Here is a 57,671-nt window from a genome sequence, read left to right on the forward strand (position 1 = left end):
CTTAGATGTATTTAGAAGACCATCAGGGCCTAGTGATAGATATGTTTGCCGCCATTGGTTGATGGATGCAAAGGTAACATCTAGCATAGAAGCTAAACGTCTAAGGGAACCTTCTCCACGGAGATATTTTTCTACAGCAGCTATTTTTTCTGTTCCTGATATTTTTGATTTGTGAGACACAAAAATACTCCTCCTTGTAAATAAACAGTTTTATTATTTAAACTGTCTACCACAAGGGGAGCATATCACTCCGTTAGTCTCTTTTTCTTGTCCAAAATAAGCATTTTGTCGGACACGTTCCATGCTGCTTCATGGTATAATTAACAGTATTTAGAAGTGGGAGTGTAAATCATGGGATTATTAAAAATACATAAAGTTGGATTGATTTTACTTTTGGCTTTGCTATTCAATGGATTCACTGGAGCAGAGGTTCAGGCTTCAGCTACAGTATCTGAATTAACGGTCGAACAGCGACTAGACATTCACTTTAAAGACATGCAGCAAGCACCTTGGGCGGAGTCCGAGATACGAAAGCTTACGATTCGTGGAGTACTAGGCGGTTTCCCGGACGGTACGTATCGTCCAAACGCACCAATTAAGAAAGTGGAAGCCATCGTTATGGCCGTACGCGCCCTAGGTCTGGAAGAGGATGCAAAAGATTTTGCATCGAGATCAGACTCCTTATTCTATCCGTTAGAGGGACAAGGCCTAGAGTGGGCCCGTGGGTATTTGCGCGCTGCTTGGAGTAACGGTTTAATTACGGGATACATGCAAGAGTTGAGTTGGTACGACCCTGCCGATCGGGCGTGGATGGCGAAGTTGATGGTGCGAACTATCCGCAAAGAACAGCAAGCAATAGAGAATCGTTTTCCACTGTACTTCCAAGATCGACAGAAAATACTTCCGAACCAAACAGGCTACATCAATGTTGTGCAAATGGAGGGATTGATGGCGGGGTATCCAGATAACACATTTCGTCCCGATGCCACGATGACCCGTGCAGAACTGGCGGTCTTATTTGACAATTATTTCGAAAAATATATGAATGACTATACGTTGAAAAAAATCCAGTACGCGACAATTGAAGACTTCCAACATAGTTCGGGAGATATCATCATCCGCACAATGGATAAGGGACTACGAAAAGTAAAGGTTAATCTGAAAGCGCCGATTTTTTATGAATCACAAAATATACAGAATTCTCGCCCGCAAAAAAGAAGTTATTCACAGCTACAAAAGGGACAGCAAATATCAGGGCTTTTATATGGCGAGCAACTGGTATTCGTTACAATTCAGCAGGAAGGTTTATTAGATTCTTTTACGGCACCTACGCCAGATTATTCGTTTACTTTTGAGCGCGAGCAACATATTGTAGGTTTTCTTACGGATATTGATAGCAATGGACTAAAATTGACATTTGAAATGTTGAGCGGACAGAAAATGACGATTCCTTATGCAAGTAATCTGGCAGTAACGAATCTGAATGGTAGTAGCGGCCGAAATTCAATGCTTGTCGGAGCTCTATATGAACTAAAAGTAGATTCTAACAAAATCACGAAACTTACCGAGCAAGAAAGTCGTCGTAATAGCTATACAGGGGATTTAGTCTCAATTAATCCGTTTACGTCGGAAACGATGATTCGCCATAGTTTTCAAGAATCGAAAAACTTTATAATTCCTGAAGGCTTAAAGCCAACCTTTGAGATGAATGATTACATTCGGGTGACGGCGTATGGGAAATACATATTTGAATATGAAATTCTGCGGCCTGGATCTGATGAAGGTTATTTCGTGAAGTATGATAGCGACCGCAAAGAGATTTATCTTACTAACCGCCAAGGAAAAGAAGTGATTTACTCAGTAATCGATAACCCGCGCATTCAGGTTTCGCGAATTTCTCGTCCATTAATGAGTGATATTTATCAAGATGATTATGTGCGGTTGAGCTTTGACCGTTATGATCAGAACAATAATCGATTATTCGACGAAATTATTAACATTCAGGTGGTTGATCAATTAGCGGGCACGATTATATCAGCTGGATCTTCTGAAATTAGGTTCCGCGATCAATACGGGTTGACCCGTGAGATGAGGGTTGCGACTGCGGTGACATTGAATATAGTGAACGTTCGAAATGCCACTGTCTATGATTTGCGGCCCAATGATCAGGCTTCGTTTCGTATTCAGCAGGGGAGAATTCAACAGGTTAATGTGTACTCACGTACGGTTGATGAAGGAATCGTATTCGACATTCAAGATTTACCGAATGGAACGAAACAACTGGTTCTAGGAGAAAGTGCTTTATCCCAAAAGAAGTATGGGATAACCGCTCAAACGCGGGTAAGCTGGCATGATTTCCGAGACTTATCCTTACGAGAAGTAGGTACGGGGCAATATGTGCGTGTCTGGTACGATGGACCGAACGCCCTTGAAATTGAGATAATAGATTCGGGAATGGTGATTGGCCAGCTAGTAGCTCATAGCTATAATTCTATATGGTTGAAAGCGAGTGGCATCTCGAGAACTAGATTTATTATAGAACAGCAATTGACAAGCGGCCTAAATGCTCTTAAATATCAAACCGTTCAAATCGTATTCCGCAATGGAGTTGTGTACCGAATCGACCCTGTTCCGGTTGACAACCAAGAATATGTGGTCGTGGATTACAGCAGTAAGAAAGGCACAATATGGGTACGGGATTCAGAAGGTAAGCACAGGATCTATTGGTTGTCCGATGACAAAGTCTTGTTTGAAGGGGATGAGCGCTCTATAGAGTATGTTGGTCAGCAAGTAACACGCAAATCTAAAGTCAAGCTGCAAATTGTTAATGAAATCGTTGTTGCTATAAGGCCAGTGTAAGGTGGAGATATGCTCTCGAAGATAGTTGTAGGTAGTGATTAATAAGTTGGTATGTACCTAAGTTAGGAGGGTTTAATTGGAAACTCTAAGAAACGTAAGTTTAGCGGGGAGAAGTTATTCGAAACTTGGAATGGCCCTTGTTGTACTTGTAACTATATTAATTTCAAGTGTGTGGCTGGGCACGTACCACCATGTGAATGCACAGGCAATTGAAGTATACCTAGATGGTGATAGGATACAGTTAGACGTATCTCCAGTCACGATTCAAGGCAGGGCATTGGTGCCTATGCGTGCAATCTTCGAGGCGTTGGGCGCTGAGGTCGAATGGGACCATTCTACGCAAACAGCAAAAGCTAGTAAGAATACGACACAGATTATTCTTGTGCGCGACCAAAACCAAGCGTGGGCAAATAGTAAACAAGTGATACTAGATGTTCCGGCACGTACCATCAATGGCAGGTTAATGGTTCCGCTTCGTTTCATATCGGAATCCCTTGGAATGGGCGTGGCATGGAATGATAAGCTACAGAGAATTGACTTAACAAGTGAGGTCGCTATGCAAAGCTGGGTTTCCTTTGGTGATACCCATTCTGCAGGAATTATCTTTGATACTCGTAAGCAATTTACGGATAATACGCCAATCATCCATTACAATGTAACGATTTCGCTTTCTGATCAAGAGGTTGAACGACTGAAAACAGTTTCTAAGGAAAGCCGTTGGATTCCGTTGCGTACAGTGGTTACCACACCTAATGGGAAAATATTATTGGATCGTATCGATCATACCTTTGACTTATCGAATCACGATTTGGATTTATACAGTGTAAAAGAAACAAGACCTTTAGAAGTTCGTACCCATGCGCAAATTCCTGCACCTACTGCAATCACCAGTCAAAACATTTCAAAATGGGAATTGGGAATCTACCGAATTGAATTTTGGGGAGGGCAAAATAAAGTAGGAACGGATACGTTCGAAATCATACCTACGATTAACCAAATTGGATTATCGTCTGCCAATATGTACAATGGCGGATTAGTTGCGAGACAAGGAGATATTCTCTATTATGTTGGCGAAGATGGGGCTTTATACAAGGGTGAAATCCAAGATTCTAGTAAGAATGAAAAGCTGACGGAAGAACGAGCAAGTTTTCTCAATGTGCAAGGGCAATGGGTTTATTTTATTAATGTATCGAGGGAGCAAGTAATTAGCCGGATTCGATTCGATGGAAAGCGAGAGTCGCCAGACAATCCATGGATGACTAGGCAAGGGGAGCCGGAAACCCTTTCCCATGATCAAGCAGGGCAGCTACTGTTAATCGGCGATTGGATGTACTTCACGAATCTCACGGATCAATCGTTTTTGTACCGCATGAAGACTGATGGCTCGAAAAAAGAGTTACTTCTAGCGGAGTCCATGGATCAATTCTATATCCGAGGGAATGAATTATTCTATACGAGAAAAGCGAAAAAGCCGAAAGACGAGTTTAAAGACCGTAATCCAAATATGTTGCGAGATTACCAATTTCAACCAGATTGGGGTTATGTCTATCGTGCTACTTTATCGGAAGTGGCTGGTACTGTAAGGCTTACGAATATTATAGCTCTTACTGATTTTGAAACGATGGGCTTCATTATTGACGGGGATTCTCTGTATGTGTTGAAGAATGCAGGCAATTATTGGGATAGCCGCATATCTGGCCGAATTCCAGGGAAATTATATCGGATAGCGTTGTCTAGCAGTAATAGCGCTACTAGTGTCAGTGATAACACTGGCAGTAATCGTAGTAGCGGTAGCATGGTAGCCCAGATGGTCGCAGACGATGTTGTGAATTTCCATGTGGATAATGGTGTCTTGTACGTGCAGAAAAACTTAAATCGTGGCCGGGTTATCTATCTCTTGAATCCAGAGGGTACATTGATTCGAGAGTTTAATACGCAGGTGATTCGACGTGTCAACGATGTGCCAGATAACGTTCAATTATATAATCGCGGAACATTTCCGGTGACGTATATGAATGTACTGCATAACTGGTTATTCTATTATGCTGGAAAAGAAACCGAGAAAATTACTGATAACATGCCATTGCGTACCGATGAGCGTTTAACGGTCAGATACTAATTGTATATAATAACAAAAAATCATACTAATAAGAAAAGGGTGCCTCTCCGGCACCTTTTCCCTGTTTTATAAGATAAGATAGTGTAAATTTGTACGATGCCTATACACAAACAAACCGCCTGCAGCTATAATCAGCACGCCAGCGCCAATATACAGATATGGCGTTTTACTTGATTGTTGTTCAACTACGTGCACTGTAAATTCTTTCTCGACTCTATGGAATTGGTCGATTGCATCATAGAATTCGAATATGATTTTCCCTTGTATCAGACCAGCCTGTGTAGGAGTTATAGTGGCAACGTAAGAATTGCTCATTCCAGCAACTAAATTATCAGTATAGTAACTGCGGTCCTGGGTGTTAAAATCTCCTTCCAGACGGATCATCAGGTTACGTATATTCGCTCTTCCAACATTATAGTATTCCGTAGAAATAGAAAATGGATGGCCAAGTACAGCCTCCGATGGTACTGCGATTTGACCTACCATAAGACGGATCTCTTGCATCACTGGAATTCCGATTATTTCTTTGGTAGAATACTGATTCCCTTTACTATCCTCATATTGAATATCTAAGTGTAGGTTATGAGTCTTAGAAGGTGTATCGACTGAAGGGCGTAAGTGCAATTTATGCTCTGCACGCTTCTGAGGGTTAATCGACTTTATATAATAGGTACCAATAGAGTTCACAGGGGAGAAAACGTCTCCATCGGAACTTACTTGAATCGTAAGATTGCGAATTTGCTCTTTCTCATGTGTATTGAATAATGAAAAGGACAGTGTGAAGTCTTTCCCTGCTTGCACATAATCAGCATCAAGGGAGTAATTATCTAAAAACAGCTTTGAAGTTGAACCATTACTTGAATTATTGGCGTTGCTATTACTATTGACAATTACTATACCAGCCGTTGGAGAAGAGCTTTTGGGAGTGTGGTTACTACTACCAGAGCTTCCATCTTGCTTTCCTGGGGTTACTGGCTGTGTATTGCTTTGACTAGCGTCTTTTTTATTGATTACAGGTATATAGATTTTGTGTGGGTTACTGTAAACGCCGTTGAATTGGTCCTTATAGGTGATGAGTACATCCAATGTGTAGACACCTGTTGCAAGCTTTGAACCAACAGTTACATCAAACACTGCACTATCGGTAAAGTGCCCAACCGGAAGCTGGGCTACCGTACTGGTATCTCGATTCACTCCTGTTAGATAAAAGGTGGTAGGGCTAAAACCACTGAGTCGTACTTCAATATCCTTCGCAAGGGCTTTCGAGTTATTGTGTAAATCGATAATGACCTTTCCTGTTTCTCCGGCAAATAAAGCATCATTCGGAATTACAGTTTTATGAAGATTCACCCTTGGTTGTTCGAAGTCATTCTCAATTTTAATGTAAATTGTCTCGGAAGACTGGTATGCTACTCCAGTCGGTGATTGGTACTCAAAGCGCACAGTTAATGGATAAGTCTTCGCTTTAGCAGACGCTGGAACTTTGTAATTCAATACGATATCATCGCTGGAGCCAGCGTGTATCATGGAAACACGAATACGTGGGACAAGATTTTCTATTTCAAAAGGATATACATCAGGATTGGTATTCACATCAATCCCCACATGGATATTCATGGCATCTTGACCGCCGACGTTTCGTATGGGTATTACTAAACGAGCTTCTGCGCCAGCTTTGAAGACAGGCATTTTATAATTACTACTGATTTGAAGATTGGGAGGTACCCCACCGTTGGCTAAGGCGGTGTATGGAAGCAATATAGCAATACAAAGGCTTATAATTAATGTAAGGGATACCTTGCGTTTCACGTTAGACCTCCTAGAAATATGTTTTAGCATAGAAGTAATGGAGCACTAGGATGCTACATATTATATCATAATTTATAGCAAATTAGATATACGCTAGGTATTTACATTAATTTGGCAAGCTTTATTTCTAGGTGAATACAAGAAGGCAGATTCATTATGAATCTGCCTTCTTGCTCGTACTTGCTCGTTTCTTGTTCGCTACTTATCGGTACGAATCGCATCTAAAGCACTGATATTCATGGCGCGACGGGCAGGTGAATATCCAGCAATTAAACCAATAAATGTTGCAAAGACAATCGCAACTAGAGATAGCTCAATCGGGATGACTGATAATCCTGTGGTGGAGCCGCCTGGCCCCATAGGCCCCATCATACTACTTCCGACTGTATTTAAGATCATCGATACGCCGTAGCTAAAGGCTACCCCTAAGAGTCCACCGAAGAAACCAATAAAGCCTGCTTCAATCAGGAACATCTTCTTAATATCGTCTAAGTCAGCACCAATTACTTTCATGACTCCGATTTCTCTAGTGCGTTCGTAGATACTCATAATCATCGTATTGGTGATCCCAATGGCTGCTACGAATAAGCTGACGCCACCAATACCGCCAAGAATCGCCTGCATCTTGCGCGAAGTCTCCTTCATCGATTTCAAGATATCTGTAAGACTGTGGGATTGAAAGCCCATCGATTTAATAATTTCTTGCACACCTTCCACTAATGTAAAATCCTCTACTTTTACAGAGATGCGCTCATACTTATTATCGTTTTGCGGATTCATATTTCGATCCTGTTGTTTTTGGTTGCGACGATCTTCCGCTTGTATCTTCTCTAAGGTATCAATATGCATGTATACATTGTGGTCCTTTTCACTAAAGCTTTCTGCTAGCATCCCGACGGCTTTCACATCGTAGGTTTTGCCAGGCTGAATGTTTTCATTTCCGTCATTGTTAAAATTGGAGCGAGGTTCCCCATAGTTCATGTCCGATGTAATCAATAGTTTGCTGGTCATGAGATCTATAGAGAGTGGTTGCCCACCGCCCATCCAACCGTAGTGCTGATTTCGCAAACGTGGATTATAGAAGTTGTAAGGGATGTTTTTGCCAAAGACAATCGCATCCTTATCTGTCGCCATTAAGAGTCGTCCATCACTCACTTTGAAGTCGAAGGCTTCCATTACATCCGGGTCAATCCCGATAATTGACACATGACCTATCATACGCCCAGCCCCCATTTTCATGTAAGCTGTTTTAATCGGCATGACTCCTTTTACTCCATCGATTTTTCTTAGGCTGGCGACAGCTTGATCATCAAGCTTAGGGGATTGGCTTTGCTTTTGCCCTGGTTCGACATATCCGTAGTTATGAATTTCTATTACTGTTAAATCGCCCATGTACGATAATTGCTCCTTAAAGCTCTGGTCCATGGCGAATCCTAGCGAAAGCATGATGACAATCGATGCGGTGCCGATGACAACCCCGAGAATCGTTAGGAGAGAGCGGGCTTTTCGACGAATGAGATTGCCCACAGCCATTCTCAATAAATCTCGACTATGCATGTAAGTCCACTTCCACTTCCGCTAATTCCAAACGGTTCTTTCTGCGTTTATACCAGATAAAGCCAACGGTAGCAAGGATAATGATTGCTGTTGCGATATATACATATGTCATTTTATTTGTTTGTTGTGGCATCCCTTGATTCGGATCAAAAGGAATCTCCCCGCCCATATAAGGGTCTTGGAACTCGGTTATGTTGACTGTGAACTCATTTTCAATCACGTGGAACTGGTCAATCGCATCGTAGAACTCAAAAATTACTTTCCCTGTTAATGGTCCGGGTTTCGTAGGTGTGAGTGTGGCGTCATAGTAATTATTCTTGCCAGCATCCATATTTCCGACATAGTAGCTGCGGTCCCGCGTATCGAAGTCGCCTTCTAATCGAATAATCAAGTTGCGAATATTGGCACGCCCTGCATTATAATACTCCGTGGAAATAGGAATCGGATTGCCAATCATCGCTTCTGGTGGAAGTTCAATTTGTCCCGCCATTAAACGCACTTCTTGCATGACAGGGATCCCGATAACTTCTTTTGTCGAGTGTTGTTTCCCTTCTGCGTCTTCATATTGAATATCTAAATGCAGATTATGTGTTTTGAAGGCAGCATCAATTGCTGGTTTGAGGGTTAGTGTGCGCTCCGCTCTCGATTGTGCGTCGATGGCTTGGATATAAAATGTATTACTTGAGTTGACAGGTGAGAATACATCGCCATCAGCACTTACGTTTACGGTAATGTTACGGATACTTCCGCTGTTATGTGTGTTCAATAAAGAAATAGATAATGCAAAATCTTTTCCTGCTTGCGTATATTCTGTATCAAGAGCATAGTTCTCAAGGATTAGCTTGGGTGTCATTTTATTTTTTGGCTTGTCATCTTCATTATTTTCGATAAGGACTCCAGCAAATTGCGAGAAAGACTGGGTCGTTTTTGAGCTTCCAGTACCTGTTTCATATTCAACAGTGAATTGAATTGGATAATTCTTGGTTTCGACGCCGTCCTTCGCAAACATCGCGAAATTGATATTGCGCGTTTCGTTTGTTTTTAAAGTAGTAAAGGACTGAACAGGCATCGATTTCGGCAGGATCTCGCTGCCACCATTGACAGTAACTTTGACATTGCGAGCTTCCTCGGCACTTGTATTACGCAAACGAAAAGAAACATTGAAGTCCTGATTGACAGGTAAAGCGTTTTTCGGGAATGTAATACCCTCTAGAACAACTTGAGCGTTGGTTTGATTGGAATCTTTCTTGTTGATTACAGGAATAAAGATTATGTGCTGATTACTATAGCTTACGTCAAATGGGTCCTTATAGGATATCGTCACGTCTAGGGTGTATACACCTGTTTCAAGCTTAGAATCAACGGTCACATCGAATTCAGCGCTGTCGTTATATAGTCCGATGGGCAGTTGGCTTATTTTCTTCGTATCGCGATTTACACCTGTTAGATAAAAGGTGCTAGGCGAAAAGCCGCTTAGACGAACTTCAATATCCTTCGCTAGGGATTTCGAGTTGTTATGTAAGTCGATGATAACCTTTCCGGTGTCACCTGCAGTTAACGCATCGTTAGAGATTATGGTTTTGTGTAGATTTACTTTTGGTTCCTCATTGTCATTTTCAATTTTCACGAAAATTGTTTCGGATGTTTGATACAGTGTTCCAGTCAGAGACTGATATTCTAAACGCAATGCTAGAGGATAGACTTTAGCCTTTGATGAAGAAGGAACCTTATAATATAGAACAATTTCGTCACTAAGGCTTGCGTGTATCATTGAAACACGGACCCGTGGCGCAAGATACTCGATTTCAAAAGGGTATACATCTGGATTCGTATTGACATCAACCCAGGCATGGATGTTAATAGCATCTTGACCACCTGCGTTACGGAGGGGGATTGCCAGACGCGCTTCTGTTCCTGCTTTAAACACAGGCATTTTATAGTTGTTGCTTACCTGGAGGTTAGGTGGCTCCCAATTTGCAAACGTAGTAAATGGCAAAAGTATAGAAATGGAAAGAGTAAAGATCAGTGCTATAGATAATGTGCGTTTCATGTAGATCCTCCTTATATAATAGCTTTGTTCTAATGTCGTTCGTTATAGTGTATTACATGAAAACTCAATGAAATGTGTCAGCTAAACAATCTCTCGCTGCTGATATTCTTCACTCACGATATTGCCGTCAGCAATGCGAATAATTCGATTTGCATAGGTCGCAATATGCTGGTCATGGGTGACAATCATTAGGGTTTGCCCATTTTCGTTAGCGATTCGCAGCATCAATTGTATGACGTCCTCAGTAGTCTTGGAATCAAGATTTCCCGTCGGTTCGTCAGCAAAGATAATTGGAGGTTTGCTTACAAAGGCCCGTGCAATACCGACGCGCTGCTGCTGGCCACCACTCATTTGTGAGGGTTTATGGAGAATATACTTTTCCAGTCCTACTGCCTTGAGCATTTCTGCAGCCTTCTCCTCGCGGATCTTCTTCGGCACGTCACGGAATGTCAGGGGCAGGCTAACGTTTTCTAGCGCAGTAAGGGTAGGAAGTAAGTTATACGACTGAAAAATAAAGCCTACATAATTTTGCCGGAATCTCGCAAGCTGCCGTTCGTTTAAGGAATCAATACGAATTCCGTTCACTTCTATTAGACCCTTTGTCGGCTTTTCAAGTCCTGCCATTAAGTTCAGTAGTGTCGATTTACCGGATCCGGATGTACCTAATAAACAACAGATTTCTCCAGTCTTTACACTTACGGAAATATCGTCAATGGCAACAACCCGTTCTTTACCTATGCGATATACTTTGCGGACATTTTGCAGGTGCACGGAGTGTGTGATTTGTTTCATTGGATTCACCTCTAATCTAGTTAAATATTCCATCTGAAAACAGATACATATATGACGAGAATACTTGGATAAAGTTTCAAGAAAAATGGAAATTTCGTATGAGTAAGCAAATTTTTGGTAAAGTTGATATACTATAAAGAAACATTGAGATAAGTAACGTTCAATAATTAAACATAATTCAGAAAAATAACAATAAATATTGAGAATGGAAAAAAACATTGAAAATGAAAAAACATTAAAATGAAAAATTTCGTTAAAGGAGTAACACGTGATGGATGACGCTAATTCTTTTGAAAAAGTTATTATTGTAGAAGGTAAGAACGACAAGGAAAAAATCCTCCAAGTATTAAAGGAGCCTGTGCAAATTATTTGCACCTATGGCACGCTTGGCGAAGAGAAGATGGACGAACTGGTTCTGCGCTTTGAACACGATGATGTATATGTCCTAGTGGACGCCGATGAATCTGGGAACAAAATCCGTCAATATATAAAAAGAACACTACCAAATGCTAAGCACATATATACAAGGAAAATGTATGGACAGGTTTCAAGCACACCCCTTGAATATCTTACTAAGATTCTTGATAATGCGCATTTTGAAGTCAATGAGTTTCAAGAGTTTCAAGAGTTTCAAGAATGATAGCATAAACATATAGCATTTATTATATATAGCATTTTTAATAACGTAATGGGTGCTTGTAGATAGATTTCAATATTTGTAAAGTAGTGTGATGTGATTGAAAAATTGTAGGAGGAATTAAACTGCGGGAGTCGAAATAGGAATTAAGATAACGCCATTGAGTTAAGTGAGCTATGTTCAGATGGGAACGTTTCGCGAACGATTAATATGTAGAGAAGCAGAAAAAACCAGGAGGAGAAAAAAGATGCAAGAATACAATCACTGGCTACAGCAAGAGGACTTAGATGTAGAGTTAAAACAGGAACTATTAAGCATTGAAGGCAATGAATCGGAAATTATGGAACGTTTTCATGGCAATATTCAATTTGGCACGGGTGGTCTTCGGGGTGTTCTTGGCGCAGGTATTAGTCGGATGAATATATATACAGTTCGCAGAGCAACGCAAGGTCTAGCCCAGGCTATTAATAATGAATTACAGAACAACCCTTCAGTGGTAATCGCGTACGACTGCCGACATAAGTCGAGATTGTTTGCAGAAGAAGCTGCAAAAGTTCTTGCTGCCAATGGAATTAAGGCCTATGTCTTTGATGAATTACAACCAACACCAATTTTATCGTTTGCTGTTCGACATTTACAAGCTACCGCAGGGATTGTTGTGACTGCAAGCCATAATCCTCCAGAATATAATGGTTTCAAGGCGTATTGGTCGGACGGGGCGCAGGTAGCGTCTGAACGAGCAGACATGATTATGGCAGAGATCAATCAAGTAGAGGATATATTCGATATACCTTTGATGACAATAGAAGCAGCGGAAGAAGCTGGACGGTTACGTTGGCTTACAATTGATGGCGAGGTTATGGAGGCATATTATAGTAAGGTAAAAGGTATTGTTCTGCAACCAGACCTCATCACTGAGCATGGCGAAGATTTGCGAATCATCTTCACACCTCTACACGGAACGACGAACAAGCCAATTCGCAAGGTTCTTCGTGATATCGGCTTTCCGAATGTGACGGTTGTAAAGGAACAAGAGCTGCCAGACCCTAACTTCTCAACGGTTGCTTTTCCAAATCCAGAAGAGGCAGCAGCCTTTGCATTGGCGCTAGAGTACGCCAAGCAAGATGACGCTGACATCATCATTGGAACGGACCCTGATGGCGACCGAGTAGGAATTCTGGCGAAGAATCTTGAAGGTGAATTTGTCGTTCTAACAGGCAACCAAACGGGTGCTATTCTGTTGGACTATATCCTTAGTCAGCGAAAGGCACAGGGGAACTTGCCAACAAACGGTGTTTTAATTAAAACTATTGTAACTTCTGAATTAGGGCGCGTGATTGCGAGTCATTACGGAATTGAAACGGATGATACACTTACTGGCTTTAAATTCATTGGCGAGCGGATTGAAGAGTATACCAAGACTGGCGAGAAAGAGTTCTTATTCGGCTATGAAGAAAGTTATGGGTACTTAATTCAAGATTTCGCCCGGGATAAGGATGGGATGCAAGCAGCGGTAATGGCTGCGGAGGTTGCTGCGTATTATAAATCAATTGGCAAGACTTTGTATCAGGCAATGGAAGAGATTTATCAGAAGTATGGATATTTCAAAGAAGGACTTGAAACGATATCGCTCAAAGGTTTAGAAGGGCAGCAGCAAATCGTAAATATGATGACTAAGCTAAGGGAGCAACCTCTAAGAATCGTGGCAGACCTTGCTGTCGCAGAAGTAGATGATTATGAGCTTTCTGAGAAGCAGGTATTTATGGGTCTTCCGGAAAAGAAATTCACGGACGAAGACCTTCTAGATCAAAATAAGGCACTCGGAGTCACGAAGTATCGTCTACATTTGCCTAAGTCCAATGTGATCCGCTACACATTAGAAGACGGTTCTTGGTTCTGCGTTCGCCCGTCAGGGACAGAACCAAAAATTAAATTCTATTTTGCAGTAAATGCAGAAACTAGCGAACAAGCAGACGGAAAGTTACTAGAATTAAAAGAAGATGTCATGGGATTTTTCCGATAGAATATCTATGATTTCATGTGATTCGTGTAATTCATCTGTAGTTCAATAGAAAATATCATATCAGAAAAGACAAATCAAATTTAAAGCGGATCTGTAAAATCACACAGTTCCGCTTTTTTGTTTACATTATCAGAATTCTTTTGTTTATAATTATTTAATATTTTGTTAAGCAAATTGTCTTTGACTTCCGACTGGCCGGTCAGTAAAATTAAGAAGTATTCCAGAAGATAACAATACATACAATCAAAAGGAAATGTTTAATGGAGGGGAAGATAATCTATGAATAAAGTAATACGTACGGTTGTGTTAGGATTTGCTATATTAGCGCTAGTAGCTACAGTTGGCTGTAATCCTAAGACGGAAGAGGTTACTGCCGAGCCTGAGGAGCGTATCGTTCCTATAACGGTAGCGGAAGTGAAAACAGGCATATTAAACGATTCCTTAGGTTATTTAGGAGAATTAGAGACTTATAGAGAAGTGAAAATCATGCCGAAAACACCTGGGAAAGTTACGCAGGTGTTCGTAAAGGTTGGCGACGAGGTCAAGCAAGGGCAACGGTTACTGACCCTTGACACGACGGATACATTAAACCAGATGAAGCAACAAGAATCACAGATTACTTCTATAGAAGCGCAAATTCGACAGGCACAAGCGAACATGAAAACACAGCAAAGTAACGCCAATGTTCGTGTTACTAGCGCGAAAGTTGCCTATGAAGACGCGAAGAAAAACCTCGAAAGAACAGAAGCTCTTTACGAGGGCGGAGCAGTACCATTACAGCAATTAGACACTGCAAAGCTACAATATACCAATGCGAAGAATAATGTAGAGTCTGCAGAAAAAGATGCTAAACTAGCAGAAGGTCAAGAAGCTATTGATGTTGTAAAAGCATCTCTTGAGCAAGCAAAGGTAAACTACGAAATTACAAAATCACAATTAGATAACATGACGGTCACAGCCTCAATTGCTGGTACGGTATCTGATGTTGCAGTTGATCTCGGGGAAATCGCTTCTCAGCAAATGGCTGCTGTTACGATTATTAATGTAAATCCAATTCTAGTAAAAATTCCCGTCCCAGAAAGTTCGATTAGCCAGGTAAAGGTGGGCGATAAGTTGCCTGTTTTCATTTCGGCAGTTGGCGAAACCCTTGAAGGGACTGTTTCGCAAATCGCATTAGCAGCGGATCGTCAGTCTAAGGCGTTTCCTGTAGAATTACGATTAGACAATAAGGACCGTAAGTTACGTGCAGGGATGATGGCCCGCGTCGAATTTAGCACACGCAAAACAACACCAGTTCCAGTTGTGCCGAATGATTCTGTGATGAACGACGGGAAACAAGCAAAGGTATTCGTAGTCAATGGGGAGCGTGTCATTCTTCGTGAAGTTACTCTTGGAAGGTCTTCAGCGAAAATGACAGAAATTCTTGAAGGATTAGAAGAAAAGGAACAAGTAGTAGTAGGTGGAAAGAGTCTATTAAACGACAATGCAAAAGTGAAAGTAACGGAAGTGGTGGAAATCAATGAAAATTAGTCATTTTTCTGTCAACCGTCCCGTTGCTATTACGATGCTGGTCATTACCATATTAATCCTCGGGATGGTTTCGTTTACTAAATTAAACGTGGATTTATATCCAGAACTGGTATTTCCAATTGCGATTGTAGCGACGAGTTATGACGGGGCTGCCCCGCAGGAAGTGGAAACGCTAATTTCTAGGCCACTAGAGGGTGTTCTAGGAACAGTTGAAAACGTCAAACAGATTCAATCCGTCTCGCGAGCCGGGGCGTCCCAGGTAATCATCGAGTTTAACTGGGGCACCAATATGGATTTTGCCACGCTGACAATGCGTGAGAAAATCGATATGATTAAAAATGCTTTGCCAGACGGTGCAGGCGATCCATTAGTTATTAAAATCGACCCGGCAGCGATGTCGATTCTAACCCTCGGAATCAGTGGTGGAGCAGATATCGTAGAATTGAAGAATCTTACAGACGACACCATTATTCCAAGGCTTGAGCGTGTGGCAGGGGTAGCTTCTGTCGGTGCGACTGGTGGGAAGAAGCAAGAAATCCACGTCGTTGTAGACTCGAATCTATTAAATGGATATGGATTAACTTTATCCCAAGTAACACAAACGCTGATGGCAGAAAACAGTGCGATGCCTGGCGGAGATTTAGAAAAAGGTCTAAAGGAAATGTATATCCGCTTAGACAATGAATATAAGTCGATTGATGAAATAGCAGAGGTGAATTTTCAGCTTCCATCCGGTGGGACAGTGAAACTGAAAGACTTCGCAACGATTCAAGACAGCTTCCGTGAGACGAAACAAATCACGCGATTGAACGGCGTTCCAAGTATTGAGATTAATGTCTATAAGCAGACCGATGGTAACACGGTGAAGGTTGCCAATCAGGTTTCCAAAGCACTAGAAGAGCTGAAGAAAAGCGGGGCATTGCCAGATAATGTAGCGATTACCCCAATCTTTGACCAGTCTGTGTTTATCAAGCAATCGATTGAATCTGTTGTAAAAAATATGATTTTCGGTGGTGTCTTTGCATTAATTATTCTGTATCTATTTATGCGTAGTTTACGAAGTACGCTAGTCATAGGACTTGCGATGCCATTTGCGGTGATTGCAACGTTTACAATGTTATATTTTTCAGGCCAAACCTTAAATATGATGACTTTAGGTGGTCTCGCCCTTGGGATTGGTATGATGGTAGATAGTTCCATCGTTGTACTCGAAAATATCTTCCGTCATCGTCAAATGGGTAAAAACCTTATTCAAGCGGCGAAAGATGGTGCCAGTGAAGTTGGCTTGGCGGTATTAGCAGGTTCATTTACCACAATTGGAGTATTCCTGCCAATCGTTTTCGTAGATGGGATGGCTGCACAGTTCTTCCGTCCATTAGGATTAACGGTTTCGATTTCAATTTTTGCAGCTTTAATTGTGTCATTGACGTTGGTGCCGATGCTTGCATCCCGCTTATTACGCGTGGATTTACATGATGAAAAGCCGAAGTCGCGCAATCCTTTTAAGAACCAACCAATCACCCGAGGCTTCGGACGAATGATTGATGGGCTGACGGTCAAATATAGCGGCTTGTTACGTTGGTCTGTTGGCCATCGCAAGACAGTACTTTTTATCACGACTTTATTATTTATCGGCGCGGCTATGCTGGTGCCGTTCGTCGGTGCCGAATTTATGCCTGCGATGGACACCGGGGAGTTATCTGCTAGCGTTACGTTACCAAAAGGCACGCTGGTTGAAGAGACGGAACGTGTGACAAGTAGGGTAGAGGAGTTAATCTACCAAATCCCTGAAGTCGACATTGTACTTACTAGTATCGGTTCCGGAGGCGGTATGGATTTCAGTGGTGCTACGGTTACAGAGCGTGGAAGAGTCACCGTCAAGCTAGTACCATTAGCCCAAAGGGAGCGTAGTACAGCGGAAGTTGTTGAAGATTTACGCCAGAAGGTGAACACGATTGAACACCCTGATGCTGTTATCGAAGTGTCAGAAATGGATAACTCGGGTGGTCCACCAACGGCTCCTTTGGAAATCCGTATTCAAGGAAATAACTTTGAGGTATTGAATGATTTAGCGGGCATCATTGCAGAAGAAGTAAAGCTAGTAGAAGGTACGCGTGATGTCAAGAACTCTTTGGAGGAAGGTCGTCCAGAGCTACTGGTAAAACTTGATCGCGAGCGTTTAGCTCGTTATGGAATTTCCACGACTCAAATCATGAGTACGGTACGTACTGCGTTCCAAGGGCAAGTATCGACTCAGCTGAAAACTGGGGAGGACGAAATTGATGTGCGCGTCATCCTGCCAGAGGAGCAACGTCGCAATGTCAAAGACTTAGAGCAGCTTGTCGTTCGTTCGCAATCTGGAGCGCAAGTAGCGCTTCATGATTTAGTAAGCTTCAATGAACAAACAGGTCCGTCCCAGATTTCCCGTCGCGCCCAAGTGCGTGAGGTGACGATTACGAGTAATATTTATGGTCGTGATTTAGGTAGTATTGTGGAAGATATTCGCGTGCGTGTGGATAACCTTGCAATTCCAGAGGGATACTTCGTGGAATATGGCGGCCAAAGTCAAGATATGGCAGAGGCATTTGGAAGCTTATTGATTGCTTTAGTCCTTGCCATTGTGCTTGTATATATCATTATGGCGGCGCAGTTTGAGGCATTTACGTATCCGTTTATCATTATGTTCTCGGTGCCAGTGACCTTTATCGGGGTCGTTGTCGGACTGTTCGTAACAGGTCGGACACTGAGCGTCACATCCTTTATCGGGTTGATTATGCTCGCGGGTATTGTTGTTAACAATGCCATTGTATTGGTGGACTACATTAACCGCTTACGTGCTGAAGGAATGGAACGTGACGAAGCAATTATTGCAGCAGGTCCAGTCCGTCTACGCCCAATCCTAATGACAACACTCACAACGGTGTTAGCATTAGTTCCATTAGCAATAGGCATAGGAGAAGGGTCAGAGGGGCAAGCTCCGATGGCAACAGTTGTTGTATTCGGTCTAACATTCTCGACTTTAATTACCTTGGTGTTAATCCCAGTCGTGTATACATTATTTGATGATTTAGAGCGTAAGCTCGTGCGCTGGTTCGGCCCGAAGACGGATGTAGATGATGGGATCAAGCAACATGCATAAAGAAGTTCCGTCGATTCGACATCATGTCATTGGATGGGATTGTAGGCCGAAGGAATTAGATGCGCTACCGAAAAAAGAAGCCCGTGAGTGGTTGCGACGTGAGCAGATTGTCGCTGCTGCCTTTCAAGTATTTAGTGAAAAAGGAGTTCATCAAACGAAAGTTGAAGAAATTGCACTGATTGCTGGCATTGGCAAAGGTACAATCTACGAATATTTTGGGAGCAAACTAGAAATATTTTTCAGTATGATGCTGTGGATCTTTGAGCGATATTATAGCAAGCTTGAGGAGAATATCCCGAATGATGAAAGCGCGTGGCGTCAAATTGAGAAAATCACCGATAGCTTATTTGAAATGCATGATGATTTTAAAAAACTGCACGTCATGCTCATGAGCGAGTTCAAGCATATTCCGGATGATATGACACCGATTCTATTCCAGCAACGTGCGAAGAAGTTAGAGTTGATTCAGACGGTTATAAAAAAGGGGCAGTCCGCCAAGGAGTTTGACGGTACGGTAGATAGCTCGCTAGCTGCAGAAATGGTGCTTTGTAGCTTTGAAGGGATTATTGGGTATCGGTCATTGATGAATACTGAACTTGAAATTGATAATACTAAGCTACAAATCCTCGCTATGATTCGGAAAATGCTACATTAGAAAAAAGCTGTCCTTAGGGAAATATCTCTAAGGGCGGCTTTTTTGCTATAGTTCAGGTGTAGTAAAAAACTCCGTCTGAACTAAGTTTTCTGTATCTAAAGTAGCATTTTTCAAAAAAACATGAAGTGGGCATAAAATCATCACGATTTAGCGATTGATGTATGATACAATATATAGTGATTCAAAATTTTTGGAGGTCATCTCATGCTTTTCCTACGGGAGCAACGGATCATATTGTGTATCATAATTGTATTACTACTGGTTGTGGTCCCTTTGGAAGCAACAGATTTTGTGCTGTCTGAATCGTCAATACCTACTGATGAGATTACGGAGGAAAAGATTCAAGACCATTTTCATGAGATTATTGTAAAATGGCGGGATGGTGTGAATCTACCAACGATTCCTGGCACTGCGCTGATTGATAAAGATATGGAAGAAAGAATCGCGAAACTTGCTGTCCATAATCACTACAAGGTACAGGATGTCATGTACTCCGTTCAAAATCATGCAGATATAGAATATGTTCAGCCGAACTATCGATATAAAATACATGCAAGAGCTTCACAAACAAGTGTTAGACCTGTGCAAGCAACGGATCCAGATATTATGAAGCAATGGCATCTGGAGGCCGTTAGTTTGCCATCAGCTTGGACTTTGAGTAAAGGTAACTCGAATATTATCATTGCTATCTTGGATACGGGTGTTGATTTAGAATCCCCAGATCTTGCTGCGAATTTGGTGCCTGGATATAATGTTCTAAAGCCAGAACTCCCGCCAAAGGATGACTATGGCCATGGTACACAAGTGGCTAGCATTCTTGGAAGTATAGGGAATAATCAGCTCGGTGGCGCCGGAGTCCTGTGGAATGCAAAGATTATGCCCATCAAAGTACTGGACCGTGGTGGCGAAGGTGACGATTATAGTATCGGACAAGGTATACGTTATGCAGTGCGTAACGGTGCGAAAGTTATCGTTCTATCTTTAGGTGATCGCTTATACTCGAAACACATGGATGAAGCGGTTCGTTTTGCCGAGAACGAAGGAGTACTACTCGTGGCTGCAACGGGGAATAATGGCTCGACAGTAAATTACCCTGCGGCTTTTCCGACAGTTCTTGCAGTTGGTGCCTTTGATCAAAATTACAAAGTTCCTGCCTATAGTAACTTTGGCCCTGAAATTGATGTGGTAGCGCCAGGGCAAGACATTTATACGACAACGTTAAGAGGTCAATCGGTAGTCAATAGCGGGACATCGATGTCTGCGCCGATTGTAGCAGGCATAGCAGGACTAATATATAGTAAGTACCCGGATATGAAGCCGTGGCAAGTTAGGCAGTTATTGCGTCAGTCAGCTGTTGACATGCACGAGGCAGGCTGGGATCAACGAAGTGGCTATGGGCGTGTAGATGCGTATCGTGCATTGACTATGGTTCCGGAAATTGATATCTGGGAGAATAATAACACAGTGGAACAATCGAAGGTTTTTCCACGGGATACTAAGATTTATTCCGCGCTCCAAGGCGTCAATGATGTGGATTGGTTTTATATTGATATCAAGCATCGTGGGAAAGTCAACGTTCCTTTTAACAGTGATTTTCAAGGGCTGGGCGTACAGTGGTTTCGCTACGTCATGAATGAACAAAACGAGGCTGGTATCCTCACACCTGTTGCTTATTCGCCAGAAAGAAACTTTGAATCGGGTAGATATTATTTCAGGGTTTCTGTAGTCAATTGGGATCGAATGATTGCTTCTTTACAACAAAAGTCTGTACATCCTAGCCAGTTTGACCAAACGTCTATAGAATATCAGCTTGAGCATCTGTTTACGGTTGCAGAAGATCAATATGAAGTGAACAATACCATTCATCAAGCAGCACTCATTGATATTATGAAAATTGAATATATTGAAGAAGGAAATCCGTATATCACGGTTCAAGGGACTTTGCATCGCGATGGAGATTTAGACTGGTATCAGTTAGATTTACCAAATCCCGGGGAAGTAATATTGGAGGTCGTTAACGACTACGGTAGATTGGATCCAGTTCTAACCATATCACGAACATTAAGCTCAACTGCTTCGCGATATACGGTCATTGATGACCATCCCCAAGGGGCGGGGGAATACTGGCGAGGAAATGTCGAGGCGGGTAAGTTCTATTTCATGGTGACTGACTACCAACGCGCCAAACATCCGATTCCTTATGAAATTCGTATCACATACATTCAAAAGTACGTCGATTCATGGGAGCCGAATAATCAACGCTACGTCGCGCCTGCCATTATGAAGGATCACGATGTCTATGCGTTTCTCAACGGAAACCAAGATCGAGATTGGTTTGCTTTCTATATTGAAGAAGACACCTATGTTGACATTGATTTTACGGCATTAGTACCAAAGCATAATCTAGATGGTGTAGAATTTGCGATGAACATCTTCGAATCGACAAAGGGTACCTATACGTATTCGAAATCTGTGGCCAATATGCGCGAGTTGCTGTATCACAATATTTTCTCGCCGGGTGTGTACTATATTGAACTGATGAAGAGTGGAGTAGAGTCTACGAATAACCTTCAGATTCCATACAAACTTCGTCTCACAAAGAAACCAGTAGGAGAAATCAACCGAGCGAACATGAAGGTTGTGTTAAAGGATTTATACAACCCAGAATTAGAGAAAGCTGTTTATGAGTTAGTCAATCGAAATATAGTACAAGGCTTTCCAGATCAAACATATAGACCATTAAAGCCATTGACCCGTGGAGAGTTAGTAACGCTCATACTTCGTTCAAAGAATATAGATATTACAAAAGAGGCACTAGCAATTCCAAAGCGTTTGACAAATCAAGATATACAATCGAATCATTGGGCCTATGATGCGATGAAAGTCGCAATGCAAAGAAAGATCATTGTTGGATACCAAGATCAGACACTAAGGCCCGATGCATTTGTAACGCGCGCAGAACTGGCAGTCATGTTACGTAGGGCGCATTCTGAATCGTATCAAGAATTAAAAGCCATCGGCAATCTACCTGCTATGCCTGATGTAGCGAAGCAACACTGGGCGCATTATGATATTTCTATCAATGTATGGATGGGTTTTGTCGAGAGTTTTGGTGATGATTACTTTAAACCAGATAAAAATGCGGACCGAGAGCAAGTGGCTTTGGCTTTACACAGAATTTTAGAAAGAAAATTATAGACTAACGAAAATAGACAGACGAATTAAGATAACTTGTGACGAGATAACTTCTAGATGGGGAGGAACAACAATGAAGAAATGGACATCATTAATCGCATTTTCATTACTAGCTATGTTACTATTTGTGGGGCATGCTTTAGGAGTACAGTTCTTATCAACAGTACCAGGGTCAACAGACGATCCACTTGTAACCAAGAGCTATGTAGATGAATTATTAAAGAGTTATACACCGCAACAGAATACTGGAAATATTACTGCGTTAGAGCAAGAAATGACACGTAAAATGACAGAGTACGAGCAGAAAATTCAGACATTGATTAATAACGCGTCGGGACAAATCGGAGGAAATGAATTAATAGTTGTACAATTGTTCCCGGGGGATATACTAATTGGTGTGGCTGGAACAGAAATAATTGTCCGTAGCGGCAAGACGATGATTGTCGCAGAAGAAAATGGGATACCAGATGTAACAGCAGGAAAAGACTTGGGAAAAGGTACGGTTGTACCGCATAACCATCAATTATTAGTACCGCGGGCTGATGGCCGTGGAATCGTTGCAGATCAAGCGTCGACCTTGCCTGTATATGTGATGGTACGTGGTGGATATGAACTGCGCAAAGTTCAATAAATATCACGCCTATAACAGTTTGAAGATTTTTTTCGACAATTTGTGATAAAGAAAACTTAGTTCAGATGGAGTTTTTACTCCACCTGAACTCTAGTTGCACTTATTTCGAAGCTTGGCGGCACTTATCTCCCGCTTTCACCTCAGGTACGTAATGGTTCTAACTATTTTAAAATAGAAGAACCATTCAGTAGAAGTGGGAGTATTAGTAAACGCCGCTGAGATAATCATTGACATTGAAGGTTAAATACATTAATATAAGCGCGATGCATAATGTTTAGGAGGGCTGCTATAATGGCTGAAGAAAAGCGTAGATATTTATTTACTTCAGAATCGGTTACAGAAGGACACCCAGATAAAATTTGTGACCAAATTTCTGACTCAGTGTTAGATGCAATTTTTGCAGAAGACCCAAATGCTCGAGTAGCATGTGAAACATCAGCAACTACTGGACTTATCTTAGTTGCAGGAGAAATCACAACTGCCTGCTATGTAGATATTCCAAAGATTGTACGTAAAACAATTAATGAAATCGGGTATAATAGCGATTTTTACTTTGATGGAAATACATGTGCTGTTTTAACAGCGATTGATGAACAATCTCCTGATATTGCGATGGGAGTCGATAGAGCACTAGAAGCTAAAGAAGGCTTAATGTCTGATGAGGAAATTGAAGCAATCGGTGCTGGTGACCAAGGTTTGGTATTTGGTTTTGCAGTGAATGAGACAGAAGTACTTATGCCGTTACCGATTTACTTAGCTCATAATTTATCTCGCCGCTTAGCAGATGTTCGTAAAAATGGTACTTTGAACTATTTAGGACCAGATGGCAAAACGCAAGTAACTGTGGAATACGATGGGGACAAGCCTGTTCGTATTGATGCAATTGTTGTTTCTACACAACATAAAGCAGAGATTACTTTGGAGCAAATTAAGGAAGACATCCGTAAGCATGTAATCGATCCAGAAGTACCAGCGAACTTAATTGATGAGAATACGAAGTTCTTCATTAACCCAACGGGACGTTTCGTAATTGGTGGCCCTGTTGGTGATGCTGGGTTAACTGGCCGTAAAATCATTGTAGATACATACGGTGGTTATGCTCGTCACGGTGGCGGAGCTTTCTCTGGTAAGGATCCTACAAAGGTTGACCGTTCTGGAGCATATGCTGCTCGTTACGTTGCGAAGAATATCGTAGCTGCTGGCCTTGCTAGCAAGTGCGAAGTTCAAATCGCTTACGCAATTGGTGTAGCTCGTCCAGTATCTGTAATGGTAGATACTTTTGGCACTGGAAAAGTTAGTGAAACTTTACTTACTGATCTAGTAAACAAGCACTTTGACTTACGCCCTGCTGGAATCATTAAGATGCTTGATCTGCGTCGTCCAATTTACAAGAAGACTGCTGCTTACGGACATTTTGGCCGTAATGACCTAGATCTTCCATGGGAAAAGACAGATAAAGCAGAGTTACTAAAGCAAGAAGCAGGTTTATAAAAAAATAAAAGTGATATTTAGAGGAGGGAACCTTTTCTCTAAGTATCACTTTTTCTATTCTTTTTAATGCATGTTGTTATCTGCTGTTATTGGAACTGAAAGGCTTGTTTTTGTCCCTTAATATATTGAGGGCTAGTCTTGCACTTTCCTGGGCGGAAGGCTTAAGCTTTTGCACTTGCTCGACAAGGAAATTTCGCTGTGCTTCAAGGTGGTTGATTTTTGATGAGACATCATCTAATAACTTCTCTGTTGTGATTGTCTCTACGTGATCTGGCATTGGGTAGCCAACGCTTTCCACAAAGCGGTCAATCTTCGGATCATACGATAAAGCAGTAAATGGGATTCCTAGAATACCAGCAAGGATGAGCGCGTGAAGCCGCATTCCAATCATATATTGTACATTACCAATCATACTAACGACATCGCGAAAGTTCATGTTCTTCTCGTCAATAAGGATAGCATCCTGGTAATGTTTCATTTTCCTTATGATTTCTTGGGACGGAGCTATATCCATCGGATGGTGCATAGGGATGAATACAACTTTCCAACCTTGGGTAACAAGGGAATCCGCAGCGGCTGCAAGGCTGTCAAGATATGCTCGCTCCTTACGCCAGACGCGAATCGAAATTCCGGCAATACGTTCTGTCGAGTGAAGCCCGTATTTTTCAAAGATACGTTTCCCGATTGTTAAGTCAATGTGACTCGGATTAATAGCTAAAGCAGGGTCCGTCGTTAGGTACATCGGCGGATTGTGGATGCCCATGCCTTGAAGTTCCAATAGTGACTTGTAATCCCTTACGGTAATGATATCGACTTTATTGGCCACATGTTTCATCAGGTGCTTACTGACAGAATGGGTAATAGGCCCAATTCCTTGGGCATAAAAAACAATCGGCTTGCCCATCTTTTTTGCAAGCCAAGCAATGCCAAGATAATATATAACACTACGCGGGCTTGTGACATCCTGTAGAAGGCTGCCACCACCCATAATTAGTAGGTCGGACTTTTTTAGTTGTTCGTAGATTTCTGATAAAGACCATCGGTTATAGGCTTGAATGCCAAAAAGTTTAGCAGTTAACTCAGGCTGATTCGACAATACAGCTAGTTCTAAAGACGATTCTTCGGAATAGCCTTGCTGTAAAGCTGTAATAATTCCGTCAAGAACGGTATCGTCCCCAGTATTGTTAAAACCGTAATAACCGGATATTAGAATTCGTGGCATGCGTGCGCCTCCGTAGTGAAACTTGTCTGATAGCAAATACGTATATAGTATATCAATAGAAAGAAAGTTTGAAAAGCGCATTGCAAGATATTCTAAATTTCGATAAAATAGTATAGGCTTTAAATATGATGTAGAATTGTGTAATCCGCAATGATAATGAAGACTTAGTTTTAACATCAATGAATGAGGGGAAACAACTGAGATGACGAGAAAGCGTATGCATAAAAAAACAAGGACTGCCCTCATTGTAATTACAGTGATTGCGGTTACGATTGTAGTAAGTGCTGTATTGGGCGTGAGTGTGCTAAAGGGATTTATGAAAGACAGTTATAAACCTCTGCCAGGTTCTACAGAAACACCAGAACAAGCAGCGAAAGATGCGAAGAAGAATTTAGACTCTTTTACCATATTGTTATTAGGAGTGGACTCGCGAGAAGGTGAGCGAGGTGCTCGCTCAGATACTGTAATTTTGGCAACGGTCAATCCGCATTTAGAAGAAGTCATGCTATTGTCATTGCCACGTGATACGTATGTCAATATCCCGAAGTATGGGAATACGAAATTAAATCATGCGATGGCTTATGGTGATGTGCCACTCGTGAAGGAAACGATTGAGAATTTCCTATCTATAAAAATTGATCATTACATGACGATAGACTTTGAAGGTTTTCGGGAAGCTATCGATGTCCTTGGTGGCATTAATATAGATGTGCCTAAGAATATGCGATATTATGATCCGACAGATGGTACGAATATCAATTTAAAAAAAGGCTATCAGCTACTCGATGGGAAAAATGCGTTGGACTATGTAAGGTTTAGAGCGGATGCAGAAGCAGACTATGGCCGCATGCGTAGACAACAGGAGTTCATTCGAGCGATTGCGGAGAAAGCCACAGAATTCACATCTGTGACTCGTGTTATACCATTTATTGAGAAGGTTACTAGCGGTGTAAAGACGGATATCTATCCGACAAAGATGGAGTTATTAATCCGTAAGTTCTTCGGAGTGCGTGGAGATGCGATTCAATCGTTTGCGCTAGAAAGCCGTAGCTATATTGGCAACGATGGCATATGGTATGTAGATATCACGAAGCAAGAGCGTGAACGTATTCGTACTACACTAACTGAATTCAAAAAAATGAAGACAAAACCTGCACCTCTTCAAGAGGAACTATCAGATAAAGATACAGCAGATAATCAAAGTACTAAAAATCAGAGCAATCAAAGCAATAAAAAAGCAGGAGTGGAGGGGTCACGATAATGGATCGGACCAATTCATCAGCCATTGCACCGGCAGTTCCAACGGTCGATATCCTGGGGATTCCATTCTCTACAATGACATTGGAAGAGACTGTACAGTATTGCCAAACGATGATTGAATCAGGGCAACCACATCACATGGTCACTGCCAATCCAGAGATTGTGATGATGGCTCAAGAGAATCAGGAATTTCGTAACATTATTAAAAAAGCGCAGCTAATCACTTGCGATGGTACTGGGGTTGTCTGGGCAACACAATACACCGAATTCCCTGCACAGGAGAGAGTTACTGGCTATGATGTTACACTGCGATTATTCGATTTGTGCGAAAGGGACGGGTACTCCGTATATTTCGTTGGCGCCAAGCCTGCAGTGATTGAGAGAGCAGTAGTAAATGTTCAAAAAAAATGGCCAAAACTAACGATAGCAGGGTATCATCATGGGTATTTCGGGCCTGGTGATGAAGAGAAAATCTGTGATGAAATTATGGAAAAGAAACCATCCATTTTGTTTGTCGCATTAGGCGCACCGAATCAAGAGTTTTGGATTTCTAAATACAAAGAATTGTTGAATGTGCCATTGGCAATCGGTGTAGGTGGGAGCTTCGATGTGATATCTGGAACCGTTAACCGTGCACCTATGTTATGGCAGAAACTAAGGATCGAATGGCTATACCGCTTGATTCAACAGCCATCTCGATGGCGAAGAATGTTATTGCTACCAAAGTTCATGATTGCTGTTTGGAAGGCCAAAAAATAGTACTAGTTTTTTACAAAAAACGTGTTATGATAGTATGGAATGTAAACAAGACGTCAACATATGATTAAGAGAATGATAGTATAGTTAAGCAAATAACGATAGATAAAGACTTATCATTAGAAAAAAATAGAGACAAAACGGGGAAGGAATTACTGGATGAATACACTTTTTGCTTATGCGGGCCTGTTTTTGATGGCTATTAGTATTGCGTTAATAGCTACGCCGCTTGTGAAAAAGCTAGCGATTTTAGTAGGCGCAGTCGATCAGCCGGATCCAAGAAAAGTGCATACAAAAATCATGCCTCGTATGGGTGGTTTAGCGGTTTATATCGCTTTCATGGTGACATTAGCATTTGAACTTAAATTTAATATTATAAATATTAATAGTGTGCTACTAAATACTACACAGTTTTACGGATTTTTACTGGGTGGCACGATTATCATAATCATTGGATTGATTGATGATCGCTACCAGATTTCTGCGAAATATAAGTTCCTAGGACAGATTATTGCTGCGGGCGTTGTCATGTATGCAGGGATTAAGGTTCAATTTATCACCTTGCCGTTTGAAGGAACATTTGAATTTGGATGGTTTAGTATTCCGTTTACGTTGTTATGGATTATCGGGGTTACGAACGCGCTGAACCTCATTGATGGGTTAGACGGTCTAGCAGCGGGCGTTGCATCGATTGCCTTGGCAACGGTAACGATTATCGGATTTGCTATGGGGAACACAGTCGTTGCATTTATGGCGCTACTGTTATTAGGTAGTACCCTTGGATTCTTACGCTATAACTTCTTTCCAGCGAAGATTTTTATGGGTGATACAGGGGCCTTATTCTTAGGTTATAACCTAGCGATTTTCTCCATTCTTGGATTTAAGCATGTAACGTTGGTATCATTTATTATTCCAATTTTAATTCTTGGTGTGCCGATTGCCGATACACTTTTTGCGATATTACGTAGATATTTATCGAAGCAACCGATTAGTATTGCAGATAAGAACCACCTTCATCACTGTCTATTGAAAAAGGGTTGGTCGCATCGTACGACTGTACTGATTATTTATGGAATTAGTATCTTCTTTAGTCTTACGGCGATTATATTCTCGCAAGCAGAAGTGTGGGTAGCCTTTACGGTACTCGGAGTATTATTCGTAATCACAGCGATTGGTGCCGAAAGCATCAATATCCTGAATACAAGACGTCAGCCAATTATTCATTTTATTGAAGATTTGGTGAAATACGCAGACACGAAGCAAAGTTTAGACAAGCAGAATTTAAAAGGTTAGTTTAAAATCTTAATTCCAAATCTTATTTACAGATGTTAACTCCAAATATAATAATTAAACCCTAAAAGTGATTGCTTTTAGGGTTTTTTATCGTCATGTTGAGTTTGAAATAACGAATCTATCATATTCATCATTTTCGTAGCATCAATTGTTGGGTCTCCCACGTTGACTCTTGGGATCTCTTGTTGTACCGTTGCACGAGTTACAAGTGTTGCTTGGTTTGTAAACATATATTCGACTCCGGCCTTTTCTGCCATACGGATAACATTCATGTTGTACACACCAAAAGGATACGATAACCCATTGGCACGATGAGGTTTGAGTTGATTTTCTAGATATGTTTTTCCAAGCGATACATCATGGTAGATACGGTCTAGGTATTCTTTTTCCGTTTCGATACGACCCAATTCGCGGCGATAAACACGTCCTGCCAAGGCGCTAATTCGCTTGTTGTTCACGCCTAACTCGTAAGAGTGTGTATCAAAGGTGTGAGACTGCACTTGAAATAACGGGTGACGGTTAATGGTGCGATATTCTTCCCAGCTTGCATGAGGAAAAGCGAGTTTCTCTGGTGTAGGTTCTTTCGCGCGTTTCGTGTATCCAACGATAATAAAGAAGGTTGCTGGGATCCGCTTATCCTTTAACGCAGGGTAAGCATAAGTGAAGTCGCTCTGATAACCATCGTCGAAAGTAATGTGGTAGCCTTGCTTTGGCAAGGTTTTTAGAAACGAAAGACTATCATTGGCCCATAAATCCTGTTGCGTCGATAATTGATAGGATTGGTTTTCAGGAATCGAAGACAGTAAATGGCGCATTTCATTGGCTACCTTAATAAATTGCGTGAGTTGCTCATAAGTGATTGGCGCATAGGGGCTCTTTTCCAAGGCAATCAACTGTTCTTGAAAATGCTTAGGAGTAATTGACACTGGATTGTTAACTACGTTCGGGTCAATATGGTGATACGTCAAAACCACAAATGAAATTTCACTTAAGAGTGCATGCAATTGGTCTAATATAGGATGGCTAAAATGTGTTTCCGCACCAGTATCATAGGCGCTATTTTTTGGTACTTGATCAATGGCAAGTTCGTTATTTTCTAGTAAGCTTGGGTTTTCTCCAGCTATATTCTCTACATCGGCGTCCGCCTGTTCTTCCACAGATGGCGCTACATTTGTTACAGTCTGTTGTGATACCAACTCAGTTTGCAATGCCTGCCATAAGATATATCCCATTAGGCTAATTGCGAGTACTGAGAAAATTATCAGAAACGATAGGATACTTGTATAAAAAACAGATTTCTTCTCTGCCATAAAATTACTCCCTCATGGTGTTACTACTTCTGTATATTGCATTCATTTCAATCTACAATTCAGTCATTTGAATTCAATGCACATAGGTTCATAAATAGTTCGACATATGATTGCACTATTCCTGCATGTACCTTGTAATTCCTGTAGAAATCACTAGCATTCACTATTGTTTTTATCGCGTGATGGATGTATAATTAATAACTATTCATGTAAAAAGAATGCATATTTATCAGATGACAGGTATATTCCGTTAGCTAATTTTTTTGCACTTATGCGGTGTTTTCTGAATCGAATGGGGAGGAATTTCTTAATGGCTAAAGAGCATGATAGTTGTGGAATTTTCGCAACAGTAGAGAAGGATGGTCAACCGAAACGCCATAATATTGACCGTACCATTGAATCCTTGATCAAAATGGAGCACCGTGCTGGATTTATTGATGGCGAAGGTGACGGTTGTGGGATACTAACAGATATTCCTCGTAAAATATGGTCGAACTTCTTAGAGGCAAATGAACGTGATCCAAAGATTGCGAATCATGAAGCTTTTTTTGTAGCGCACATTTTAATCCCTAAATCATTAGGAGAACACGGTGACTGGGTGAAGAACCAAATCCGCACCTTCCTTTATGACGCAGGAATCAAGGTGTATGTCGACATGATTGGTAACGTCGTTCCAGAAGCCCTAGGGCCTATGGCAAGAATGGAAGAGCCGGAGTTTTGGCAACTCGGTTGTCAGATTCGTAAGGCAGGCATGTCAGCCTATGAAATGGACAAGCTGTTGTTTGACTTAATGGTACGAATTGAAAACCTTACACCTACGCATGTAGCTTCCATGAGTCGTTATTCTGTCATTTATAAAGTTATGGGAGCAGCAAGTGTTTTACCGGAATATTACCCAGATCTTAAAAATCCTGATTTCGCCAGTGCTGTAACGATTGGGCATAACCGTTACTCTACCAATACGTTATCAACGTTTGAAAGAGTACAGCCTTTTTCCCTTTTAGGACACAATGGTGAATTAAATACGATTAGCCGTTTGCGTCAAGAAGCGAAAATGCTTGGCATTCCGTTGATTCAAGATGCAAGTGACTCACAAGATTTAAACCGTACGATAGAGGCTTTAATTAATACAACTGACATCTCTCTTTTCGAAGCGATGGAATTGGTATTTCCGCCAATTGCCTATGAAATTAAGAGGTTTTCACCAAAGTTACAAAGCTTATATTCTTACTACCGTCAAATCCTAGGGCCGTTTGCTCAAGGACCTGCAGGTATCGTATCAAGACATCGCAATCAATGTGTATTTGCGGTAGACGCATTAGGTCTGCGTCCACTGTGGTATATTGATGCGGAAGATGCGTACTTCTTCAGCTCTGAACAAGGTGTTATTCCATTAGAAAGTGTTGTTAGTGAACCAGCACCATTAGCACCTGGTGAGAAGGTAGCGATTGAAATTCAATATGAAGACGCGAGCCTTCAAGCAACTGGCGTAAATCTATATCGCTACCACGATTTCCAACAAAAAGTGTATGATTTAGCACGTGAAAAATGTAATTTCGACGAGTATCATAGATATGTGAATTTCGCTGCGGAAAGAAACTATTTAGAAACGGATGAGCAAATTGTTCAAGCCTTAAGTAGTCGTTCGATTGAGTTCGCAGACCACTCCGATAGCCAGAAGCTTATGGAAGCGTTTGGTTGGGATGTTGACGACATTGAGCTCGCGAATCAAATGCAATTGACAGGTACAGAAGCCGTTCGTTCGATGGGCTTTGACGGTCCACTGGCTGCTTTGTCCCGTGAGAAGCAAAACCTTTCTGACTATATGAAAGAAAGCGTTGCTGTCGTTACGAACCCTGCCATTGACCGTGAGCGTGAGATGGAGCATTTCTCCACTCGTGTCATTCTTGGACAACGCCCAATACTCAATAACCAAGTATCGTCCGACTTCAAGCGTATTGAAATTCGTACTCCAATCCTATTAGGCGGCGAACGTAAAGGACATCCAATTGAACGGGAACAGTATCGCCAAATTGCAGAAAAGCTTAGCACGTATATGATTGAGGATTTAATCTTGGAGTTTCCCAATGATAAAGCGAAGGTCATTTCCTCTACCTACTCAGGACAAGAGTCGATGCGTGATGGTATGCGCAGAATCCGTCAAGAGGCAGTGGAAGCTGTTGAGAATGGTGCAGAGCTGTTAATCTTTGATGATTGCGAAGCCTTTAAAAATAATAAAAAGTGGATTGATCCACTAGTGATTGTATCTGCAGTAGATATTCAATTAAAGCGACACTTCGACTCTGAAGGTGTCAACCTACGTAGAAAATGTAGTATCATTTTGCGCTCTGGTGGAATCCGTAACCTTCATGACTTCATGATGGCAATGGGACTTGGCGCTGATGCAATTAACCCATACCTGTTATTAGAGTTCGTAGGCTTAGAAGAACCGAGAAAATCGATTCGAAATTTATATAACGGTTTGCAAAAAGGGATTGAGAAGGTTATCTCTACCTTGGGAATCCATGAATTGCGTGGATATGCACGCCTATTCTCCAGTGTGGGTCTAAAACCAGAAATCGTAAGATATTTAGATATTCGTAACTTTGCTGGTTCTGAGAAAGCCGGTTTAGGCTGGTCAGAATTAGAAAAAGACATGGAAGCGCGTTGTGCTGCATTCCAAGCACAAGATAAGCCGAAACTTGCGAAGACAAGCCGCTATTATCCAAAGATCTGGAAAGTTGCTGCTCAGGCGGCTCGCGGCGAAGGTTCTTATAGTGCTTACCTTGAGAAGTTAAAAGAGCTGGAAATCAATCATCCAATTAGCGTTCGCCACACTTGGGATTTAAAAATCAAACATGATGGCGAAGTTTCTACGGATAGTATTGATATCAGTGTGGGTAAGCATCGTCTTCCGTTTGTCATCAGTTCTATGTCCTTTGGTTCGCAGAACGAAATTGCGTTCCGTGCGTATGCAGAGGCTGCTGACCGTCTAGATATGATTTCTTTAAACGGTGAAGGTGGAGAAATCCCTGATATGTTAGGGAAATACCGTAAGACTCGTGGAAAGCAAATCGCTTCTGGTCGTTTCGGTGTGAATATTAACTTGATGAATTCCTCTGATTTAATAGAGATTAAGATAGGACAGGGTGCTAAGCCTGGGGAAGGTGGACATCTACCTGGTTCGAAGGTATCGGAAAAGGTTGCGATTGCGCGTAACGCTACACCTGGCGTTGACTTAATTTCACCGTCGAATAACCATGACATCTATTCGATTGAAGATTTAGCACAAATTATCGAAGAAGTAAAAGTTGCCAATAACGAAGCAAAAGTAATTATCAAGGTTCCTGTTGTTCCGAACATTGGAACGATTGCTGTAGGTATAGCGAAAGCGGGAGCAGATATCATTAAAGTCAGTGGTTATGATGGTGGTACAGGTGCTGCGCGTGCCCATGCCCTTCGTCATGTTGGATTACCAACGGAGATTGGTGTGAAATACGCCCATGATGCACTCTTAGATGCAGGCCTTCGCCAGCGTGTTGAGATTTGGGCTGATGGTGGTCTGAAAAGCGGTGTAGACGTCATTAAGATGATGCTGCTTGGGGCTGACCGTGCAGGGTTTGGTACGATGGCAATGGTAGCAGTCGGTTGCACTAGCTGCCGCGGTTGTCATAAAGGGACTTGCCATGTAGGGATCACGACCCAAATCGAAACTGTCGAAGAAGCACAACGCAAAGGGTTAAAGCATTTCCAACCAAGAGATTACAACGAGGCTGTATCAGGGTTATGTACATTATTTGAGTACCTAGGTATGGAAGTGAAAGAGCTTACAGCTCGCTTAGGATTTAAAAATGTCAAGGATTTAGTCGGTCGTTGCGACTTATTAACACAGACTCGTGAACTTGATTGCATCGATACTTCGGAATTCTTGAAGCCATATACTATTGATAAAGCGCGTGGTGAACTTCTTCAAAACGTGTCTGTTAATTGGTACAAGAGCACAACATTACTGAATGAGCTTACGAAGAAAATTGCGAAGCAAGTGACGCAATCAGCACTCAATGGAGAAACAAGTGTCGTCATGAACTATGGATTAATTCCTAGTGAGGAGCGTTGCATTGGAACCCGCTTAGCAGGAGCAATCGCTAGAGGGAACTACGATAACCGTTTCAAAAACCTTGAAGGTACAGAGCTGAACTTCGCCAATGGTACAATCCTTGGAAATGGTGTTGCGGCGTTCAATCAGAATAAAGTATCTATTTTCACAGAGGGTGGAGCCCAAGATGGTGTTGGTAAAATGGCGTTCGGTGGGAAAGTCATTATCCTTAAAGGTAAGAACAAGTTCGGAAAGCGCGTCGGTGGATCTGTAGGGAAAGGTTTCGCTTATGGGGCGCAATCAGGACTGTTCATTGTGCAAGGGGATGCAGATTCGCGTGCTGGCATTCGTTTATCTGGTGCTGATGTCGTAATCGCTGGTCAAATCTCTAAGAAAATTGACGATAGCCTTGGTGTCATTGGTAGTCGTGCAAATATTAAAGGATTTGCCTTTGAATACATGACGAATGGTCGTGCGATTGTTATGGGCGATCCAGGTCCATGGATTTGCTCTGGTATGACGGGTGGAGTCGTTTACATTAAGTTAAATCCAGAAATGGGTCTTGATGAAGCGGCAATCCAAGCGAGAATTGCACGCGGTGCTAAGGTTGCATTATCGAAGCTAGATGAAAAAGGCGTACGTGATGTGGAACAGCTTTTATCCACATACAAGGAAGTATTGATTAAGAGCGGCCAAGAGGAAGAAGCTAGAGAAATTGAAGAAATTCTTGAAGAATGCGAAGGACGTTTCGTACAGGTCTTCCCTAAATCTCAACAAGCCGACCAAAACCACGCAACAGAGTAATACCAATCGTATACTAAGGTTACTGCATTATCAAAGGAGAGCGCATGCTCTCCTTTTTGCTATTTGTTCGTTTTTTTCTATACTATGCAATTTAGAAATTCATTTATCTCACTGGCGAACTAATACTACCTCTAAGTTTTCTTTATTTTTCTAAGGAGTTGTGAGAGAATAATATAGATAAAATTATAGATAAAAATATAGATGATGTAATACTGAAAAACACCAACCAGAGAACAAAAATCGTGGAGGAACAGAAGAGTGAAAGATGTTAATAGCAACTCATTTCAATCAAATAATGCCTTAATCATTGCAGTTATAAGTATTGTTGCTATTCTTGGTATTGCAATATACATAACAGATTTTTTCGCTCAAAATGAAGAACAATTGATTCAAGAACCAATTGTAAAGGAGATTGAAGTAAAGGATACCATAGAACTAGAGGTGGAATCCGAACGAGCGGTTCTTTGGCAATTGCCACAATCGCTACAAGGCAAATTCGTTTTTCGATTGGCACTACCTTCGGACTCGAAATACCGTATAGTTGCTGATTCAGTAACAGTTTCGGAAGAACAACTGATGACTTCATACCGTTACCCAATCTCGATTGTCAATGGCAATCCGTTGTTTCAAGAAAAAGATATAATCGTTAAGATGGATGTGCATTTGCGCCATACGAGTAATGGAGATGTTACATATTTTATTTCAGCACAAAAAACTACCTCAACGGAAATACGAGGTATAGAAGAACTATCGCAAGAATTGAATCTTACCTGGCAAGTCCATGAGACAATTGACCATATGAGAAATAACGACGAAACCGTCGATATGTATTATATTCATTATGACCAAGTGATTAATAACGCTGCAAGTAAATGGCGCGTCATAGACAATGTGGCTTCTGCTAGTGTTTTTACGAATTCTCAGGTGCGGGTTGAATTGCCTAAAGCTGCCGTATATACAGAGCGTGTACGTATTGGTCTTGTGGATATATTTTCAACCCTTCCACATCATGTGTTCGTAGAACATTACGAGAGATCACCTATAAACTGGCTTATTTTAGAAGATGGAAAACGGGTTTGGAATGCACCACTCCCGATTTATGCAGAGGGTGATGAAAACTTCCATACAGAGCATTGGGGTATGGTATCTAGCGACATACTAGTGACGGAAATTGCCAGTATTGGAGAGGCGGAAGTTCAAGATTCGAATCTGCCAAGCTCTTTGATTGATATTCGAGTAGCAGACCTTGACCGTTTTCGTAAATTTCGTTGGGATGGGATTTACTATGAAGTTCCTAGTTCTTATGAACCATATCAGCCAAGGTCGTTCTGGAGAGTTCCAGCAGAACATATAGGACAACGATTTATTCGCTCGATTCACGAACAATTAGAAGAGCGTGGGTCGGAGTATGCAATCAGTTCTTATTTAGAGACAATGATGGTATTAAGTATGTATCACAACATAGCACAGCAAAATGAGGGTGGATTCTGGATAACATCACCTCGTTCTAACTGGTTATTTAAAGATTATGGAATTGACGCAGGTTTTTACGATACTAGATTTTCTACGGATGCAGCAGTCTTCCTTTTAGAAATGTATCAACAATACGGTACAGAGAAAGCCCTCGAAGCAGTCAATCGCTATCTAGACTTCTTACTTGCGTACGCCGTTGAATATTCTTTTGAGACTGAGAATAGTGGTCTACTAGTGCAGGATTATTTTCATCCGACCACTTCCCATGAACCTACACATGTTTCGCTGAATCATTTAGTGGCGGAGATGGAGTTTTTACTACTCTATCATCTTGCAACGTTGGAGAATGAATTTACCGTTGCGGAGGAAAGGCGCGCACAGATCTTGGATATTGCGTCTAGGATTCGCCAAGCTGTACATGATACGAACATGGACTGGGTCAAGGAGAATAATGATCTCTGGTATGCGTATCTGCCAAATGGGAAATACGGCCTTATGGACTACCCGCATTTAACACGCAATGACTTACGACGCTGTGTGAAAATTATCGAAGAGGTATGGGGCGAAGATGATCGCATCTTCCGCCAATTGATTCATTATAAGGAATTATATTTAAAAGAAAACAATTTACCTCTATGGTGAGTTGGGATATTCTTTGACTATTCTTTGACAAAAACGAATCAACGTAACGATAAAAATAAGGTTATTGCTATAGGCTAGAAGATGAATGATTGTATGAAACTTACGGTAAGCTAATATGTATAGGTCAAAATACCTACAAACTATATATTGGTAGATATTTAGAATCAGTACTTATTTTTCTGATATAGGACAGGCTGAGGAAGGATTTTACCCAGTTGATGTGGTATAGTATACAGTAACGCGATGGAAAGGTTCGTGATTCCGTGGTAGAAAAGAAAAAGAAAGAAAAAGAGAATCAAGCAACCGAGATTAATTTGAAAATGATTGATACAGTCATTAAAAAAACTATGGGTGCCATCGAAGAAAGCAAGAATCAGATTTATGAAATTGCTGAAGGTGCTCAAAAAGAAATGTTAAAACTGAAACAAGAGCTTACTCAAGTGCATCAAGAGGCATGTGAACTTGTAGATAAAGTCGATGAACTGGAGCGGGTATACCGTAAGTCGCGCAATCATTTAGCTCATGTGAGTAAGAATTTCCGCAATTATTCTGAGGAAGATATTAAGCGAGCGTATGAAGACGCGAATAACCATCAAATTGAACTCATGCTATCTCGTGAGAAAGAACAGCGCTTGCGTTTGCGACGCGATGAGTTACAAATTCGTCTGAAGAATCTTGGAGACACCGTTTCCAAAGCTGAAACGTTTATCACGCAAGTCGGTGCAGTCCTCGGCTATTTAACTGGAGATTTAGCGAACATCAGTGATTTCTTAGAAACGGCTCAACAGAAGCAGATGATGGGAATTCGAGTCATTCAATCACAGGAAGAAGAGAGAAAACGTGTTGCGCGTGAAATCCATGATGGGCCTGCGCAGCTTTTAGCTAATGTGGTACTACGTTCAGAAATTTGTGAGCGACTGCTAGATCGTGATATAGAGCAAGCACGGAAAGAATTGCATGAATTGAAGGATGCGGTACGAAGTAGCTTGGCAGAAGTCCGCAAAATCATATTTGACTTGCGCCCGATGGCGCTAGATGACTTAGGACTCATTCCGACCTTGCGCAAATACCTCATACAGTTTGAGGAGAGAAACGGCGTCGCTACGGATATGAAAGTCTATGGAAAAGAAGAGAAACTTGAGTCTGCGGTAGTCATAGCTGCATTCCGATTGATTCAAGAATGTCTAAATAACACAGCAAAACATGCGTATGCTAAGAATGTGAATTTGAAAATTGAGTTCCGAAAGGACAAGCTGGCGATGATTATTGCCGATGATGGAATGGGTTTTAAAGTAGAAGAAGCTTTAAGAGCTGGAACAGATAGCTTCGGGATAATCGGCATGCGAGAACGTATCGATTTGTTGCAGGGTACGATGGAATATGATACAGACGTTGGAAAAGGTACGAAAGTATACTTTCAGATACCAATCCACCCGGTAGAGTAGAATAGAAGGAGGAGATATAGATGATTCGTTTATACATTGCAGATGATCATGTCCTATTTCGTGAAGGGCTTGTCAGAATCTTTGAACTAGAAGAAAAAATAGAGGTAGTCGGTCAAGCCGCTGATGGGGAGCAAGCGATTCGTGAAGTAATGAGTATCCAACCGGAAGTCGTGTTGATGGACATTAACATGCCTAAGGTTACAGGCGTAGAAGCAACAAAAAAAATTAAAGAACAATTCCCTGAAGTGAAAATCATTATTTTATCGATTCATGACGACGAATCGTATATCTTTGAAACGATTCGAGCAGGAGCATCTGGATATTTATTAAAAGATGTAGAGGGTCGCGTATTACTGGATGCGATTACACATGTGGCAAACGGAGGGTCATTTATCCATCCGCGAGTTACTTCGAAAGTCCTTAAGGAATTTGCTCGTTTGAGCGAAGAAGCTGAATATAACCAAGAATTCTCTCGTACAGATGATGTACTGCAAGGCAGAGACTGGGAAGATCTATTGACTCATCGTGAGCAAGAGATCCTTACCTTAATGGCTCGCGGAATGTCCAATCGCGATGTCAGTGAAGCGTTGTTCATCAGCGAGAAAACAGTGAAAAACCATGTCAGCAACATCTTCCAAAAGATGCAAGTCCGCGATCGTACACAAGCAGTTATACAAGCCATCAAACAAGGTTGGGTTAAGGTATAATTGTGTTATGTGAAGCATATAAGAACACTAGTATAAGATTGTAGTGTAGATAGAAATATCTAAAGTTTGGAAAGTGTAAGACTGATTGAAGGGATGGGTTCATATGTTTGGACTTGTAACAGATAGTACGGCAACCTTGTCTGAGGAAGAACAAAGCTTTAGCCAGGCAGCCATAGTGCCATTATCTATTTTATTAGAAGGTCAATCGTTCCGTGAAGGAATCGACATCACCAATCATGAATTTTACGATAGGATTCAGAAGACGAAAGATATTCCGAAGACATCCCAGCCTGCCGTTGGAGATTTTATACAAGCATATAATGGCTTAAAAGAAAAAGGGATTTCAGAAATTTTATCGATTCATATTTCTACTGGAATCAGTGGCACATTGAATTCAGCAAAAGCTGCCGCGGAGCAGATTAAGGATTTGACTGTCCATTTCCTTGATACGAAGAGCCTTTCACGACCGATTGGACATTTAGTCATGAAGGCAGCGAATTTGCGCGAACAAGGCAAGTCGATAGAAGAAGTAAAGTCAACATTGCAGGAAATCATTGATTCGATTCGTGTATATTGTTCTGTAGGTGACTTAGAGTTCCTACATAAAGGCGGTCGAGTGAGTGGAGTCGCATATTTTCTAGGATCGCTATTGAATATCTGTCCAATTGTGTTTGTGAACAAAGAAGGCGTAATTGTTGCACATGAGAAGGTGCGTACATTTAAAAAAGCTTTAGATAAATTGGCAAGTTATGTGGAACAGGCAATATCTGAGGAGAAACGCCCAAATCTTCCACTAGTGAACATCCTTCATGCTGCTAACGAAAAGGATGCTTTGTCATTACAGAATATAATCCTAGAAAAATTCCCTAGCATTCGCACGGAAGTCCGTAGCTTGACGCCAGTGATTGGCTCTCACACTGGTATGGGTACCATCGGTCTAGCGATTTTGTTCGATGAATAGAAGCCCCTATCTCGTTCGTTGTGAAGATTTAGTTCGGAATCAAGGAAGTATTGAGACTAAAGTAGTTGCTCTTGCAACTGATAATGGGACGATGAAAGATTTAGAAATGACATTGGGTGATTCCGATATGTTGTTACTGAAAAAGAAAGTTCTTGGAATTCTAGGTGCGCGAAGACTGACACTACCTGAACTCGTCACTTCGATTCACCACGAAACGCAAGAAATGTTGCAAGGAAACCATGAGCCCATCTATCAAGTGCTAAATTTCTTGCATAAGCAAAATCACATAATCATTCAACCTGCCATTCAACAAGACAATAATGGCAGGTTTTTTTGTGGCCGCTGTCTTCAATTTACTCATATCATCATGCAACAATGTGGGGCCTGTGGAGAGCCCTGTCCTGTATGTACCGCCTGTGCTGTTTATGGGGAAACACGGGGTTGTATACCTCTGATTGCAGCACACAAGCGGAGCGCTCAGGAAGTGTTTAAGGGTGAACGACAAAACGGAGAACTACGCGAAGAACAAAGCAATCCGCTTTACCCGCATCCATTATCCGACCTTCAGGTTACGGCTAGCAAACGAATTGCGACCATTGTTGAAAACGGAAAGAGTGGATTACTATGGGCGGTCTGTGGGGCTGGGAAGACGGAGTTGATTTTTGAGACAATTGCAGAAGAGAGAATAAAAGGGAAGAAAGTCCTTGTTACTACCCCGCGAAAAGACGTGGTCTTTGAACTATTTCCGAGATTTCAAGCCGCTTTCCCTAGCGATGTAGTACACGCAGTGTTTGGTGGTAGCCAGGACAAGCATAAAGCTGCAGATATTACGATTGCCACAACACATCAACTGATTCGATATGTTGACGATGCTTTTGACCTAGTCATCATCGATGAAACGGATGCTTTTCCCTATGCTGGCGACCCGGTGCTCTATCAGCATGCGCATCGACTAGGAAGGCAATTTGTATATATGACAGCTACACCTAATCAAGACTTGATTCATCAAGTGGAGAAAGGGCAGTTAGCTTTGGTTACGTTATTTCAACGTCACCATCAGCAACCTTTGCCAGTTCCGACTTGGGTCCGTTGCACTAGCTATGAAGCAAATATTTTGTGCACGAATATCAAGGGTATGATTCGTAATGTACTTCAAATATTACAGTACAATTCAAAGAACCGACAAATACAGGATGCAACTAATAGTGCATCTCAGCATAGAGTGCCTCGCCTCTCAAGGGACTTTATAAAAGTATTAGAACAACTACCGTGCGAAGGCGTAGTGATGTTTTTCGTCCCTTCGATAGCAAAAGGCAAATGGTTACACAGCCAATTAAGTCTGTATATAACTTCTGAGCAGTTGTCAATCGAGCTTACATTTGTATATGCCAGTGATCCGGAGCGAGTAGAGAAAATCAGTGATCTTCGTAATGAACGATATCAATGGATAATTTGTACAACGATTTTGGAGCGTGGCGTAACAATACCGAATTCCCATGTAGTTGTAATCGATGCGGAACATAAGGTATTCACGAAATCGACATTAATACAAATCGCCGGTCGAGTAGGAAGGACTGTAACTCACCCTAACGGCAATGTGATTTTTATGGGCAAGTATTTGCATAGACCAATTCAAAACGCAATTGATGAGATTCAAGGGATCAATAAAGCGGCTGCTACACTGAGGACTAGATAAATTATGATGACTCTGAGTTCAACTGAGTTCTGTGAGATATCACAAATTAGGAACATAATGGATCTAGGTGGAATGATCTAAGTTCTATATCGATTTTAATGCTATAGTGGAGGTTGGATATGGGAACTTTAAAAGATTGGTTACAAGTGAGTTTGGATCTGTTATTTAACGTACCACCAGATTGCTCCCTATGTTCAGGAAAAATCTCATCAAATCATTTTCTTGAATACCCGATCGATTCACTATCTACAATTATCAATGGGCATAAAGAAAACTTAAAAATAGGGAAACAAGATTTACTGTATATTGCGAGGATTGAAGCAGATTTGAAGAATAAGGTCTGTCGCGAGTGTACTACACAGATTCCTATTATCTGCGGTTCTTATTGTGAGGTCTGCGGGCGCAAGACGGATCAACATATATGTAATGACTGCAAGGGTAATGGAGAACGGAATTTCATATATTCCAGGGCCGCTACCCAATACTCTGAATTTATGCAGCAGATGATTCATCTTTGGAAATATCGAGGGAATCGCCAAGTGGGGATTTTTTTAGAATCATTAATAAGTCATGCGTACCGAAGATACTTTCATAGCATACCCATTGATAAGATTGTTCCAGTTCCACTACATAGGAATCGCTTGGCAGAACGAGGATTTAATCAAGCGGAATATTTAGCGAATGCTGTTTCGAAATGTAGTGGGATTCCGGTATGCACTCATTTACAGAGAGTTGAAGAAACGGAGAAGCAGAGCAAAAAAACGAAACAAGATCGCGCCCGCTCTTTGGCTGATGCCTTTCGTTATATTGAGTATATTAGTGATGATCGATGTAGTGATGATAATGTATTTAGTTCTGATAAAGAGGATTTAAAGAATCAAAAAATTCTTATCATAGACGATATCTATACAACTGGGACAACGATAGACTCTTGTGCCAAAGTATTGCGTGACGCTGGAGCGTCAGAGGTGTATGCGTTAGTTCTATCGCGATAAAGATGAAGAGTGCCGCCAAGCTTTACCCACAAGGGGTACAGGCGAAATAAGTGCAACTAAACTTCAGGTAGAGTAAAAACTCCATCTGAACTAAGTTTTCTTTATTTTCAATCCCTAGGATAAGTGATATAATAGCCATAGTTCGATTCGGCATTATTGATTGATATTTCTACATGATTCTATTCAGAGCTTGAAGATATTAGTATGTAAGGCATAAAAATGATAGGGGAGCTGACTTTCATGGCACTTTCTAATTGTCCACGTTGTGGAAGATTATTTGATAACACATTTAAAGATATATGCCAACAATGCACCCATGAAGAGGAACAGTATTACCAGAAAGTAAGAAAGTATGTGAAGGAACACAAAGATTGCACAATTCATGAGGCAAGCGAAGCAACGGATGTGCCAGTCAAGTTGATTACTCGTTTTATTAAACAAGGTCGTATTAATCTGAAGAATAACCCGAATATGCTGTACCCATGTGAAGGATGTGGTGCTTTTATTGCAGCTGGTAGATTTTGCAATAGCTGTATGACAGACTTACAAAAAGGACTATCAGAAGCTGGCAAAAAACCTGAACCTGAGCTTAAAAAGCCACGTGAAGGGGATAATAAGACTGGTTACCACTTCGATAGTTTTAAAAAGCGGTAAAGAAAGATTTCATGTTACATAAAAGTTTAAAATAAAAAGTGTAAACAATTAATGAAAAAAGCCGATATTACAAGTATAACTTGTATGTCGGTTTTTGTATTTTGTCGCAATAAGTAAGAAACCGATTGATGAAGGAGTGACGCATAATGAAAATTAACGATTTAGGCCGTGTGGGAGCAATCCAGGCATATCAAAAAGCAAATAAGGCGCAAGGAGCAAAGAAGGCTGAAGCTAAAAAGGATGAGCTTCAAATTTCAAAAGCTGGGCAAGAACTATTGCAAGTACAGAAAAGCGATATTTTAAATCCTTCTAGCCGTGCGGAAAAAGTAGAGCGATTGAAGGAACAGTATGAAAGTGGAACATACCAAGTGAATTCTAAAGTTGTCGCTGAGAAGATGCTTCAAGAAAATTCGTGGTTGTTGAAATAGTTTGATGTATCTCCAACCCGAAGGAACGGACAGGAGGTTTTTCTGTGAAATTTATTGAAAAATTTTATGAGATTTTGCGCGATCAACTAGCTCATCACGAAAAATTATTATCCCTAAGTCAAGAGAAGAAGACGATCCTTATTAGTGGTTCTTTAGCAGACTTAGAGAAAATTGTGAAAGAGGAGCACAAGTTGATTCAGGACGTTCGCTATATGGAGAAGGATCGCCATGCAATGGTCCTGCAATTAGCAGAATCTTTAAAGATTAGCCCTGACGATATTACTATTTCTTTTTTGACAAATGTAGTGCAAGATGAGGTTGTCAAACAAAGACTAGGGAAGATAAAATCGGATTTAGAAGAAGTTGTGCAAGAATTAGCAAAAATCAACGAGTTGAATGCAAAACTTTTACAGCAATCATTAGACTATATTCAAACAACTATTGAGGCAATTACAGAGGACCCGGACCAAGATTTAACATATTCTAAACCAGTAGCGAATAGTAGTCTGAAAAAAGGTAAGAGTGTATTTGATGCAAGAACATAGTAATTAATGGAACTTATATAATGCAAGGACGCCTCAATCTGCAAGGATGCAGACATTAGACGTAGTATAGACATAGATTGAGAGAGGTGTACTAGAGTGAGATCGACTTTTCATGGGCTTGAAGTAAGTAAACGCGGAATATTTGCACAGCAATCAGCCCTACATGTAACCGGGCATAATATTGCGAACGCGAATACAGAAGGCTATACACGACAAGTTGCCAATATGAGAACTTCACCAGCCATACCTTACACTGGGATGCAGATGAGTAAGAATCCTGGCTTATTAGGTACGGGTGTTGACGTTGCTGATATTCTAAGACTGCGCGAAGATTACTTAGATATGCAATTCCGTGGTGAGCAAAAGCATCTTGGTTACTGGGAAGCTAGAAAAGATACATTATCTAAAGTTGAAATGGTTCTTAATGAACCTTCCGATACAGGATTACAAGCAACACTTGATAAGTTTTGGACATCGTGGCAGGATTTAGCGAAAGAGCCTGAAGCTTCTTCTGCCCGTGCAGTAGTTCTCGAGCGTGCATACGCTTTGACAGAGACCCTTGGTGCTATTCGTACAGGTTTAGTAGAGCACCAGCGAGATATGAACTCGGTAATAGCGATTAAAACAACAGAAATCAACTCAATCACAACACAGTTACGAGACATAAATGACCAAATTGGACGTGTGGAACCGCATGGCTATAGAGCGAATGATCTTAAAGACCAACGCGATGTGTTAATTGATCAATTGTCACGATTAGTGAATGTTGATGCGGTTCAACCAGTGTTATTCCCAGATGGTAGAGATACTGGTATGGTTCGAGTTATGGTAGGGGATGTTGCAATCGTTGACGGACGTCAAAGGGCTGAAATGACAGTAGCCGAGAACGAGGAAACTGGCTTATTCGATGTGAATCTGGCTGGCGCCCCTGTTCGATTAAACCGTGGAGAATTACAAGGTTTACTAGAGTCTAGAGGAATTAGTACATTAAATGACCCGGAAGACCCAGAATCAGGGTATGGAGTGAATGGGATTCTACCTGATGTTCTTAGGCACTTGGATATTCTGGCAACAGAATTTGCTTCTCATATTAATGAAATTCATAGTACGGGATTAACCCTAGATGATATCAATAATGGTCGGACTTTAGCGGACGGCGATAAGCTGATGTTTTTTATTGATAAGGATCACTATAACCAAACAGGGGAGTATATTCAGCCGCGGAATGCAGGAAGTTTTATGGTGCATCCGCATATTCAAGGGAGTCTGGATAAGATTGCTGCAGGTAGAGAAGTGATTCAGGCAGATAATACTTCTAGTCCATCCTATGAGGGTGATGGCAGGAATGCAAGTGCAATAGCTTCTATTAAATTTAAGATTATCGCAGGTTTACCTGAAACTGCAACTTTTGATGATTTTTATAGAAACCTTATTGCTAGAATTGGTGTTCAGGCTACGGAAGCCGATCGCTTAATGAATAACTCACAAGTTCTCGCTGACCAAGTCGACAACCGTCGCCAATCAATATCAGGCGTTTCACTGGACGAAGAAATGGCCAACATGATTAAATTCCAACACGCATACAATGCATCAGCGCGTGCAATCACAAATATAGATGGCATGTTAGATACGATTATTAACAGAATGGGATTAGTAGGAAGATAATATGATCCTAAATAAGGTAGGTGAACGATAGTGCGCGTAACCCAATCAATGCTCAATACGAATATGCTTCGCAACTTAAATAAGAGTATGCGAGGAATGGATAGATATCAAGAAATGCTAGCATCAGGGAAGAAGGTCAATAAGCCTTCCGATGACCCTGTTTCAGCTGTGCGCTCGATGTACCACCGAACGTCGATTACTGAAATTGAGCAATTTCAACGCAATACAACGGAAGCGTTAAACTGGATGGAGCTTACAGATCAAACGCTTGATTCTGCAGTAAATGTGTTGCAAAGAGCACGGGAATTATTAGTGCGTGGAGCAACAGATACTATGGATGACGCATCGAAGCATGCGATAGCTCAAGAATTACGCCAATTGAAAGATCAGCTGGGGACGTTAGCGAATACTACGATTGGTGGTAGGTATATTTTTGCTGGGACAGATACGAAAACCGCACCCTATAATAATGCCGTTGTTGTCCCTCCAGGAGATCCATTATATAGTAAGATTCCTGGTTCATTTACGAATGAAAACCTAGCGGAGATAAAAATTGAAATGGGAAAAGAAATTTTCTTGCCAGTAAATATGCCTGGGGTAATACTATTTGGAGATTCCAGTGTACCAGGTGATGATCGAGAAAGTATCTTCCGAGTATTAGATGACATTGTTCTAGCTTTAGAAGGGGACTCGAATGAAGATATTAGCGGTTTCATATCAAATCTAGAACAAAATCTTGATCATATTATCTCTAAGCGTTCAGAATTAGGTGCTAAGATTAATCGTATTCAGCTTGTTCAACACCGTTTAGTTGACAGTCATTACAGTTCGACGCAACTCCTTTCTGATGCAGAAGATGCTGATATCCCGAAAGTAATTACGAATCTTAAGAATCAAGAAAATGTGCACCGTGCGGCACTTTCGACAGGCGCTAGAATTATTCAGCCATCGTTAATGGACTTTTTAAGATAAATTTTTAATGATTGTTGAAGGTATGCATTTCATATAATGTATATCTTTTTCTACATAACAGAAGATACTATTTTCATTGAGTATAAAGATTTTGCTTGCTAAGCACGATGGAGGTGGTTTGATGAACATCCCTATGATACAAATAACACAACAATCTGCTAAGTTACAAACAGAAACTGAGCAGGGTCACTTCCAAATGCAACAAAGACCCGCAGATATTCAGATTCATCAAAAACCCTCAAACCTGAACATGCATACAGAGCACGCTAAGATTTTTATTGATCAACGGCAAGCTTTTAGTGAAGTTGGATTAAAGCATATTTTCTCTAAAATAAAAGAGTATGCGGATAAAGGTAGAAGTCAAGCGCTGAGGGGAATCGCTAGAATTGCTCAAGACGGGGATCGTATGGCTGCTATTCATATTCAAAGCAACCCTTTTGCAGAATTTGCTAGGCGAGATCAGACGAAACGAGTGGACTATAATATTAAGTTTGCACCGAGCTTTGGTTCTGTAAAATTTAATTACCAACCAACAAAGACGCATTTTAACGTAGAGCCACATCAAATAAATACAGATGTGAATATTAATATGCCTGCAAGACAATATACACCTGGCAAGGTAAAATCTTATCTAGTGCAGAAAAACCAAATCCATTTCGATGTAGCGGGTACTAATGTGAACACGAATTTTTAAAAGAAAATTACTAAGGCATTCCAATCTAAGTGAGATAGGAATGCCATATTTTGTTTACATAAACAGAAACATATAATTGTAAAAAAGTGCTTGTATCTATGGTATAATACTAACTGTATATATTGTTATATTAGCAATCTTATATAAGAAATATTTTATTCGCAATCAAAATAAAGCTAGTATTGTATTTAATAAAAGTATCTCAATTTAGTGCGAAATATAATTCATAAAAATTTAGTTATACATTGAGAGGAGTATTTAGATGAAGGTACTGTCTACAAGACTAGGAGCACTAGAAATTGCACAAGATCAAATCATTACATTCCCAAAAGGAATTCCCGGGTTTGAAGAAGAGAAGGGGTTCGTGCTAATCCCTGCAGGACAGGATAATCCTTTTAATTTCCTACAATCTATTCAAGAAGCGGATTTATGTTTTATATTAACGGAACCTCATTTGTTTTTTAATGATTATGAGGTGGAAATCTCAGAAGAAATCCAAGAAGTACTATCGATTCAAAAAGCAGAAGACGTGCTTGTTTACTCCATCGTTACAATTAAAGATGATTTGCAGAAAGCTACAGCAAATCTCCAAGCGCCGGTAGTTATTAATATGAATAACAAACTTGCAAAGCAGTTTATTCTCAATGATCAACGTTTTACAACAAGACAACCATTGTTTCCTCAAAATGCATGTCCTCAAGTTGTTTCTAGTAAAGAAGCTGCATGTACGAAGGAGGACTAAAGGATGCTAGTATTGTCTCGTAAGAAAAACCAGTCGATTAAAATTGGAGATAACGTTGAAATTAGCATATTAGGGATTGATGGAGACGTTGTAAAAATAGGGATAGATGCTCCGAAAAGCGTCTCTATTCTTCGTAAGGAGTTAATAGATGAAGTTACAGCGGCAAACCGTGAATCTGTAAGTTCGATGGTTGATATTAAAGATTTTAAAATAAAATGATTAAAAACATACTTTGATATGCAAAATAGAGAAAACGAGAGATAAATGTGGTAATATCCATGTGGCACTGGAAAAACAGGGTTATTTAAGATTTAATAGAAACTCAGATAATCCGATAATAGAAACAAGAAAATAAAACAGGGAATTGAGGCGGCCGACTCATGAAACTGTTTTACCTTAAATTTTGCAGCAATGCTGCTAATAAAACATCAACCACATGGATGTGGGATGAAAACTCAAGGAGGAATTTACAATGAGAATTAATAACAACATTATGGCAATGAACTCGCACCGTAACTTAAGCATGAACAACGCTTCTGGTGCAAAATCAATGGAGAAATTATCATCTGGTTTCCGTATTAACCGTGCTGGTGACGATGCTGCTGGTCTTTCAATCTCTGAGAAAATGAGAGCTCAGGTTCGTGGATTAAACCAAGCGAGCCGTAACGCGCAAGACGGTATTTCTTTAATTCAAACTGCTGAAGGTGCATTGAACGAAACACATGCAATTCTTCAACGTATGAGAGAACTTGCTGTTCAATCTTCAAACGACACGAACGTAACTGCTGACCGTACAGCTCTTCAAAAGGAAGTAAATGAGCTAGCGAAAGAAATCAATCGTATCGCTGAGAACACTGAGTTTAACACTAGAGTACTATTGAGTGGTGCATCTGCATCTGCAGGATTAAAGATTCACATTGGAGCTAATCAAAGCCAAGAGTTAGAAATCAATATTAACGATATGACTGCAAATGCATTAGGTGTAAGTGGTACTGTAGCTGGTACTGGTATCAGCATTTCAGGTCAAACATCAGCGAGTGCGGCTATCGATACAATTAACTCTGCGATTACAACTGTATCTGAGGAAAGATCTAAGCTAGGGGCTCTTCAAAACCGCTTAGAGCACACAATTAAGAACTTAGACAATGCGTCTGAGAACTTACAAGCTGCAGAATCTCGTATTCGTGACGTAGATATGGCGAAAGAAATGATGAGCTTCACTAAGCAAAACATTCTTTCTCAAGCTGCAACTGCTATGTTAGCTCAAGCTAACCAAGCTCCGCAATCAGTACTTCAATTACTAGGATAATAGTAAAAAGTAAATACTAAGATTAGCCATAGGCTGACCAATTTGAAGTTGGTCAGCCTATATTTATACTATCAGAATGTAGAAGGGAATTGATTGTATGGATGTTAACAAGCAACTTATTGATGAAAGCATAGAAAGCTTTCGAGAATATCTGCCTAAACTCATTAAAGGTTCTGAACAAGTCTTAGAGTACTTCCAATCCCAACAAGATGGTGAAGCATTTTCGACGTTAGTTTACGTTATTGAAGGCTTGCAGTGGACGTTAGATTTAGTCTCTTTAATAAGTCCACATTTAGAAAGTAAAGGCATTATCATTGAAGAAAGTAGAATTACAGAAGTAATGAACGATTTTCACCAAGCATTGGAAAATCAGGATTTAGTTTTAATATCTGACATTTTAGAGTATGAAGTATTGGAAATACTAAGAGAGTGGTTAAATTCATTAAATAAACATTAGAAGATTATGGTGATAACATGTATTTAAATCAAAATTTAACACTTTTAAAAATGTATAAATCTAGATTACATGATCAGTTGTTAATTAGGGCAATTGGTATAAGTACAGAGATAGAGCTTGAAACAACAAGGACTAATGAAACAACAGCGAAAGTTGCTTTGTTAAATCGTAAAATTTATTTGCATAGCAAATATGATCCTATAAAAGAAGCAGAGAAGTTTGCGATAGAGAATTATAGCGAAGAATTTGACGGGTTTTTAGTCATAGGATTCGGGTTAGGCTATCACATTAAAGAGCTACAAAAGAAATTAAAAATAAACCAAAATATAGATATCATTGAGAGTAATATAGACATCTTACGAACAGCGTTTGATGCCAATAATTTAGAAGAATTGATTATTGATAAAAGAATTAATATTTACTATGAGAATAGTATTCAGGGATATACTTATCGCTGCAAAGAATTGCTTGGGAAAAAGAATACGAAAATCCTGATTCATAATCCTTCTTTACAAGCATTTCCTGATTTCTTAACGGATATTAAATATCTAATAGAAGAATATAGGATGAAAGAACAAACGGCAAGAAGTCATTCTGATTTATTAGAATATAATTTTCATCATAACATTAAAAAATTCGATTATCCTGTCGACAGTATGTTTAACCAGTTCAAGTGTTTACCTATAATTGTAGTGTCGGCGGGTCCGTCTTTAGATAAAAATAAGCATTTACTAAAACAATGTAAAAATAAAGCTATTGTTATAGTAGTTGGTCGAGCAGCTATAACAGTAGTTCAATCTGGTTTAGTACCCGATTTCATTGTAATTACGGAGCCAAAGCCAAAGTCTTTTTATCAAATTCGCTCTATAAAAGAAGCCCAGGATATTCCTGTCATTGCCTTATCGTCTGCTGATAAAGAAATATTTGATAGCTATCCTGGACTTAAACTAATTGCATTTCAAACGGGTTTTCAACCGGCAGAAGAATATGCACTAAACAACAATCGCAAAATCAATGATACTGGTGGATCGGTAGCTACAACAGCCTTAGACGTAGCACTTATGTTTGGTGGTAATCCTATTGTTTTTATGGGACAAGATTTGGCGTATACAGAAGGCAGAACACATACTGAAGGAACATGGCACAGAAAAGTTGAAGATTTGTCTAATATGAGAGAAGTTCAAGGATATTATGGAGAAAAAGTGTATACGACAAAAAACTTAAATATCTATCTTCGCTGGTTTGAAGATAAAATTTTGAGAAATCCCAATACTACGTTTATTAATGCGACTGAAGGTGGGGCTCGAATTAAAGGAACAATTCAAATGTCATTACAGGATGTAATAGACAAATTTATCATAAATAATAGTATTGATATAAAATCAATCGTTACAAAGGCTATTCAAAAGTATAATAAAGAGAAATAATAGATATTGGATGTGATGTAATGTTTGAAGGAAAGAAAATATTAATTACTGGTGGCACAGGAACAATAGGACAAGCAATGGTCGATCGATTGCTCCTAATGAAGCCCGAAGTGATTCGTATTTTTAGTCGTGATGAATACAAACAATTCCAGATGAAAGAAAAGTATCGCGAACATGAAAACATACGTTTCTTACTTGGAGACATCAGGGATAAAGAAAGACTTGGTCGTGCTATGAACGATATAGACGTTGTTTTTAGTTTGGCTGCTTTGAAGCACGTTCCGGCCTGTGAATACGATCCTTATGAAGCTGTGAAAACAAACGTTATAGGTACACAGAATATAATAGCCTGCGCCCTTGAACATAACGTTAAAAAAGTGATATATGCAAGTAGTGATAAGGCTGTTTCACCAACTAACACAATGGGGGCAACAAAACTATTAGCAGAAAGACTTGTATCATCCGCTGATTATTCTAAAGGCAAGGCCAAGACTATATTTTCTGCTGTTCGTTTTGGAAACGTTATTGGTTCTCGAGGTTCAGTGATTCCTTTGTGGAGAGAACAAATTATCCGAGAAAAGAAGATTACTATTACAGAGCCTGACATGACGAGATTTATGATGTCTATTTCAGAGTCAGTAGAACTACTTTTGGAAGCTTGCGAAAAATCGTCAGGCGGCGAAATATTTGTACTTAAAATGCCAATCATTCGCCTGATAGATCTTGCTTATGCTTTGATTGATGTGATATGTGAAGAGGTCAACATCTCACCCTCAGAGATAACAATACAACAAATTGGACTGCGCACAGGGGAAAAGATGTACGAAGAGTTAATGACAGAAGACGAATCTTTATACGCAGTAGAATATGAAAAAATGTTCGCTGTACAGAGGACATATAGTAATAATCACACAAATAACAAAAGTCCTAAGAGCTATAGTTCCTATGGTCAAGATGTATTATCGATTACTGAAATCTACCAGCTTATCAAGAGTGCATTAAATAGCTACTGCCCTATGATGGAGGAAGTTAAATGATTTTAGTTGTAGGTGGAGCGGGTTATATTGGTTCACATGTTGTTAAGCAACTATATAAAAATGGGCAAGATGTCATTGTGTTTGATAATTTTAAGAATGGTCATCGTGAATTTGCAAAATGGGGCAAATGTTTTGAAGGGGACCTTAATGATATACATACTCTAAATCAATTGTTTGAAACTAACCAGATTAATTCAGTCATTCATTTTGCAGCCTATGCTTATGTGAATGAATCAGTTATGGACCCACAAAAATATTATCTAAATAATGTAATGGGAAGTTTGAATTTACTAAAAGCTATGCTTACCCATAATGTGAAGGAGATAGTTTTTTCATCTACTTGTGCAACCTATGGAAATCCAACATATATACCAATTACAGAATGCCATATACAAAAACCAATAAATCCATATGGATGGTCGAAACTTATGATTGAACAAGTGATTAAAGACTATCACCATGCTTATGGTTTACAGTATGCAATCTTACGGTACTTCAATGCTGCTGGAGCAGATATTGAAGGTGAGGTAGGGGAATGGCATGAGCCTGAGACTCATTTGATACCAATTATTTTACAAGTGGCATTAGAGGAAAAGGATTCGGTTCAAATTTTTGGAACTGACTACGAAACTCCAGATGGAACTTGTATTAGGGATTATATTCATGTTATGGATTTAGCCGATGCGCATATAAAGGCAATGAATTATATTAAAGGAACGCAACAATCAGAAGTATTTAATCTTGGTACAGGGAATGGCTTTTCGGTAAATGAGGTTATCAATACCGCGCGAAGCATAATAGAGAAGCCGATAAGAGTTGTAGAGAGTCAAAGAAGACCAGGCGATCCAGCTATTCTTATTGCTAATAGTAATAAAGCAAATAACTTATTAAAATGGGAACCTCAATACAGTGACTTGAGAACGATTATTAGCAGCGCTTGGAAATGGCAACAGATATTAAGTATGAAGTAGGTGATGCAATGGGTAAGAATATTCTAATTACTGGTGGAGCAGGTTTTATTGGTTCACATCTAAGTAAAAGATTAGTGAAAGAGGGCCATAATATTATCTGTCTAGATAATTGCTTTACAGGCAGCAAGTCTAATATTCAGGAATTATTACATTTAAATAATTTTAATTTTATGTATCACGATATTACGAATCCTATAGAGATTGATGAACCAATTGATCAAATATATAATCTTGCATGCCCTGCAAGTCCAATTCATTATCAACATGACCCTGTAAAAACTGTTAGAACTAATGTAATGGGTGCAATTAATGTATTAGAACTAGCGAGAAGAAAGAATGCTACTGTGTTTCAAGCTTCGACTTCTGAGGTCTATGGCGATCCCACTGTGCATCCGCAAGTAGAAGAATACTGGGGAAATGTGAATCCAATTGGACTTAGGAGCTGCTATGATGAAGGTAAGCGTTGTGCAGAAACGCTATTTTTTGACTATCACCGTCAATATGGAGTCAAGATTAAGGTAGTTAGAATCTTTAACACTTACGGTCCTAATATGCATCCTAATGATGGCCGTGTAGTTAGTAATTTCATTCTTCAAGCCATTCGTGGAGAGGATATTACAATTTATGGTGATGGGGGCCAAACTCGGTCATTTTGTTACGTCGATGATTTAGTAGAAGGTTTTATATGCATGATGAATTCAGACGAGGAATTTATTGGTCCTGTTAATCTTGGAAACCCAGGAGAATTTACAATCAAGGAACTTGCAGACATTGTTATAGAAATGACAAATTCAGCATCAAAAGTTACTTATAAAGATCTGCCGCAAGACGATCCCAAACAGAGAAAACCAGATATTTCTTTAGCAATGGAAATGCTTAAGTGGGAACCCACGATTCCTTTGAAAGAAGGTTTACTAAAGACGATTTCATACTTTTTAACTTTAGAGGGTGATACAAGTGATGTTTTTACAAGAAAACCTGAAGTTATTAAAAGCGTTTAATAGCGATTTATATGAGTTTGCAAAGAAAGATAATGAATATATTGGTAGTGATGCAGCTAACATTATTACATCGAAAATAGGTATTCCTTCTCTTCAAATTCATAGAGAAAATAAAAATATGTTAATACATAGTAAGTATGATCCATTAAAAGAAGCTGAATCGTTAATTGAAAGAAGTAGTGAGGAAATAAAGCAATACACACATGTACTATTTTATGGTATGGGGTTAGGATATCATATTGAATATTTTGCTAAAGCTTATCCAGATAAAAGAATATCGATTTATGAACCAAATCAATCTGTATTTAATGCATTCTTAAATTCAAATTCATTAAATAAATTCCCATTAAAAAATATAGAATTCTTTTATATTGAGTCAGCAGAATCTGATTCAAACGCGTTCTTGCAGAATTTGGCTTACCAAATGTATGAGCCAGTTATGCTATTTGTATTACCAAGTTACCAGCAGGTTTTTCCCGATAATATACAAAACTTTACAAAATGTTTCATAGAGATTATACGGAACCAAAAGCTTCAATATAAAGTTCAGTTAGCATTTGGAAAACGCTGGGTAATTAACAGTTTGTTTAATCTGCGCGAAACTTTCAACAGCAAAAACATATTTAACGATACTGATAAATATTTTCGAAATAAACCTGTAGTAGTTGTATCTGCTGGACCTTCTTTAGAGGAAGAATATGAAAATTTACGCTATATAAAAGAGAACCATCTAGCTTTTATATTTTCTGTAGGGTCTGCTTATAAAGCATTATTAGCTCAAAAAATTATACCAGATGCTATTTTAACTTATGACCCGCAAAAGCATAACTATGAGGTTTTTTCGATGCTATATCATCAGAACATTACTCAAGTGCCATTGATTTATGGAACGAGTGTTGGATTTGAAACGTTAGAAATGTATAAGGGGCCTAAAATGCACTTTTTTACAAGTGCTGATACGGTTTCAAATTATTATTTAAAAGATATAAATAGCAAATCAACGAAAGTAATAAATGATGCTCCTACTATAGCTGCCATTACGATGCAAATCGTTGCTGAATTGGGCGCTAATCCAGTGATTCTAGTTGGGCAGAACCTAGGGTTTAAAGACAACAAGTTTTATGCAGGAGAAGTTGAATATCATAGTAGAACCTCTTCGATAGTTGCAGAAGATTTAGAAGATCTTATAGAGGTCGAAGATGTGAATGGGGACAAAATTGCAACTAACCGTGGCTTTAATACCATGAGAAAGGACTTAGAAACATATATTGCATCATATCCCAATCTAAAAGTAATAAACACCACAAGAGGCGGTGTGAAAATTGCGGGGACTATCTATCAAGAGCTTACTGAGGTAATTCATAAAGAACTATTAAATAGCAATCTATCTATAGAAATAAATGAGTGGCACCATACTCCAGAATTACCATCTTATGATAATGTGTGTATTAAGGATAAAGTTGAGTCGATGGAATATTCCATCCATAATTTTCGAATTCAGTACAGAAAAATTAATAAATTAATACATAAGATGAGAAAAACAAATATATTACAAAATGATAAGGATATACGTACTAATATAGCTGCAGTCAACAATGAAGTTAAAAGTCTCCTAGACACAGACTTTTTTAAGGTGTATTTATCGCTTCCTTTGAAATATCATACTGAAAATCTTGTAAAAAGAATTTTAGGGTTACAATTTATTGATGATTTACAAGTAAAATCGCCGAAAATTTTAGGTTATATCACTAGCTACTTAGACTACGTTAAGCAGACAAGCGAAGAATTAATCCCGTATATTCAAGTTGCAAGCAAGCAAGTAACGGATAAACATAACGAAAACAATCTATATTTAAGTGACTCAGGAGTATTTTCTTATGAGGGTAAATGGAACTCTCATAATTATTTAAATGTAAAATCAGATAATCTAAGGTTAATTGAATACTACACAAATGAGATAGGGAGTAAATTAAAATTTAACTTCCAAGGCAAAAGTTTACGGCTCCTGGGATCTTTGAGGTCAGATCGAACTAGCAAAATTAAGTTGATTTTAGATGGAAATACATATGATTTATCGGAACAGAATGCTATTGATAAAGAGGATACGCCGAAACTAATGAGTGAGTTTTTTAAAGTTGATAATTTAGACAAGGGAAGAACGCATTCTGTAGAAATTGAAACTCTCGATGATAATATATTTACGTTTTATGGAGCGGATACTGATGGTAGACTGTTCCACTTAGATGAGGTTACAGATATTAAAGATCTTGATTTAGGTAAACGTATCCGTTGCCATTATAGGGCAAATTACAATCAAGTTGGGGAATTTGGTGTGTTGGGAGAAAAAGTAAAAGATTTTATTCACCCGGAAGCTACGGCTTATCCAGATGGTGACTTCTATTTTATTATGGTTGATATTGATGAGTCTGGAAATAAAAAAATGATTGCAGACCGGAACGTTCAACATAGTATTTCTTGGGAGACGTTAAATAAAAAAAATATGGTATTTGGCGATAAGTCTGAAAATCCAAGCTATAGATTACTTACTGGTGGACAGGCACCAATGGATCAAAATGGAAATGCTTATGAAGGAATTACAGACAATAAATGGGCATGGCCTAC

42 protein-coding genes (1 of these 42 running past the window's edge) are annotated in these 57,671 nt (G+C 40.1%); 35 read left to right on the forward strand and 7 right to left on the reverse strand.

Annotated features, from left to right (window positions below; translation table 11 throughout):
* On the reverse strand, positions 1-180 hold a 180-nt coding region (locus BHU72_RS00005; RefSeq protein ID WP_141709208.1), incomplete at its 3' end, for a helix-turn-helix domain-containing protein.
* Positions 181-351: 171 nt separating this feature from the next.
* Here BHU72_RS00005 and BHU72_RS00010 point away from each other — a divergent pair.
* Together BHU72_RS00010 and BHU72_RS15675 are read left to right on the forward strand one after the other, a co-directional pair.
* Positions 352-2,859 (forward strand): S-layer homology domain-containing protein, encoded by a 2,508-nt coding sequence (locus BHU72_RS00010; protein WP_069700575.1) that lies wholly within the window; start codon positions 352-354, stop codon positions 2,857-2,859.
* Between the two features lie 76 nt (positions 2,860-2,935).
* Complete coding sequence (locus tag BHU72_RS15675) at positions 2,936-4,978, forward strand: stalk domain-containing protein (RefSeq protein ID WP_069700576.1); 2,043 nt, start codon at positions 2,936-2,938, stop codon at positions 4,976-4,978.
* Positions 4,979-5,044: 66 nt separating this feature from the next.
* Here the strand turns inward: BHU72_RS15675 and BHU72_RS00020 are convergent, their stop codons facing one another.
* The 4 genes from BHU72_RS00020 to BHU72_RS00035 form a co-directional block, all read right to left on the reverse strand.
* Positions 5,045-6,787 carry a COG1361 S-layer family protein gene (locus tag BHU72_RS00020; RefSeq protein WP_069700577.1) on the reverse strand — a complete coding sequence of 581 codons (1,743 nt, stop codon included), beginning with the start codon at positions 6,785-6,787 and terminating at the stop codon, positions 5,045-5,047.
* A 198-nt stretch (positions 6,788-6,985) separates the two neighbouring features.
* The gene (locus tag BHU72_RS00025; RefSeq protein WP_069700578.1) at positions 6,986-8,344 is read right to left on the reverse strand and encodes an ABC transporter permease; all 1,359 of its coding nucleotides are present in this window, start codon (positions 8,342-8,344) and stop codon (positions 6,986-6,988) included.
* Positions 8,337-10,394 (reverse strand): COG1361 S-layer family protein, encoded by a 2,058-nt coding sequence (locus tag BHU72_RS00030; RefSeq protein ID WP_069700579.1) that lies wholly within the window; start codon positions 10,392-10,394, stop codon positions 8,337-8,339. Before BHU72_RS00030 ends, BHU72_RS00025 begins: the two co-directional genes overlap by 8 nt.
* Before the next feature lie 81 nt (positions 10,395-10,475).
* On the reverse strand, positions 10,476-11,186 hold the full coding sequence (locus tag BHU72_RS00035; RefSeq protein WP_176720351.1) for an ABC transporter ATP-binding protein: 711 nt from the start codon (positions 11,184-11,186) through the stop codon (positions 10,476-10,478).
* A gap of 271 nt (positions 11,187-11,457) precedes the next feature.
* On the opposite strand from BHU72_RS00035, the gene BHU72_RS00040 reads away from it, so the two are divergent.
* From BHU72_RS00040 to metK, 8 genes are all read left to right on the forward strand, one after another.
* Complete coding sequence (locus BHU72_RS00040) at positions 11,458-11,826, forward strand: toprim domain-containing protein (protein ID WP_069700580.1); 369 nt, start codon at positions 11,458-11,460, stop codon at positions 11,824-11,826.
* Positions 11,827-12,070: 244 nt separating this feature from the next.
* Positions 12,071-13,846 carry a phospho-sugar mutase gene (locus BHU72_RS00045; RefSeq protein ID WP_069700581.1) on the forward strand — a complete coding sequence of 592 codons (1,776 nt, stop codon included), beginning with the start codon at positions 12,071-12,073 and terminating at the stop codon, positions 13,844-13,846.
* 279 nt (positions 13,847-14,125) lie between these two features.
* Positions 14,126-15,376 carry an efflux RND transporter periplasmic adaptor subunit gene (locus tag BHU72_RS00050; RefSeq protein WP_069700582.1) on the forward strand — a complete coding sequence of 417 codons (1,251 nt, stop codon included), beginning with the start codon at positions 14,126-14,128 and terminating at the stop codon, positions 15,374-15,376.
* Positions 15,366-18,515, forward strand: a complete 3,150-nt coding sequence (locus BHU72_RS00055; protein WP_069700583.1) for an efflux RND transporter permease subunit — start codon at positions 15,366-15,368, stop codon at positions 18,513-18,515. Before BHU72_RS00050 ends, BHU72_RS00055 begins: the two co-directional genes overlap by 11 nt.
* Entirely contained in the window at positions 18,493-19,170 is a 678-nt protein-coding gene (locus BHU72_RS00060) for a TetR/AcrR family transcriptional regulator (protein WP_176720352.1), read from the forward strand. The genes BHU72_RS00055 and BHU72_RS00060 overlap by 23 nt, the downstream gene beginning before the upstream one ends.
* 204 nt (positions 19,171-19,374) lie before the next feature.
* Entirely contained in the window at positions 19,375-22,368 is a 2,994-nt protein-coding gene (locus BHU72_RS00065; protein ID WP_069700585.1) for a S8 family peptidase, read from the forward strand.
* Between the two features lie 70 nt (positions 22,369-22,438).
* Complete coding sequence (locus BHU72_RS00070; protein ID WP_069700586.1) at positions 22,439-22,996, forward strand: hypothetical protein; 558 nt, start codon at positions 22,439-22,441, stop codon at positions 22,994-22,996.
* A gap of 291 nt (positions 22,997-23,287) precedes the next feature.
* Positions 23,288-24,487, forward strand: a complete 1,200-nt coding sequence (gene metK, locus BHU72_RS00075; protein WP_069700587.1) for a methionine adenosyltransferase — start codon at positions 23,288-23,290, stop codon at positions 24,485-24,487.
* Between the two features lie 76 nt (positions 24,488-24,563).
* Here metK and csaB read toward each other — a convergent pair whose 3' ends face one another.
* A complete protein-coding gene (gene csaB / locus BHU72_RS00080) occupies positions 24,564-25,709 on the reverse strand; it encodes a polysaccharide pyruvyl transferase CsaB (protein ID WP_069700588.1) in 1,146 nt (381 codons plus the stop codon).
* Positions 25,710-25,911: 202 nt separating this feature from the next.
* Here csaB and BHU72_RS00085 point away from each other — a divergent pair, with 202 nt between their 5' ends.
* From BHU72_RS00085 to BHU72_RS00095, 3 genes are all read left to right on the forward strand, one after another.
* Entirely contained in the window at positions 25,912-26,970 is a 1,059-nt protein-coding gene (locus tag BHU72_RS00085; protein ID WP_069700589.1) for an LCP family protein, read from the forward strand.
* Positions 26,970-27,728 (forward strand): WecB/TagA/CpsF family glycosyltransferase, encoded by a 759-nt coding sequence (locus tag BHU72_RS00090; protein WP_069700590.1) that lies wholly within the window; start codon positions 26,970-26,972, stop codon positions 27,726-27,728. Before BHU72_RS00085 ends, BHU72_RS00090 begins: the two co-directional genes overlap by 1 nt.
* 156 nt (positions 27,729-27,884) lie before the next feature.
* Positions 27,885-29,018, forward strand: coding sequence for a glycosyltransferase family 4 protein (locus tag BHU72_RS00095; RefSeq protein WP_069700591.1), 1,134 nt, complete (start codon positions 27,885-27,887; stop codon positions 29,016-29,018).
* A 77-nt stretch (positions 29,019-29,095) separates the two neighbouring features.
* Here BHU72_RS00095 and BHU72_RS00100 read toward each other — a convergent pair whose 3' ends face one another.
* The gene (locus BHU72_RS00100) at positions 29,096-30,328 is read right to left on the reverse strand and encodes a polysaccharide deacetylase family protein (protein WP_069700592.1); all 1,233 of its coding nucleotides are present in this window, start codon (positions 30,326-30,328) and stop codon (positions 29,096-29,098) included.
* Between the two features lie 310 nt (positions 30,329-30,638).
* Here BHU72_RS00100 and BHU72_RS00105 point away from each other — a divergent pair, with 310 nt between their 5' ends.
* The 22 genes from BHU72_RS00105 to BHU72_RS00210 all read left to right on the forward strand — a co-directional run.
* The gene (locus BHU72_RS00105; RefSeq protein WP_245671816.1) at positions 30,639-35,228 is read left to right on the forward strand and encodes a glutamate synthase-related protein; all 4,590 of its coding nucleotides are present in this window, start codon (positions 30,639-30,641) and stop codon (positions 35,226-35,228) included.
* Between the two features lie 258 nt (positions 35,229-35,486).
* Complete coding sequence (locus tag BHU72_RS00110) at positions 35,487-37,343, forward strand: hypothetical protein (protein ID WP_069700594.1); 1,857 nt, start codon at positions 35,487-35,489, stop codon at positions 37,341-37,343.
* 263 nt (positions 37,344-37,606) lie between these two features.
* Positions 37,607-38,788 carry a sensor histidine kinase gene (locus BHU72_RS00115; protein ID WP_301553451.1) on the forward strand — a complete coding sequence of 394 codons (1,182 nt, stop codon included), beginning with the start codon at positions 37,607-37,609 and terminating at the stop codon, positions 38,786-38,788.
* A gap of 20 nt (positions 38,789-38,808) precedes the next feature.
* The gene (locus BHU72_RS00120) at positions 38,809-39,495 is read left to right on the forward strand and encodes a response regulator transcription factor (RefSeq protein WP_069700595.1); all 687 of its coding nucleotides are present in this window, start codon (positions 38,809-38,811) and stop codon (positions 39,493-39,495) included.
* 85 nt (positions 39,496-39,580) lie between these two features.
* Positions 39,581-40,456, forward strand: coding sequence for a DegV family protein (locus BHU72_RS00125; protein WP_218076062.1), 876 nt, complete (start codon positions 39,581-39,583; stop codon positions 40,454-40,456).
* The gene (locus BHU72_RS00130; RefSeq protein WP_069700597.1) at positions 40,449-42,152 is read left to right on the forward strand and encodes a DEAD/DEAH box helicase; all 1,704 of its coding nucleotides are present in this window, start codon (positions 40,449-40,451) and stop codon (positions 42,150-42,152) included. Before BHU72_RS00125 ends, BHU72_RS00130 begins: the two co-directional genes overlap by 8 nt.
* A gap of 119 nt (positions 42,153-42,271) precedes the next feature.
* Positions 42,272-43,147 (forward strand): ComF family protein, encoded by an 876-nt coding sequence (locus BHU72_RS00135; protein WP_069700598.1) that lies wholly within the window; start codon positions 42,272-42,274, stop codon positions 43,145-43,147.
* A gap of 240 nt (positions 43,148-43,387) precedes the next feature.
* On the forward strand, positions 43,388-43,801 hold the full coding sequence (locus BHU72_RS00140) for a TIGR03826 family flagellar region protein (protein ID WP_069700599.1): 414 nt from the start codon (positions 43,388-43,390) through the stop codon (positions 43,799-43,801).
* 146 nt (positions 43,802-43,947) lie between these two features.
* Positions 43,948-44,229, forward strand: coding sequence for a flagellar biosynthesis anti-sigma factor FlgM (gene flgM, locus BHU72_RS00145; RefSeq protein ID WP_069700600.1), 282 nt, complete (start codon positions 43,948-43,950; stop codon positions 44,227-44,229).
* A 44-nt stretch (positions 44,230-44,273) separates the two neighbouring features.
* On the forward strand, positions 44,274-44,774 hold the full coding sequence (locus BHU72_RS00150) for a flagellar protein FlgN (RefSeq protein WP_069700601.1): 501 nt from the start codon (positions 44,274-44,276) through the stop codon (positions 44,772-44,774).
* Between the two features lie 96 nt (positions 44,775-44,870).
* Complete coding sequence (flgK, locus tag BHU72_RS00155) at positions 44,871-46,439, forward strand: flagellar hook-associated protein FlgK (protein ID WP_069700602.1); 1,569 nt, start codon at positions 44,871-44,873, stop codon at positions 46,437-46,439.
* A 30-nt stretch (positions 46,440-46,469) separates the two neighbouring features.
* Positions 46,470-47,411 carry a flagellar hook-associated protein FlgL gene (gene flgL, locus BHU72_RS00160; RefSeq protein WP_069700603.1) on the forward strand — a complete coding sequence of 314 codons (942 nt, stop codon included), beginning with the start codon at positions 46,470-46,472 and terminating at the stop codon, positions 47,409-47,411.
* Between the two features lie 121 nt (positions 47,412-47,532).
* Positions 47,533-48,105: a DUF6470 family protein gene (locus tag BHU72_RS00165; protein WP_069700604.1), complete on the forward strand. Its 573-nt coding sequence runs from the start codon at positions 47,533-47,535 to the stop codon at positions 48,103-48,105.
* A gap of 262 nt (positions 48,106-48,367) precedes the next feature.
* Positions 48,368-48,847, forward strand: a complete 480-nt coding sequence (gene fliW, locus BHU72_RS00170) for a flagellar assembly protein FliW (RefSeq protein ID WP_069700605.1) — start codon at positions 48,368-48,370, stop codon at positions 48,845-48,847.
* 3 nt (positions 48,848-48,850) lie between these two features.
* Positions 48,851-49,066, forward strand: a complete 216-nt coding sequence (gene csrA, locus BHU72_RS00175; RefSeq protein WP_069700606.1) for a carbon storage regulator CsrA — start codon at positions 48,851-48,853, stop codon at positions 49,064-49,066.
* 253 nt (positions 49,067-49,319) lie between these two features.
* Complete coding sequence (locus BHU72_RS00180) at positions 49,320-50,156, forward strand: flagellin N-terminal helical domain-containing protein (protein WP_069700607.1); 837 nt, start codon at positions 49,320-49,322, stop codon at positions 50,154-50,156.
* Between the two features lie 97 nt (positions 50,157-50,253).
* Positions 50,254-50,613, forward strand: a complete 360-nt coding sequence (locus BHU72_RS00185; RefSeq protein WP_069700608.1) for a DUF8042 domain-containing protein — start codon at positions 50,254-50,256, stop codon at positions 50,611-50,613.
* Between the two features lie 17 nt (positions 50,614-50,630).
* Positions 50,631-52,040 (forward strand): motility associated factor glycosyltransferase family protein, encoded by a 1,410-nt coding sequence (locus BHU72_RS00190; RefSeq protein ID WP_069700609.1) that lies wholly within the window; start codon positions 50,631-50,633, stop codon positions 52,038-52,040.
* Positions 52,041-52,060: 20 nt separating this feature from the next.
* Entirely contained in the window at positions 52,061-53,077 is a 1,017-nt protein-coding gene (locus tag BHU72_RS00195; protein ID WP_069700610.1) for a UDP-N-acetylglucosamine 4,6-dehydratase family protein, read from the forward strand.
* Entirely contained in the window at positions 53,074-54,048 is a 975-nt protein-coding gene (galE, locus tag BHU72_RS00200) for a UDP-glucose 4-epimerase GalE (protein ID WP_069700611.1), read from the forward strand. The genes BHU72_RS00195 and galE overlap by 4 nt, the downstream gene beginning before the upstream one ends.
* Positions 54,021-55,049, forward strand: a complete 1,029-nt coding sequence (locus BHU72_RS00205; RefSeq protein ID WP_245671817.1) for a UDP-glucuronic acid decarboxylase family protein — start codon at positions 54,021-54,023, stop codon at positions 55,047-55,049. The genes galE and BHU72_RS00205 overlap by 28 nt, the downstream gene beginning before the upstream one ends.
* A protein-coding gene (locus BHU72_RS00210; RefSeq protein ID WP_069700612.1) for a motility associated factor glycosyltransferase family protein crosses the window boundary here: on the forward strand, positions 55,009-57,671 show its 5' portion. 259 nt of this gene lie beyond the right edge of the window; 2,663 of the gene's 2,922 nt are visible here — the first part of the coding sequence; its start codon is at positions 55,009-55,011; the stop codon falls past the right edge of the window. The genes BHU72_RS00205 and BHU72_RS00210 overlap by 41 nt, the downstream gene beginning before the upstream one ends.

The sequence above is a fragment of the Desulfuribacillus stibiiarsenatis genome, from assembly GCF_001742305.1.
In the GTDB taxonomy this organism is placed as follows: Bacteria; Bacillota; Bacilli; order Desulfuribacillales; family Desulfuribacillaceae; genus Desulfuribacillus_A; species Desulfuribacillus_A stibiiarsenatis.

Bases quoted from the DNA above. Each gene is read 5' to 3' on its own strand.
- BHU72_RS00045 (WP_069700581.1), top strand. From the start codon at position 12,071: ATGCAAGAATACAATCACTGGCTACAGCAAGAGGACTTAGATGTAGAG.
- metK (WP_069700587.1), top strand. From the start codon at position 23,288: ATGGCTGAAGAAAAGCGTAGATATTTATTTACTTCAGAATCGGTTACA.
- BHU72_RS00185 (WP_069700608.1), top strand. From the start codon at position 50,254: ATGGATGTTAACAAGCAACTTATTGATGAAAGCATAGAAAGCTTTCGA.
- BHU72_RS00135 (WP_069700598.1), top strand. From the start codon at position 42,272: ATGGGAACTTTAAAAGATTGGTTACAAGTGAGTTTGGATCTGTTATTT.
- BHU72_RS00055 (WP_069700583.1), top strand. From the start codon at position 15,366: ATGAAAATTAGTCATTTTTCTGTCAACCGTCCCGTTGCTATTACGATG.
- BHU72_RS00090 (WP_069700590.1), top strand. From the start codon at position 26,970: ATGGATCGGACCAATTCATCAGCCATTGCACCGGCAGTTCCAACGGTC.
- BHU72_RS00195 (WP_069700610.1), top strand. From the start codon at position 52,061: ATGTTTGAAGGAAAGAAAATATTAATTACTGGTGGCACAGGAACAATA.
- BHU72_RS00060 (WP_176720352.1), top strand. From the start codon at position 18,493: ATGGGATCAAGCAACATGCATAAAGAAGTTCCGTCGATTCGACATCAT.
- BHU72_RS00025 (WP_069700578.1), bottom strand. From the start codon at position 8,344: ATGCATAGTCGAGATTTATTGAGAATGGCTGTGGGCAATCTCATTCGT.
- flgM (WP_069700600.1), top strand. From the start codon at position 43,948: ATGAAAATTAACGATTTAGGCCGTGTGGGAGCAATCCAGGCATATCAA.
- BHU72_RS00130 (WP_069700597.1), top strand. From the start codon at position 40,449: ATGAATAGAAGCCCCTATCTCGTTCGTTGTGAAGATTTAGTTCGGAAT.
- BHU72_RS00040 (WP_069700580.1), top strand. From the start codon at position 11,458: ATGGATGACGCTAATTCTTTTGAAAAAGTTATTATTGTAGAAGGTAAG.
- galE (WP_069700611.1), top strand. From the start codon at position 53,074: ATGATTTTAGTTGTAGGTGGAGCGGGTTATATTGGTTCACATGTTGTT.
- BHU72_RS00085 (WP_069700589.1), top strand. From the start codon at position 25,912: ATGACGAGAAAGCGTATGCATAAAAAAACAAGGACTGCCCTCATTGTA.
- BHU72_RS00100 (WP_069700592.1), bottom strand. From the start codon at position 30,328: ATGGCAGAGAAGAAATCTGTTTTTTATACAAGTATCCTATCGTTTCTG.
- BHU72_RS00140 (WP_069700599.1), top strand. From the start codon at position 43,388: ATGGCACTTTCTAATTGTCCACGTTGTGGAAGATTATTTGATAACACA.
- BHU72_RS00105 (WP_245671816.1), top strand. From the start codon at position 30,639: ATGGCTAAAGAGCATGATAGTTGTGGAATTTTCGCAACAGTAGAGAAG.
- BHU72_RS00065 (WP_069700585.1), top strand. From the start codon at position 19,375: ATGCTTTTCCTACGGGAGCAACGGATCATATTGTGTATCATAATTGTA.
- BHU72_RS00190 (WP_069700609.1), top strand. From the start codon at position 50,631: ATGTATTTAAATCAAAATTTAACACTTTTAAAAATGTATAAATCTAGA.
- BHU72_RS00120 (WP_069700595.1), top strand. From the start codon at position 38,809: ATGATTCGTTTATACATTGCAGATGATCATGTCCTATTTCGTGAAGGG.
- BHU72_RS00180 (WP_069700607.1), top strand. From the start codon at position 49,320: ATGAGAATTAATAACAACATTATGGCAATGAACTCGCACCGTAACTTA.
- BHU72_RS00165 (WP_069700604.1), top strand. From the start codon at position 47,533: ATGAACATCCCTATGATACAAATAACACAACAATCTGCTAAGTTACAA.
- BHU72_RS00095 (WP_069700591.1), top strand. From the start codon at position 27,885: ATGAATACACTTTTTGCTTATGCGGGCCTGTTTTTGATGGCTATTAGT.
- BHU72_RS00070 (WP_069700586.1), top strand. From the start codon at position 22,439: ATGAAGAAATGGACATCATTAATCGCATTTTCATTACTAGCTATGTTA.
- BHU72_RS00205 (WP_245671817.1), top strand. From the start codon at position 54,021: ATGGCAACAGATATTAAGTATGAAGTAGGTGATGCAATGGGTAAGAAT.
- csrA (WP_069700606.1), top strand. From the start codon at position 48,851: ATGCTAGTATTGTCTCGTAAGAAAAACCAGTCGATTAAAATTGGAGAT.
- csaB (WP_069700588.1), bottom strand. From the start codon at position 25,709: ATGCCACGAATTCTAATATCCGGTTATTACGGTTTTAACAATACTGGG.
- fliW (WP_069700605.1), top strand. From the start codon at position 48,368: ATGAAGGTACTGTCTACAAGACTAGGAGCACTAGAAATTGCACAAGAT.
- BHU72_RS00030 (WP_069700579.1), bottom strand. From the start codon at position 10,394: ATGAAACGCACATTATCTATAGCACTGATCTTTACTCTTTCCATTTCT.
- BHU72_RS00035 (WP_176720351.1), bottom strand. From the start codon at position 11,186: ATGAAACAAATCACACACTCCGTGCACCTGCAAAATGTCCGCAAAGTA.
- BHU72_RS00010 (WP_069700575.1), top strand. From the start codon at position 352: ATGGGATTATTAAAAATACATAAAGTTGGATTGATTTTACTTTTGGCT.
- BHU72_RS00050 (WP_069700582.1), top strand. From the start codon at position 14,126: ATGAATAAAGTAATACGTACGGTTGTGTTAGGATTTGCTATATTAGCG.